Source organism: Pseudomonas sp. (genome assembly GCF_049301935.1).
Taxonomy (GTDB): domain Bacteria; phylum Pseudomonadota; class Gammaproteobacteria; order Pseudomonadales; family Pseudomonadaceae; genus Aquipseudomonas.
Genome location: NZ_JBAQLP010000054.1, coordinates 1 through 57,671, shown reverse-complemented (window position 1 = coordinate 57,671; position 57,671 = coordinate 1). Strand labels below are relative to the sequence as shown.

Genomic DNA, 57,671 nt, shown 5'->3' with positions numbered 1-57,671 from the left:
CGCCTATTTCTGGTATGTGATGGCGACCGCCTGCGTGCTGGTGTTTATCCTCAGCATGAGCGGCCATGGTGCTCAATATCTCTGGCCGAACAACCCCGTGCCCTTCTGGCTGGACCGCATCACCCTGCCTGCCCTGTGGGGCATATTTGTCATGCGTTTCACCCAGGAACTGCTCTATACCCAACGGGGCCTGATCTGGCCGCATCGCCTACTGAATGCTGGCTGCGCACTCTACGTCATTGCGATCGTGATTAACGCCTTCGGCTATCGGGCAGAAGGGGCCTTGATGATCGCGCTGACACCCGCCGTCACCGTACCCACCGCCCTGTTCAGCGCCGGCCTACGCTGTTATCAGGGCTTTGTCCCCTCACGCTTTTATCTACTCGGCTATGGCGCCGTACTCGTCAGTACCGTGGTGCTGGTCATGCGGGCGGCAGGCCTGATTGAACCCAGCAACTTCACCGCCTACCTGTTTCCGATTTCAGTCGCCGCCGAAACCATCCTGTTCTCCTTCGCCCTGGCGTATCGCATCCAAACGCTCAAGCAAGAAAAAGCCGAGGCCCTGCGCCAGGCCGACCGCGAAAAAACTGCGCGCCTGGCCCAGGTACAAGCCAATGCTGCCGAGTTGCAGCACTCGGTTGAGCTGCGCACCGCCGAGCTGGCCGCCACCAATGAGCGCCTGCGCCAGCGTGAACAGGCCTTGCAGCACGCCGCCTTCCATGACTCGCTGACCGAGCTGCCCAACCGGCGCTTTCTGGTCGAACGCTGTGAAGCGGCGCTGGCCAATGCCCGCCGGCACAGTGAAGCCACCGCCCTGCTGCTGATCGACCTCGACCATTTCAAGCCAATCAACGACAAATACGGCCACGACGCCGGCGACCTGATGCTGCAAAGCATCGCCCAGCGCCTGCGCGAGCATGTGCGCTCGGGGGATGCGGTGGCGCGTCTGGGTGGTGATGAGTTTGCCGTGCTGATCTGCGGTGAAGATGCCGAACAGCATGCCCGCGATATCGCCCGCCGCCTGCTCGATGAGCTGGCCAAACCAGTGGCCTACGGCGCTGAGCGCCTGATCGTGACCATCAGCATCGGCGTGGCACTGTACCCACAGCATGCCAGCAACTTCACTACGCTGTACAAGGCGGCGGATGAAATGCTCTACAAGGTCAAAAGCCGCGGCCGTTCGGGCTCGGCCGTTTGCGGTGAAAACGGTGAGCTGAGCAGCAGCACCCGCCTGCAACTGGATGTACTGAATGTGCCCAGCGGCTTGAGCTGATGGCTTAAAGGCGCGCCGAATTTTTCGTCAGGCCAGAGCCTGGCAGGCAACGCCTGTAAAGCATTACCCAGCCGCGCCTATACTCGCGGCCTAACGCCACTCGACATCGGGAAGTCCGCAGTGCAGCGCCTCACCTTAACCGTCCTCCTATTGCTGAGTCTGTTTAGCCCCCTGGCTGTTGCCAGCCCGGTACTGCTGAGCGCGCCAAGCAGCGGCAGCGTGCTCAATGGCCAGATCGAACTGCTGGAAGATGTCGGTGGCCAGCTGAGCATTGCCGACATGCCCGACCCTGCCGTGCAAAGCCGCTTTCAGGCGGCCGCCGGGCGCACCAGCGTCGGCCAGAGCCGCAACCCCTGGTGGATCAAACTCAGCCTGCAACGCGCCAGTGACGCACCCGCGCAGTGGTGGCTGGAAGTTGGTGCAGTGACCCTGCTCGACCTGCAAATCTTTCTGCCCAGCGCCTCGGGCCAATGGCAACTGCGCCAAGCCGGTGAGCGCGTGGGCTTTGCCAAAGGCCGCGACCACGATTATCGCCGCGCGGTCTTCAGCCTGCCGCCACTGGGCGAGCAGCCGCAAACCATTTACCTGCGCACCTATGACCCAGCCGGCAACTCCTTCCCGTTGCGCATCTGGCAGCTGCACGACCTCGAACAACTGGCCAAGCGTGAGCATCTGGTGCTCGGCTTGATCTACGGGGTGATCCTCGCCCTGCTGCTGTACAACCTGTTTATCCTGCTGGCCCTGCGCGACCCGGCCTACCTCTGGTATGTGCTGACCATGGCGGCTTCCCTGGTATTTATCGCCAGCATGAGCGGGCATGGCTTCCAGTATCTCTGGCCCGCTGGCCCGGTGCCCGCCTGGCTGGATCGCATCACCCTGCCGATTCTGGTCAGCCTGGGCATCCTGCGCTTTGCCCAGGCGCTGCTGTCCACCCGCACCACCCTGCGCATTGCCCACCACATCCTCAATGGCTGCATCGCGGTCTACCTGCTGGCCCTGGCGGTCAACCTGGCCGGCTATCGCAGTGAAACCGGCCTGCTGATCGGGCTGATCCCGATTGTTACCGTGCCCACCCTGCTGCTCAGCGCAATCATCCGCTGGAAACAGGGTTTTACTCCGGCGCTGTTCTACCTGCTGGGCTATGGCAGCGTGCTGCTGAGTTTTGTGATTCTGGTGCTGCGTGCCGCCGGCGTGGTGCAACCGGGCGAGTCCACCGCGTACCTGTTCCCGCTGGCGGTGGCGGCCGAAGCCATCCTGTTCTCCTTCGCCTTGGCCTACCGCATCCAGATTCTCAAGCAGGAAAAAGCCGACGCGATCCTCCAGGCCGACCGCGAAAAAACCGCACGCTTGACCCAGGCCCAGGCCAATGCCGCCGAACTGCAACACTCGGTTGACCTGCGCACCGCAGAACTGGCCGCCACCAATGAACGCCTGCGCCAGCGTGAACAGGCGCTGCAGCACGCAGCTTTCCACGACCCACTGACCGAGCTGCCAAACCGCCGCTACCTGGTCGAGCGCTGCGAAACCGCCCTGGCCAATGCCAGGCGGCACAGCGAAGCGATTGCCCTGCTGCTGATTGACCTCGACCACTTCAAGCCGATCAACGACAAACACGGCCACGATGCCGGTGACCTGATGCTGCAAGCCATCGCCCTGCGCCTGCGCGAGCATGTGCGCGCAGGCGATGCGGTGGCGCGTCTGGGTGGCGATGAGTTTGCCGTACTGGTGTGTGGCGCCGATGCCGAAGAACACGCCCGGGAAATCGCTACCCGCCTGCTCGCCGAGTTGGCCAAGCCGGTGATGTACGGCGCCGAACGGCTGACCGTGACCATCAGCATCGGCGTGGCGCTGTACCCGCAACACGCCGGCACCTTTACCACGCTCTATAAGGCTGCCGACGAGATGCTCTACCGGGTCAAGACCCGCGGCCGCTCCGGCCTGGCGGTGTGCGGTGAAGATGGCGAGCTAAGCAGCAGTGCGCGCCTGCACCTGGATGTGCTCAGCGTGCCCAGCGGCCTGCTCTGACTCAGCTGCTGCGATAGCGCCGTGGCACCCGCGCAGTGACCTTGCTGAGCAGTTCATAGCCGATGCTGCCGGCGGCCTGCGCCACCTCATCCACGGGCAACTGCGCGCCCCACAGCTCGACTGTATCGCCCACTGCCGCAGCGGGAAGATCGGTGAGGTCGACCGTCAGCATATCCATCGACACCCGCCCGACCAGCGCCACCCGCTGGCCACGCACGACAACCGGCGTGCCTGCCGGCGCATGCCGTGGGTAGCCATCGGCATAACCACAACTCACCGTACCGATCCGCGACGGCCGCTCGGCGCGCCAGCTGCCGCCATAGCCAACCGTTTCACCCACTGCTACATCGCGGCAGGCAATCAGCTGCGCGGTCAGCCCCATGGCCGGGCGCAGGCCTAATTCAGCAACGCCCAGATCGGCAAAGGGCGTCGCGCCGTAGAGCATGATGCCCGGACGCAGCCAATCCATATGCGCGGCTGGGATAGTCAGAATCGCCGCCGAGTTGGCCAATGAGCGCTGGGCAAAATCCATATCCAGCAGATCGAGAAACTGCTCCAGCTGCAGCTCGGTCATTTCGCTGCCGCGCTCATCGGCGCAGGCGAAGTGACTGATCAGGTTCAGCTCGGCCACCTGCGCCGCGCCCTGCAAACGGCCGTGCCACTCACGCAGCGCCACAGCGCTGAAACCGAGGCGGTGCATGCCGCTGTCCAGCTTCAGCCACAGATTCAGCGGCCGCGCGAGGTTGGCGGCGAGCAACTGCTGCGCCTGTTGCTCGCTGTGCAGCACCACATCCAGGCCCAGTTGCACGGCGAAGTGGTACTCGTCCGCCTCGAAGCAGCCTTCAAGCAACAAAATCCGCGCCGTTCCGTGCAGCGCACGCACCTCGGCGGCTTCCTCCAGGCTGGCCACGGCAAAGCCGTCGGCGACATCGTGCAGCGCCGTCACCACCTCACGCACGCCATGCCCGTAGGCATTCGCCTTGACCACCGCAAATGCCTGACGCCCCGGCGCGCAGCGTTTGGCCACCGCGTAGTTATGGGCAATGGCGGACAGATCGATAGTGGCAACAAGCGGGCGCATGGGCGGTATGTCCTAAAACAAAACGGGCGGCCAGTTTACCCACTGGCCGCCCGTTTTTATTGATCTAACGCTGCAACCAGGTGCGTTGCACGCGAGATCGTTATTCGTCGTCGAACTGATAGCTACCCGGCGCCAGATTCTCGAAGCGCGAGAACTTGCCGAGAAACGCCAGCCGCGCCGTACCCAATGGGCCATTACGCTGCTTGCCGATAATGATCTCGGCCACGCCCTTGTACTCGGTCTCGGGGTGATACACCTCGTCGCGGTAAACGAACATGATGATGTCGGCGTCCTGCTCGATGGCCCCGGACTCACGCAGGTCGGAGTTGATCGGGCGCTTGTTAGGGCGCTGTTCCAGGCCACGGTTAAGCTGCGACAGGGCGATCACCGGGCAGTTGAATTCCTTGGCCAGGGCTTTGAGCGAGCGGGAAATTTCGGAAATCTCGTTCACTCGGCTGTCGCCGCTGGAGCCGGGAATCTGCATCAGCTGCAGGTAGTCGACCATGATCAGGCCAATCTCGCCGTGTTCACGGGCCAGGCGACGGGTACGCGCGCGCATTTCCGAGGGCGAGATACCGGCGGTGTCGTCGATAAACAGCTTGCGGTCATTCAGCAGGTTGACCGCGCTGGTCAGGCGCGGCCAATCGTCGTCATCCAGGCGGCCGGCCCGCACCTTGGTCTGGTCGATACGCCCCAGCGAGGCCAGCATACGCATCACGATGGAGTCGGAAGGCATCTCCAGGGAGTAGACCATCACCACCTTGTCGCTGCGCATCAGCGCGTTTTCCACCAGGTTCATGGCGAAGGTGGTCTTACCCATCGACGGCCGGCCGGCGACGATGATCAGGTCGGCCGGCTGCAGGCCGCTGGTCAGGTCGTCCAGGTCGGTAAAGCCGGTGGACAGACCGGTGATCGCGTCACCGGCATTGAACAGGGTGTCGATACGGTCGATGGCCTTGACCAGGATATCGTTGATCCCCACCGGACCACCGGTCTTCGGCCGCGCCTCGGCAATCTGGAAGATCAGCCGCTCGGCCTCATCGAGAATCTCGGCACCGGTACGGCCCTGCGGCATATAGGCGCTGTCGGCGATTTCCCCACTGATGCCGATCAACTGGCGCAGCGTGGCACGCTCACGAATGATCTGTGCATAGGCCTTGATGTTGGCCACCGACGGCGTGTTCTTCGCCAGCTCGCCGAGATAGGCCAGACCGCCGACTTGCGACAGCTGCCCTTCCTGGTCCAGCTGCTCGGACACGGTGACCACGTCGAAGGGGTGGTTACGCTCGGCCAGCTTGAAGATTGCACGGAAGATCAGGCGGTGGTCGTGTCGATAGAAGTCGCCATCGGACACCGCATCGAGCACCCGCTCCCAAGCATTGTTGTCGAGCATCAGGCCGCCCAGCACGGCTTGCTCCGCCTCGATCGAGTGCGGCGGCACCTTCAGGGCAGAGGTTTGCAGGTCGTACTGTTCGGGCAGGCTGATGTCGTTCATAAGACTCTGGGCAAAATTCGGTGTTCACAAAACAAAAGGCACGACACCGCTTGCGCAGTGTCGTGCCAGATTGTTAGCGGCCAGGCACCTGAGTGCAAGCCCACTTAGTCGCGAGCCTATTAGGCTGCTACTACGACAACCTTAACGGTTGCTTCAACGTCGCTGTGCAGGTGCACGGCTACGTCGTATTCGCCGAGTTGACGAATGGTGCCGTTCGGCAGACGCACTTCAGCTTTAGCCACTTCAACGCCAGAGGCGGTCAGGGCTTCAGCGATGTCGTGAGTACCGATGGAGCCGAACAGTTTGCCTTCATCGCCCGCGGTAGCGGTGATGGTGACTTCCAGTTCAGCCAACTGAGCAGCGCGGGATTCAGCGTACGCTTTCTTCTCGGCAGCCAGTTTTTCCAGCTCGGCGCGACGCGCTTCGAACGCAGCAACGTTTGCGGCGGTAGCAGCGGTAGCTTTGCCTTGCGGCAGCAGGAAGTTACGACCGTAACCGGCCTTAACATTCACTTTATCGCCCAGGTTGCCCAGGTTGGCGATTTTTTCCAGCAGGATCAGTTCCATTTGGTAATAACCTCTTAACTTTTAACCTTCACCGTTCGCGGGGCCCGAGCCTTGTTTGCGCTCAAAGCGACCACGAAAATCAAGCAGACTGTCGACAATGGCCAAAACCACCAGTAACGGATAAGTCAGCTGCATAAACAGCAACAACGTGATGTACAACCCGACCAGCCAGAACTTACCTAGCCGACCTTGCGCCACCAGCCCATGCAACAGGGCGATGCCCGCAAACGCCAACGGCACACTGCACAACGGCGTCAACATGGCCATTTGCGGACCCAGATTGGGCCCCAACAGCATGCCAACCAGCAGCAACATCGCCAGCGGAGTCGGGAGGCGTAGCGCGCGAAACTCGCGACCAAAACCACCCGGGTTATACAACTGCGCCTGCCAGAAGCGCCCAAGCATCAGGCTCAACAGGCTGACTATCTGTAACAACGCCGCGATCAATCCGGTCAGTACCGGTGCAATCAGGCTATCCAGACGCGCTCGCTCATCCACCGACATCTGTTGGTGAACCCCATCGAGCATTTGCGGCATCAGCTTTTGCAGCTCAAGCGCCATTGCCTCGATGGGTTCGCGGAACACCGCACCCAAGACCAGCCCATACACCAGGCCCAATGCCACGCTGCACAGCAGCACACGATTCCAGGACGGGTTGGCGCGTAACAACAACGCCAACCCCAGCGCACCGAGCAACACCAACAGGGTGCGCGGCTCACCGAAATACCACCAGCCAATAGCCGGCAGCAGGGCCCAGGTGAGGATGCCAATGGCATCACGCCAACCGCGCCGCAGAAGCACCAGGCTTCCAGCGGCAGCACTTAACCAGAACAACAGCGGCAATGCCGCAGAAATCACCACTACGAGAGTGGCCTGCATACGGCCGCGCATAATGAATTCAGCTAAGGCGCGCATGCGATCTATCCCTTACTACTTGTCGAACATCCGGTATCAGCGGCCGTGGCTGTCGGTGTAAGGCAGCAGGGCCAGGAAGCGGGCGCGCTTGATAGCGGTAGCCAGCTGACGCTGATAACGAGCCTTAGTACCGGTGATACGGCTAGGAACGATCTTGCCGGTTTCCGAGATGTAAGCTTTCAGCGTGTTGAGATCTTTGAAATCGATCTCTTTCACTTCTTCTGCGGTGAAACGGCAGAATTTACGACGACGGAAGAAACGTGCCATGAGAGTGGCTCCTCAATAGATCCGTGGATTACTCGTCAGCGTTGTCGCTGTCGTTGCTGTCGCTGTCATCGCCATCAACAGAATCGGCGTTGTCAGGACGGTCACGACGCTCACGGCGCTCACTGCGGTTTTCTTCGGCCTTGAGCATCTCGGACTGGTCAGTAACGGCCTCGTCGCGACGGATGACCAGGTTACGGATCACGGCATCGTTGTAACGGAAGTTGTCTTCCAGCTCAGCCAGGGCCTTACCGGTGCACTCAACGTTGAGCATCACGTAGTGAGCTTTGTGGACGTTGTTGATGGCATAAGCCAGCTGACGACGGCCCCAATCTTCCAGGCGGTGAATCTTGCCGCCGTCTTCTTCGATCAGCTTGGTGTAACGCTCAACCATGCCGCCGACTTGCTCGCTCTGGTCCGGGTGAACCAGAAAGATGATTTCGTAATGACGCATAAATGCTCCTTACGGGTTGTAGCCTGCCGCCAAATGCGGTCAGGCAAGGAGTGAATTTCACTTGTTTGTCTTGCTGAAACAGAAAGGCGCAGAAGCGCCTGCCGTCGCGGCAAGGGGCGACATTCTAGTGAAGCCCCCCGCTACACGCAAGGTGAACTGGTGATTATTTGAACAACCCAGACTAAGCCTTAGTCTTGCCGCCAGCCTTGCGCTGACGCAACGCCTCAAACAGGCATACACCGGTCGCAACCGACACATTGAGGCTGCTGACGCTGCCCGCCATCGGCAGCTTGACCAGGTAATCGCAATGCTCGCGAGTCAGGCGGCGCATGCCTTTGCCTTCGGCACCCATGATCAACACGGTCGGCCCGGTCAGGTCATGCTCGTAGAGCTCCATCTCAGCTTCACCGGCGGTACCGACAACCCACAAGCCGCGCTGCTGGAGCTTCTCCAGGCTGCGCGCCAGATTGGTCACCGCCACCAGCGGAATCACTTCCGCCGCACCGCAGGCGACTTTGCGCACAGTGGCGTTAAGCGTAGCGGATTTGTCCTTCGGCACGATCACCGCCAGCGCCCCGGCCGCATCGGCGGTACGCAGACAGGCGCCGAGGTTATGCGGATCGGTCACACCGTCGAGCACCAGCAACAAGGGCGCACCCTCGGTACGGTCAAGCAGCTCGTCGAGCATCGCCTCACCCCAAACCTGGCTGGGGCTGACATCCGCCACCACGCCCTGATGCACACCGCCCTCGACCCAGGCATCCATCTCACGGCGCTCACACTGGCCAACCGCCACCCGCGCATCCGCCGCCAGCGCCAGCAGCACTTGCACCCGCGGGTCATTACGCCCCTCGGCCAGCCAGATCTGCTTGACCCGCTTGGGGTGATGACGCAACAGCGCCTCTACGGCATGCACACCGTAGATTTTTTCTAGCTGACTCATGACTTCGCCTTACGCTTGCGCGGCCCACCGGAGGCCGGCGCACCACCCGCAGGTGCCCCCTTGCGATGCGCACCCGACTTGCCGGCGGGCTTGGCCGACTCAGTCTTGGCCGAACCTTTGCCGGCTTTGCTCTTCGAATCACTGAGCAGCGACTTTTTCAGCGCACGGCTCTTCTCTACATCGGTATTACCTGGCGCGGCACGCTCGCCGCGACGCCCGGTTTTACCCGCCGCCGATTCAAAACCACCACGGCGCTGACCGGCCGGCATAGCCGTTTTGCCTTCAGCCAACTCGAAATCGATCTTGCGCTCGTCCAGATCGACGCGCATGACCTTGACCTCAACGCTATCGCCCAGACGGAAGCTGCGCCCACTGCGCTCGCCCGCCAGACGGTGATGCACGGGGTCGAAGTGGTAGTAATCACCCGGCAAGGCGGTGACATGTACCAGACCTTCGACGTAGATGTCCTTCAGCTCGACGAACAGACCAAAGCCGGTCACCGCGGTGATCACCCCCGGGAAGGTTTCGCCGACGCGATCCTTCATAAACTCGCATTTGAGCCAGTTCACCACATCGCGGGTCGCCTCGTCGGCGCGACGCTCGGACATCGAGCACTGCTCGCCGAGCTGCTCGAGAATCGCATCGTCGTACGGGTAGATCCGCGCCCGCGGCATGATCGTCGCACCGGCACGCTTGACATGCGGAGTGTCGAGTTTGGAGCGAACCACGCTGCGAATCGCCCGATGGATCAACAGATCCGGATAGCGACGAATCGGCGAAGTGAAGTGCGCGTACGCCTCGTAATTCAGACCGAAGTGCCCCTGATTGTCGGCGCTGTACACCGCCTGACTGAGCGAGCGCAGCATCACGGTCTGGATCAGGTGGTAGTCCGGGCGCTCGCGGATGCTTTCCAGCAGCAGTTGGTAGTCCTTGGGCGACGGACCGTCCTTGGACTTACCACGGTGCAACGACAAGCCCAGCTCGGTGAGGAACGCCTTGAGTTTTTCCACACGCTCCGGCGGCGGGCAATCATGCACGCGATACAGCGCCGGAATTTCATGCTTCTGCATAAAGGCTGCGGTAGCCACGTTGGCGGCCAGCATGCACTCTTCGATCAACTTGTGCGCATCGTTGCGCTGGGTTGGGCGAATCTCGGCAATCTTGCGTCCAGCCCCGAAGATGATCCGGGTTTCCTGGGTTTCGAAGTCGATGGCGCCGCGCTCATGGCGCGCCGCCAACAGCACCTGATACAGCGAATACAGCTGCTTGAGGTGCGGCAGCACTTCTTTGTACTCGCCGCGCAGGGCCTTACCTTCGCTGCCTTTCGGCTGCTCGAGCATGGCACTGACCTTGTTGTAGGTCAGGCGTGCATGGGAATGGATCACCGCCTCGTAGAACTGGTAATCGGTCATCTTGCCGGTTTTCGAGATACTGATCTCGCAGACCATGGCCAGACGATCGACGTGCGGGTTCAGCGAGCACAGGCCGTTGGACAACTCTTCCGGCAGCATCGGGATAACCCGCTCCGGGAAGTACACCGAGTTGCCACGCACCTGAGCCTCGGCGTCCAGCGCCGAATCGATCTTCACGTAATGGGATACGTCGGCGATGGCGACGTAGAGCTTCCACCCGCCGGAGAACAGCCGCCAGTTGCTGCCGTTTTTCTCGCAGTACACGGCGTCATCGAAGTCGCGGGCGTCTTCGCCATCGATGGTAACGAACGGCAGGTGGCGCAGGTCGATGCGCTTCTCCTTGTCCTTCTCCTCGACTTCCGGCTTGAGCTTGTGCGCTTCCTTAACCACCGCGCCCGGCCAGACGTGGGGAATATCGTAGCTGCGCAGGGCAACATCGATTTCCATACCCGGCGCCATATAGTTACCGACGACTTCGACCACATCGCCCTGGGGCTGGAAGCGGGTGGTCGGCCAGTGGGTGATTTTCACTTCAACGAACTGACCCTGCTTGGCGCCAGCGTTACGCCCTGGCGTCACCAATACTTCCTGCTGGATCTTCGGGTTGTCGGCAACCACAAAGCCGACACCGCTTTCTTCGTAATAACGGCCAACGATGCTTTCGTGGGCGCGGTGAATCACTTCCACCACGGCACCTTCACGACGGCCACGCCGGTCGAGGCCGGAAACCCGCGCCAACGCACGGTCGCCATCGAACACCAGGCGCATTTGCGCAGGACTCAGGAACAGATCATCACTGCCGTCATCCGGCACCAGAAAGCCAAAGCCATCGCGGTGCCCGCTGACACGACCGAGAATCAGGTCGAGTTTGTCGACCGGGGCATAGGTGCCACGACGGGTATAGATCAGCTGACCATCGCGCTCCATGGCGCGTAGACGGCGACGCAGCGCTTCGAGCTGCTCTTCCGTGGCCATGCCAAACTCATCGGCCAGCTCTTCACGGCTCGCCGGAGAGCCACGGTCAGACAAGTGCTGCAGGATCAGCTCACGACTTGGAATGGGGTTTTCGTATTTTTCCGCTTCACGAGCGGCCTCGGGATCGAGGGATTGCCAATCGGCCATTAGAGGTAATTCACCTTATCTACACAAATTCGGTTTGCCATGTGCCTATTGAAGCGCGAAACCACTGTCCAGGTCAGCCCGGCACACAGAATAAAATTTTTTAACAACAGGGGTTTACAAGTAAAAACCCGATCCGTATTATGCGCGCCACAACGACGGGAAACGAAGTTAACCGCGTTGTAGTTGATAGCAAATAAGCAAGTTTTGCAATCAATGCCCAGGTGGTGAAATTGGTAGACACGCCAGCTTCAGGTGCTGGTGACCTTACGGTCGTGGAAGTTCGAGTCTTCTCCTGGGCACCAATTCAAAAAACCGAGCCACTGGCTCGGTTTTTTATTGCCTGCGCTTTACCCCAGCAAGTTGCAGTCAGTTCGACGGGCGCCTAGACGCGCCCGCCCTGAATCAGCTTAGACGCGAAACTGCCCCAGACTGGCCTTGAGCTTCTTCGCCAAGCCATCCAAGATCCGACCGCTATTAGCCGTAGCTGCCACAGCCTCGGCTGCCCGCTGCGCCTCGACATGAATCACCTCAACACGCCCACGCACAGCATCAGCCCCTTCTGCCTGATGCGCCGCCGCCTCAGTCGCGATGTTGATTGCGCCATGCACTTCCTCCACTGCCTCACGCACCGATTGCTGCACCCGCGCACTTTCGCGCAATGCCGCCAGGCCTTGAGCCGCCTGCTTGCCAGCCTGGCCAATCGCTTCAACCGCCTCGCGCGCGCCCTGCTGCAGCGCGCCGATATGGGTTTGGATATCGCCGGTGGACTGCTGCGTCTTGCTCGCCAGCGCGCGAACCTCATCGGCCACCACGGCAAAACCACGACCGCTTTCACCCGCACGCGCCGCTTCAATTGCGGCATTCAGGGCCAAGAGGTTGGTCTGTTCGGCGATTGAACGAATCACCGTCAGCACCACTTCGATCTGCTCGCTCTGCTTGGCCAACCGCTCGATGACTGCCGAGCCGGTTTCCACACGCCGCACCAACTCCTCAATCGAGCCACCCACGCGCAGCGCAATAGCGGCATTGTCATCCGCCGCCTGGCGAATCGCCCCGACGCGCTGCAACGCCTCGCGCATGGCCTGACTTTCCGCCTGTGCCTCACCCGCCATTTCCGCCAGCGCCTGCAGACTGCCCGCCACTTCATCACGTTGACGCTCAGCCGCCGACTCCGCCGCCGCACTGCGCGAGGCCAGATTGCCGATCTCCTGCCCGGTGAGCGATGCCACCTCACCGGCCTCGCGTACGATCGGCTGCAACTTGGCGACAAAACGATTGACCGCCGCCGCCATGTCACCGATTTCATCACGACTATTGAGCTCGACCCGACGCGTCAGATCCCCCTCGCCCGCCGCCCAGTCATTCAACACCGCGATCAAGGTATGTAGCTTGCTGACCACTCGCTGCCCCAGCACCAGCGCCAACACCAGCAGAATCAGCAGCGCCACCACCGCCAGGCCCATGCTGATATTCCAGCGCAAACCGGCTGCAGCCTCCTGCACCACCTTGCGACTGCTCTGCTCCATGCCGCTGGCGGCCTCACGCGCCACGCTCAACCGCGCCGCCAAGGCATCTGCACTGCTGGTGGCCGCACCACTCAAGCTGTCGGAAACCAGCTGCCCACTGCTATCGATCAGGCTGACGAAGCGCTGATCCAGCTTGGCCAGCTCCTCATCCACCGACACGGTGGAAACCCCCAGGATGACCTTGCCGATATCCGAACCCATCGGGCTGATCGTCGCCTCGGCGATATACACGCCCGGATCCTTGGCGGCAGCCTGCAGCACCTTATCCAATGCGCCACCGCCTTCGCCTTTGGCCATCAACGCACGCACGCGGGAATCCTGCCGATTAAGGTGACGCGTCAGGCGTTCGCCTTGCGCATCGAGGTACACCGCAAACAGCACCGCCGGATTGCGGTGGGCGCCGCGCACCAACTCGGTCAGCGCCGGCACATCAGCGTCCCAGATCGCCTTCGGTGCAACCGCCGAGAGCAGCTGCGCCAACTCGTCCGCCGAACGCTTGAGGTTACTGTCCAGCACACCACGAATCTGCACCTGCTCCTCGGCCAGCCGAGTGGAAAGGCCTTTGGCCAACTGCGCCTGGGTGCTGGCGGACAGACTGTCCAGGCCACCACGCACTTCATCGCCAGCCTTGGTCAGCTCGCCCACCAGGCGCGCCGTATCGGCCTGCATGCCCTTGGCCAGATCCGTCTCAAGCGTCGCCACCGTGGTGCGAGTCAACGCCACCGCCACAACCACCTGCACCAGCAGGGCCACGCCCAGCGCGAGAAACACCGGCAATAGCAGGCGACTGCGCAACACAGAAATAATGGCAAACACGGCAGACACTCCTGACAACGGTAATGCCTATAACGGCGGGAAAGCTGATTTATAAAGGCTAGCCCGGATATTTTTACCCAGGCCAGAAACGACAAAGGGCCGCCAATTGGCGACCCTTTGTGCACTGCCTGTGACTATCAGGCAAACGGATGGCGCAACACAATAGTCTCGTTGCGGTCCGGGCCGGTGGAGACAATATCAATCGGCGCACCGACCAACTCTTCCACGCGCTTGATGTAAGCACGCGCCGCCGCCGGCAGCTCTTCCAGGGTTTTCGCCCCCAGGGTCGACTCGCTCCAGCCTGGCAACTCTTCGTACACCGGCTGCAGCCCCAGGTAGCTGTCAGCATCGGTCGGCGCATCAACCAGCACATCGCCATTCTGATCTTTGTAGCCGACACAGATACGGATGGTTTCCAGGCCGTCGAGCACGTCGAGCTTGGTCAGGCACAGGCCGGAGATGCTGTTGATCTCGATGGCGCGACGCAGGATCACCGCATCAAACCAACCGCAACGACGCGCGCGACCGGTGGTGGAGCCGAACTCATGGCCACGTTTGGCGAGGAACGCGCCGGTTTCGTCGAACAGCTCAGTCGGGAACGGGCCGGAACCTACGCGAGTGGTGTAAGCCTTGGTGATGCCGAGAATGTAATCCAGGTACATCGGACCAAAACCGGAACCGGTGGCGATACCGCCCGCCGTGGTGTTGGAGCTGGTGACGTAGGGGTAGGTGCCGTGGTCGATGTCCAGCAGCGAACCCTGGGCGCCTTCGAACATGATGTCCTTGCCCTGACGACGCATGTCGTGCAGCACGGCCGTCACGTCGGTCATCATCGGCTTGAGCAGCTCGGCGTATTCCATGCACTCGTCGAGCGTCTTCTGGAAGTCGATGGCCGGCTCTTTGTAGTAATTGACCAGTACGAAGTTGTGGTAATCCAGCAGCTCGCCCAGCTTGGCGGCGAAACGCTCACGGTGGAACAGGTCACCGATACGCAGGCCGCGACGCGCCACCTTGTCTTCGTAAGCCGGGCCGATGCCACGGCCAGTGGTGCCGATCTTGGCATCGCCACGGGCTTTCTCGCGGGCCTGATCGAGGGCTACGTGGTACGGCAGAATCAGCGGGCAGGACGGGCTGATACGCAGACGCTCGCGCACCGGCACACCCTTCTCTTCCAGCTTGATGATTTCACGCATCAGCGCATCGGGCGCAACCACCACGCCGTTGCCGATCAGACATTGCACGTTTTCGCGCAGGATGCCGGAGGGAATAAGGTGCAGAACGGTTTTTTCGCCGTCGATCACCAAGGTGTGGCCAGCATTGTGCCCCCCCTGGTAACGCACAACAGCTGCAGCCTGTTCGGTCAGCAGGTCGACAATCTTGCCCTTGCCTTCATCGCCCCACTGGGTGCCCAGGACTACGACATTCTTACCCATAACACTAACCCTCTTCGCAAACTTGATGCCGGCCGCAGCCGACGGAAACTTTTCGCACGACCGCTCAGACTGTCAACGCAGCCAACTGCCAGCGACCATCACGCAACAGCAACTGGCGATCACAGCCGGCAGCCTCGGCGTCAGCCGCGACCTGCCCTGGCAATGCCTGCACCACGCGCTGACCGTCCTGGCGCAAGCGCACAATCGCCTGCCACAAAAACACATCATGATTATCCGGCGCCCAGATACCGGCGGGCTCTTCACCCAACTGCATCTGCCCCAGGCTTACCAGGGTTTTCAGGTCGGTGGAGAAGCCTGTCGCCGGACGCGCCCGGCCAAAATCGGCGCCGATGTCGTCATAACGGCCGCCCTGGGCGATGGCATAACCCACACCCGGGACAAAGGCGGCGAACACCACACCGGTGTGGTAGTGATAGCCGCGCAGCTCGCCCAGATCGAAGTACAGCGGTAATTCCGGGTAGCGCAAGCTCAGCGCATCGGCAATCGCCATCAAGTCATCCAGCGCCGCATGCACATCATCCGGCGCATCGACCAGGCACGCCTGAGCCAGATCCAACACCTCACGGCCACCGCACAGCTCGCTGAGCGCACGCAGCATCTTGCGCAGGTCTTCCGGCAGGGTTTCGGTCAGTTCAACGACCTCATCCAGCGCCTTGCGCTGCAGCGCATCGAACAGCTGCTGCTCGACCTCGCCAGAAAGCTCGGCGGCGCGAGCCAGACCGCGATAGATGCCGACATGGCCAAGGTCCATGTGCACATCCGGCACCGCCGCCAGCTCAAGGGTGTTGACCAGCAGGCTGATCACCTCGACATCGCTGGCCGGACTGGCATCACCATACAGCTCGGCGCCCAGCTGGATCGGGCTGCGCGAAGTTGTCAGCGCACGCGGCTGGGCGTGCACCACGCTACCGGCGTAGCACAGGCGGCTCGGCCCCTCGCGGCGCAGGGTATGTGCATCGATGCGCGCCACCTGCGGCGTGATGTCGGCACGAAAGCCCATCTGCCGGCCAGACAGCGGGTCGGTCACCTTGAAGGTACGCAGGTCCAGGTCCTGGCCCGCGCCAGTCAGCAGCGATTCCAGATACTCGATATGCGGCGTGACCACAAATTCATAGCCCCAGCGCTGGAACAGATCCAGCACCTGGCGGCGCGCCACTTCAATACGCCCTGCGTACGGTGGCAGTACTTCTTCGATGCCATCTGGCAGCAGCCAGCGGTCTACCGTTGCCATTTCGCCATTCCCCTCTTGAACCGGGCGGCACAAGCCTTCAGTGAAGCCAATAAAGGACGGTTGTGCCCAGCAGCATGCTGGCCAACCCCAGTAGACGCAGCTGCCTGTCAGACAACTGCGTCAGTTGTAAAAGCGTGTCACGCCAATGGCGCGGACACAGGAAGGGCAGGATGCCTTCCAGCACCAGCACGAGACACAACGCGATGCCTAATTCCTGCCACATGCTTCCCACAGACGCAAAAAAGCCGGGATTTTCCCGGCTGCCGCATGATACCACGTTTTCCACAAGGATCACCCCGGCGGCTGCCCGCCGGGGCGATGACTTAAGGCTTGGACTTCTCCAGATAGCGGAAGAAGTCGCTGCTCGGATCCAGCACCAGCACGTCACGCTTATCGGCAAAGCTCTCGCGATAAGCCCTCAGGCTGCGGTAGAACGAGTAGAACTCCTGATCCATGCCGTAGGCCTTGGAATAGATCGCCGCTGCCTGGGCATCACCCTCACCGCGCAGCTCTTCGGCCTGACGGTAGGCATCTGCGAGCAACACGCGACGCTGACGGTCGGCGTCGGCGCGAATACCTTCGGCCAACTCCTTACCCTTGGCGCGGTGCTCACGGGCTTCACGCTCACGCTCGGAGCTCATGCGATCAAACACGCTGCGGTTGACTTCTTTCGGCAGGTCGATGGCCTTGACGCGCACGTCCACCACCTCGATACCCAGCTCTTTCTGCGCAGCCCGATTCAAGGAGGCAGTCACATCCGCCATTAGCGCATCGCGCTCACCCGACACGGCCTCATGCAGGGTGCGCTTACCGAACTGGTCACGCAGCGACGCTTCCAGACGACGCGCCAGACGCTCGTCGGCAATCTGCTTCATACCGGACGTCGCAGTGTAGAAACGCTCGGCATCCAGCACGCGCCACTTGGCGAAGGCATCGACCATCAGCGCTTTCTTTTCCAGGGTGAGGAAGCGCGAACTGGTGGAGTCCAGGGTCAGCAGGCGCGCATCGAACTTGCGCACCTGGTTAACGTACGGAATCTTCATATGCAAGCCCGGCTGCACGTCCGGCTGGACGATACGACCAAACTGCAACAGCACCGCACGCTCGGTCTGCGACACGATATAAAAGCTGTTCCAGGCGACCAGCGCCAGCACCACGCCAACAATAAGGGCGATCAGCGATTTATTGCTCATCAACGGCTCTCCCTTGTACGCAGTTCAACCTGACGCGGATCAATACTGACTCGCGAGCCAGTGTCTGCAGCGCCCGCAGCACCGGATATCGAGCTAGGCGCAGACGTGCTGCGACCATCGATCATCTTGTCCAGCGGCAGATAAAGCAGGTTGTTCTGCCCCTTATCGCCAGTCACCAGCACCTTGCTGGTATTGCTCATCAGCTCTTGCATGGTGTCCAGATACAGCCGCTCGCGAGTGACCTCGGGCGCCTTGCGGTACTCGGTGACCAATGCCGTAAAGCGATCCGCCTCACCCTGTGCGCGGGAAACCACTTCATCACGGTAACCGCTGGCATCCTCGATCAGGCGCTGCGCCTGACCACGGGCTTCCGGCACCACGCCATTGGCGTAGGTTTCCGCCTGATTCTTCTCACGCTGCTCGTCTTCACGGGCGCGGATCACGTCATCGAAGGCTTCCTGCACTTCGCGCGGCGCCGCCGCACTCTGCAGGTTGACCTGAGTCACCGTGATACCGGTGCGATAGGTGTCGAGGAAACGCTGCAAGCGATCCTTGACCTCACTGGCCATCAGCTCACGGCCTTCGGTCAGCACCTGGTCCATCTCGGTGGAACCCACCACGTGACGCACGGCGCTGTCGGTCGCGTGCTGCAGACTGATTTCCGGCTGATCAACGTTGAGGACGAAGTCCTGCAAGTTGCTGACCCGGTACTGCACGGTCAACGGCACTTCGATGATGTTCTCGTCTTCGGTCAACATCTGCCCCTGCTTGCTGTAAGCACGCTCGCGGGTGACGTTTTCCTGGAACTTGCGATCAATCGGCGGGAAATAGATATTCAGACCCGGACCGACGGTTTCGTAGTATTTGCCGAAGCGCAGCACCACGGCCTGCTCCTGCTCATCAACGACGTAGATCGCGCTGTACAGCCAGACCGCAGCCAGCAGCCCCAGGCCTACGAACAGCAGGCCGAAACCGCCGCCATTGCCCGAGCCAGTCTCGCCGCCTCGTTTCTTGCCGCCACCGAACAGCCCATTCAGGCTCTCCTGTAGCTTGCGGAAGGCCTCATCGATATCCGGCGGCCCCTTGCGATCACCGTTCTTACGGCCACCCCACGGGTCCTGATTATTCGAGTTGCCACCCGGCTCATTCCAAGCCATAGCGCTCTCCATCTGATAAAGCCAAGACGCGCCCACGGCGCGCCCGCCAATGCTACAGAATGCATGCAACCAGCGGCAAAGTCGCTGATGCAGGCTTTATTGCAAAGTGTGTTGCTCAATAAATTCCTGCGGCTTTAGCCCTTCACGGCTGACCAGCCGATTCAGCTCGATGCGCGGCAACCGCACGGCCAGCAGACTGCTACCGTCCTCGGCATGCGACTCGCTCTGCACTGCGCCCAAGGCGAAGAACTGTGCACGCAAACGCCCCAGGCGCTGCGGTAGCTGCAAGGTAGCGACAAACAGGTCATCACCCAACAGCTCGGCGATGGCCTGACGCAACAACGGCAAACCACGCCCGTCACGTGCCGATAGCCAGACCCGCTGCGGCTTGCCATCGGCATCGCGCTGAATCTGCGGTTCCACACCTTCGAGTAGGTCGAGCTTGTTGTACACCTCAAGCATCGGCAGTTCATGGGCACCGATCTCACCCAGCACCGCCAACACCTGTTCAATCTGCTGATCACGCTCGGGCTCGTGGGAGTCGATCACATGCAACAGCAGATCGGAGTTACTCGATTCCTCAAGCGTGGCGCGGAACGCCTCAACCAGCTTGTGCGGCAGATGCCGGATAAAACCCACGGTATCGGCCAGCACAATCGGCCCCAGGTCATCAAGGTCCAGACGACGCAGCGTGGGATCGAGGGTGGCAAACAGCTGATCGGCCGCATACACGTCCGAGGTAGTCAGGGTATTGAACAAAGTCGACTTGCCGGCGTTGGTGTAACCCACCAGCGACACCGAAGGAATATCCGCACGCTGACGGCCACGCCGCGCCTGCTCACGCTGGCTGCGCACCTTTTCCAACTTCTGCTTGATCTGGCGAATCCGCACACGCAGCAAACGGCGGTCGGTTTCCAGCTGGGTTTCACCCGGGCCGCGCAGACCGATACCGCCTTTCTGCCGCTCAAGGTGGGTCCAGCCGCGCACCAGCCGCGTACTCATGTGATCGAGCTGGGCCAGCTCGACCTGCAACTTGCCTTCATGGGTACGCGCGCGCTGGGCAAAGATATCGAGGATCAGACCGGTACGGTCCAATACTCGACACTCGAAAGCACGCTCAAGGTTACGTTCCTGACTGGGCGTGAGGACGTGATTGAAGATAACCAGATCAGCCTCGGCGGCCTTGACCTGATCACGCAGCTCTTCAACTTTGCCACTGCCGATCAGGTACTTGGCCGTCAGCCGATTGCTCGGAACACTGAGGAACGCGACAGTTTCAGCACCAGCCGAGATGGCCAGCTCCTGAAACTCCTGCGGATCCTCGCGCGCCTCGGAATTTTGGCCGTCCAGATGAACCAGAATGGCCCGCTCTCCACCTTCATGGCGCTCGAAGAACAATGCAGCCTCCTAAATCAGGCGTTACCAGGCTCAGCTTCGGCTTGCTCGGTTTCGCTGGCGCTCGGCAGACGCACCGGACGGCTAGGCACTACAGTGGAAATGGCGTGTTTATAGACCATCTGGCTGACAGTGTTTTTCAGCAAAATCACGAACTGGTCGAAAGATTCGATCTGGCCTTGCAGCTTGATGCCGTTAACCAAATAAATAGAAACCGGGACGCGCTCTTTGCGCAAGGTATTCAGGTAAGGGTCTTGTAGCGAATGCCCTTTTGACATGTGCCGCACTCCTTTAAGGATCAATTTTCAATAATTTTAGTAACCCAACGAACGGCTTAAAGCCGTCACACCCCAAGGATAGACGGCCAACGGCAAGGTCTCAGGTCAATATGGAGACCGCTGCCAGGTATTTCAAGGCACGCGGCAGATTGTCGCAGTCGGCGCTATCGAGCCAGTGCACATCCTGCTGCCAACCACGTAACCAGGTGAACTGTCGCTTGGCCAGCTGGCGCGTGGCGATAATGCCGCGCTCCTGCATCTGCTCTGCATCGAGGTTGCCGTCCAGATAATCCCAGACTTGGCGATAACCCACCGCCCGTATAGACGGTAGCCCAACGTGCAAGTCACTGCGCTGACGCAGGCGTTCGACCTCGGCCACCAGCCCCTGTTCCAGCATCAGGCGAAATCGCAGGGCAATTCGCTCGTGCAACAGCTGCCTTTGCGCCGGGGCAATGGCCAATTGCGCCACAGTATAGGGGAATTGCCGCGCCACCGATGCGCCGCCGGCAGTATTTTCTGCCGCCTGGCGCTGACGATGGGCGGTCATGCTTTGCCCGCTCAGGTGATAGACCTCAAGGGCGCGAATCAGGCGCTGCGGGTCATTGAGATGGATACGCGCAGCGGACTGCGGATCAACCGCACGCAGCTCGGCATGCAGCACCGCCCAACCTTCGGCCTGGGCGCGCGCCTCCAGTTCGGCGCGCAACGCCGCGTCGGCGCTGGGCATTTGCGCCAGTCCTTCGAGCAACACTTTGAAATACAGCATGGTGCCGCCCACTAGCAGCGGAATCCGCCCGCGCGCGGTGATTTCGGCCATGGCCGCCAGGGCATCGGCACGGAACTCGGCCGCCGAATAACTCTCGGCCGGGTCACGGATATCGATCAGACGGTGGGGGAATTCAGCCAGGGTGGCCTTATCCGGTTTGGCCGTGCCGATGTCCATATCGCGGTAGATCAATGCCGAATCGACACTGATCAACTCGCACTGCAACACCCGCGCCAGTTCGATGGCCAGATCGGTCTTGCCGGCCGCAGTCGGCCCCATCAGGAAAATCGCCGGAGGCAGGCGCTCGGACATGCTCAAAAATTCTCTAAGTGGCGCGGCGGCTAGCGGCCGCGCAGGAACAGCTTATCCAGGTCATCCATGCCCATCTGCGCCCAGGTCGGCCGCCCATGGTTGCACTGGCCGCTGCGCTCGGTGTGCTCCATGTCACGCAGCAGGGCGTTCATTTCCGGCAAGGTCAGGCGCCGGTTGGCGCGCACCGCGCCGTGGCAGGCCATAGTGCCAAGCAGCTCATTGAGGTGCGCCTGAATACGGTCGGTAGTGCCATACTCGAGCAGATCACCCAGCACATCCTGCACCAGACGCGTGGCCTCGGCCTGCTTGAGCAATGCAGGAATCTGCCGGATAGCCAGGGTTTCCGGGCCCAAACGCTGTAGCTCAAACCCCAAACGCTGGAACCACTCGGCATGCTCTTCGGCGCAGTCGGCCTCACGCTGGCTTACGGCGATCGACTCCGGCACCAGCAACGGCTGGCCGCGCAGGCCTTCACTGGCCATGGCCACCTTGAGCCGCTCATAGGTGATGCGCTCATGGGCGGCATGCATATCCACCACCACCAGACCCTGAACGTTCTCGGCGAGGATATAGATGCCCTTGAGCTGGGCGATGGCATAACCCAGGGGCGGAATATCGCCTTGCGCATCCGGCAGACCCGCTGGAGCCGGCGCCGTAGCCAGGGGCGAGAAAAATTCACGGTAGGCACCCTGGGCTTCGGCGGCCGGCAAAACCGCTTCCGGACGCGCCCCCTGATAACCGGCGCCCGGCGAACGCCACACCGAGCCGCTGGGCGCAGGCTGTAACAAGCTGGCAGCCAAACCGATTTCACCCTGCGGGCCAAACTCGCCAGCAGCCTGACCGCTAGGGCGCAACATCTCGTTGACCGTCGCCGGTGCCGCCAGCTGATCTTCCGGGCGCACCTCGCCAAGCGCACGGTGCAGGGTGCCGTAGAGGAAGTCATGCACCATACGGCCATCACGGAAGCGCACTTCGTGCTTGGTCGGGTGCACGTTGACATCGACCACCGAGGGGTCGATCTCCAGAAACAGCACAAAAGTCGGATGGCGGCCGTTGAACAACACATCGCGGTAAGCCTGACGCACCGCGTGGGCGACCAGCTTGTCGCGCACCATGCGCCCGTTCACATAGAAATACTGCAGGTCCGCCTGACTACGGGAGAAGGTCGGCAAGCCCACCCAGCCCCATAGGTGCAGACCGTTGCGCTCGATATCGATGGGCAGCGCCTGCTCGAGAAACGCCGGGCCGCAAACCGAGGCCACCCGCCGCGCGCGACTCTGCTCATCCGGCGCCTCATGCAGACCGAGCACGCTCTTGCCGTTGTGGCGCAGATGGAAGGCCACATCAAAACGCGCCAGGGCCAAGCGCTTGATGACTTCCTGCAGGTGATCGAATTCGGTTTTTTCGGTCTTGAGAAACTTGCGCCGCGCCGGGGTGTTGAAGAACAGGTCGCGCACTTCTACCGAGGTGCCGACCGGGTGCGCCGCAGGCTGCACGCGCGGCTGCATATCACGGCCTTCGGTTTCCACCTGCCAGGCCTGCTCGGCACCTTCGGTGCGCGAGGTCAGGGTCAGGCGCGCCACCGAGCTGATCGAGGCCAGCGCCTCGCCACGAAAGCCCAGGCTCATCACCTGCTCCAGGTCTTCCAGCTCGCGAATCTTGCTGGTGGCGTGGCGGGCCAGTGCCAGCGGCAGGTCATCCGGGGAAATGCCACTGCCGTTATCACGCACTTTGAGCAACTTGACGCCGCCCTGCTCGACATCCACCTCGATGCGTTTTGCACCGGAATCCAGGCTGTTTTCCAACAGCTCCTTGATTACCGAGGCCGGACGCTCGACCACTTCACCGGCAGCAATCTGGTTCGCCAGCCGCGGGCTGAGCAGCTGGATACGTGCGGTCTCTCTTACTGACGGCGCATGGCTGCTCATGGCTGCGCAGCCAGAGCAGTCGCGGGAACCTGCAAACGCTGGCCGACCTTGATCACATCGCTTTTCAGCGCGTTGGTACTGCGCAGCACGGCCAGGCTGACCTGATAGCGCTGGGCAATCAGCGCCAGGCTTTCGCCAGAGCTGACCACATGCTCGCGCGGCCCGAGGGCAATCTTGCCGTTGTCACGCAGCCAGGCCACATGGGTGCCGGGCGGCGGGTTTTCATGGAAGAACTGCCGCACGCCCGTAACAATCGAGCGCGCCAGCGCTTGCTGATGACTAGCGCTGGACAGCTTGCGGGCTTCGTTGGGGTTGGAGATAAACCCGGTCTCCACCAGGATCGACGGAATATCCGGCGATTTCAGCACCATAAAACCGGCTTGCTCCACCCGCCGCTTATGCAGCGGTGTCACTCGGCCCATATTGCCCAGCACCTTGTTGCCGACGTTCAGGCTGGAGGACAGCGAGGCGGTCATCGACAGGTCGAGCAGCACTCCGGCAAGCATCTTGTCCTTGTCGTCCAGGCTGACATTGCCGGCGCCGCCGATCAGGTCCGACTGGTTTTCCGAGTCGGCCAGCCAGCGCGCGGTCTCAGACGTGGCGCCGCGATCCGACAGCGCATACACCGATGCACCAAATGCCGCCGCCCGCGGCGCGGCATCGGCGTGAATGGAAACAAACAGGTCGGCGCCCTTCTTGCGGGCGATCTCGGTGCGCTTGCGCAGCGGGATAAAGTAGTCACCGGTGCGCACCAGCTCGGCACGGAAGCCCTTCTCGGCATTGATCTGCCGCTGCAATTCCTTGGCAATCGCCAGGGTCACATGCTTTTCATACTGGCCTTTGACCGGCGACAGCGCGCCCGGGTCTTCACCACCATGCCCGGCATCGATGGCAATCACGATATCGCGCTTGCCATTGGGCACCGGGGTTAGCTTCGGCGGCGCCTGGGTTGGCGTCACCGGTACTTGCGGTGCGGTGGCCACGCTGGTGCTGGGCAGACTCGGTGCGGCGCCGCTTGGCTGGTCAAACAGATCGACAACCAGACGATGGCCGTACTGCTGATTGGGGGCCAGGGTAAAGCTCTTCGGCGTCACCGCCGCTGACAAGTCGATCACCACGCGTAAATCTTCGGGCGTGCGCTGCGCCGAGCGCACGCCGGTGATCGGGGTGTTGCTCAGGGTCAGTTGGTCGAAACGGGTGGCCAGCTTGGCGCCGCTGACATCGATGACGATGCGATTGGGCGACGACAGTAGAAATACGCTGTGCTGCACCGGCCCGGACAGGTCAAACACCAGACGGGTGTTATCCGGCGCACGCCACAGCCGCACACTGCGCACATCCGAAGCGGCCATTACATCGGCGGCCAGGGCTACCAATGCCACTCCAATTGCGATGAAACGCGCGCCTATGCGCATAGCCAACCCCATAATCAATTCATGCCCCGACGGCCAAAGCGGCGCACCAGGTGGTGCCGCGTGCGCCTTGCGCCTGCAAACGCAGCGCCCGGCCAGCCCCGTGCGGGCTAATGGTAATGTCCAGGTCAGCCTTTGGCAAAACGCCTGCGCCGCGTTGCGGCCACTCGACCAGGCACAGCGCATCCCCTTCGAAGTAATCGCGAATACCGAGAAACTCCAGCTCCTCGGGATCGACCAAACGGTACAGGTCGAAGTGGAAGGTGCGCACCGCGCCTATTTCATAGGGCTCCACCAGGGTAAAGGTCGGGCTTTTCACCGCACCGATATGGCCCAGGCCGCGAATAATGCCGCGCGACAGGGTGGTTTTGCCGGCGCCAAGGTCGCCATGCAGATAAATCACGCCAACGCCGCTGGTCGCCTCGGCGATGCGCGCACCCAGCGCCAGCATTGCCTCTTCATCGGCGGCAAACAGTTCTAATTCAGACACACAGACTGCTCCTGCAACAATTGACGAATAACCGCACACACATCACTGGCCGCCAGGCCACGCCCCTGCTGCGCCAGCTGCTCGCCGGCGCAGGCATGTAGATAGACCGCCAACTGAGCCGCCTCCAGCGCCGGCAGCCCTTGAGCCCACAAGGCGCCGATAAGCCCAGCCAGCACATCGCCCAAGCCGGCGCCGGCCATGACCGGATGGCCGCGATCACACAGCCACAAGCCGCCCTGCGGCGCGGCAATCAGGCTGCCCGCACCTTTCAGCACGCACACAGCCTGATAGCGCTGGGCCAAGGCACGGGCCGCCGCCGGACGATCGGCCTGCACCTCGGCCGTACTGATATTCAGCAAGCGCGCCGCTTCGCCGGGGTGCGGCGTCAGCACGGCATCCGCTGGTAACTGGACCTGCGCGTGCGCCAACAGGTTCAGCGCATCGGCATCCCACACCTGCGCAGCACGGCTGACGGAAGCCGCCGACAACAGACTGCGCCCCCAGGCGCCCTGCCCCAGACCCGGGCCCACCACCCAGACACTGGCATTAGCGCCCAGGGCCAGCAGCTGATTGGCCGAGGCCACGCCAGCGGCCATCACCTCGGGCAAGCGCGCCTGCGCTGCCGGCAGATGCTCGCAGCGGGTCGCCAGGCTGACCAAGCCGGCACCGGCGCGCAACGCGCTTTGCGCCGCCAGCAGACCCGCACCGGCAAAACCATGCTCACCGCCGACCACCAGCACATGGCCCAACTGGCCCTTGTGCACGCTGGGTGAGCGCGCCGGCAACTGCGGCAAGCTGGCCTGCGCCAGGCGCTGGGCGGTAAAGGCCTGGGCCTTGACCAGGGCCGCGTCGGCCTGCAGATCGTCAAACTGCAACTCGCCCCGATAATCCGCCGACTGCCCGGTAAACAGGCCCAGCTTCAGGCCGATCAGGGTTACCGTCAGCTCTGCACGTACGGCAACCCCCAGCACCAGACCGGTATCGGCGCAGAGCCCGGACGGCATATCCACCGCCAGCACCGGCAGGCCACTGGCATTCATCAGGCGGATGGCCTGGGCATAGGGCTCACGTACCGCGCCTTGCAGGCCCGTGCCCAGCAAGCTGTCAAGCACCACGCCCTGCAGCTCGGCGCACTCGCTCCAGGGCTGCACCGCCACGCCAGCTGCCAGCGCCTGATCACGGGCCAGGGCGGCATCACCCTGCAACTGCGCCGCATCACCCACCGCCAGCACCTGCACCCGCCAGCCCGCCCGCAGCGCCAGGGCCGCCACCAGGTAGCCGTCACCGGCGTTGTTGCCACGCCCGGCCAGCACCGTCAGCACACCCGCATCCGGCCAACGCCGGCGCAGGGCACGCCAGATGGCATGCGCGGCGCGGTCCATCAGCTCGAAACCCGGCGTGCCGGCAGCGATCAATCGCGCATCCAGCTCGCGCACTTGGGCGGCGCTGTACAGCGGCAGAGGAAGATTGTCAGGCGAATGCAGCATGCGTCGGCTCCGATGTCTGGCAGAATTATACCTACCTGCGCCCCGGTTACCCGCCCTCATATGAACACTGACACCCTTGACCTTGCCATCCTCGCCCAGTCGATCAAAGACTGGGGCCGTGAGCTGGGCTTTCAACAGGTCGGGATTACCGATGTGCAGCTGGGCGAGCACGAGGCGCACCTGCAGCGCTGGCTGGACGCTGGCTACCAGGGCGAGATGGACTATATGGCCGCCCACGGCAGCAAACGCTCGCACCCGGACGAACTGGTGCCCGGCACCTTGAGAGTCATCTCACTGCGTATGGACTACCTGCCCGGCGACACGCAGATGGCCCAGCGCCTCGCTCAGCCGGAGAAAGCCTATGTGTCGCGCTATGCCCTGGGCCGCGATTATCACAAGCTGATCCGCAAGCGCCTGCAGCAGCTAGCCGAGTGCATCCAGCAACAGATCGGCCCATTCGGCTACCGCGCCTTTGTCGACAGCGCGCCGGTGCTGGAGAAGGCCATCGCCGAACAGGCCGGGCTCGGCTGGATCGGCAAGAACACCCTGGTGCTCAACCGCAAGGCCGGCAGCTACTTCTTCCTCGGCGAACTGTTCGTCGACCTGCCGCTGCCGGTGGACCCGCCTCACGCCAGCGAACATTGCGGGCGCTGCACGGCCTGCATGGATATCTGCCCCACGGCCGCCTTTGTCGGCCCTTATGTACTGGATGCGCGGCGCTGTATCTCTTACCTGACCATCGAGTTGAAGGGCCCGATTCCCCTTGATCTGCGTGCGCCGATCGGCAACCGGGTGTTCGGCTGTGATGACTGCCAGATGGTCTGCCCATGGAACCGCTTCGCCAAGCCCACCGAGCAGGGCGACTTCCAGCCGCGCCATAGCCTGGACAACGCCGAGCTGGCCGAGCTGTTCCGCTGGAGCGAGGAGGAATTTCTCAGCCGCACCGAGGGCTCGCCGCTACGCCGCGCCGGCTATGAACGCTGGCTGCGCAACCTGGCCGTCGGCCTGGGCAATGCACCCTCCAGCATCCCGGTGCTGGAGGCGCTCAAAGCGCGCCGCGAGCACCCCTCCGAGCTGGTGCGCGAGCACGTTGAGTGGGCATTAGCCCAGCATCGAAATCGTAGACCGAATTAGCTCGGTAGCCCGGATGCAATCCGGGCTACGCGCTGGAGCGCAGAGCAAAAGCCCGCAGTAGCGGGCTTTTGTATACGTTAGACCTTGAGGAAGTGCTGACGGTAGTGCTTCAGCTCGGCGATGGACTCGCGAATATCGTCCAGCGCCTGGTGCGTGCCCTGCTTCTGGAACGACTCTTTGACCTGCGGCGCCCACAGGCCGGCGAGAATCTTCAGGGTCGAGACATCCAGATAGCGGTAGTGGAAGTAGGCTTCCAGGTTCTGCATGTACTTATAGAGGAAGCGCCGGTCCTGGCCGATGCTGTTGCCGCAGATTGGCGACTTGCCCTTCGGCACCCACTGCTCAAGAAAGGCGATGGTCATGGCTTCCGCTTCGGCCGGGCCGATCGTGCTTTCCCGTACGCGCTGGGTCAGGCCACTCTGACCGTGGGTGCGGGTGTTCCACTCATCCATACCGGCAAGCAGCTCATCACTCTGGTGCACGGCAATCACCGGGCCTTCGGCGAGGATATTCAGATCGCTGTCGGTGACGATGGTGGCCATCTCGATGATGACGTCTGTTTCGGGCTCCAGACCGGTCATTTCCAGGTCGATCCAGATCAGGTTCTGCGGGTTCTGCATGCTGCGCTCCTCGGCTAAGGCCGACAGTTTAACAGGGCGCCGAAAAACTACTGCGTTCGGCTGTACAGCATTGAGCTCAAGCCGCGCCACGCATACGCCACAATAAGAGCCGCGACTTACGCCAGTCGTGCAGCTCGATCTGCTGGTCCGCCGGCTGCCCCGGCACCTCGAAGGTATTGCTGATCAGCAAGCTGCCGGCCGGCATCTGCGCGCAGGCTTTGGCCCACAGTTCAGGCATCGGCGCGGGCGACAGAAAGCAATACACCACATCAAACGCCGACAGGTCGCTGCGCCAGAGATTTTCGTAGCGAATCTGGCAATTGCCCCGGGGCACGGCGCGCAACCAGGCGATGGCGAAGGACAACGGCGCGGTTTCCACCCCGACAAACTGCGCCTGCGGATAGTGGCGGGCCAAGCTCAGCAGGGTGCCGGCCGGACCACAACCCAGATCAATAAAGCGAAACTGCGCGGGCTGCTGGTCAAGCACTGCGCGCAAATACTGACGCGTGCCGGACCCCGTCAAATACAGTGGCACCCGCTCGCCAAAGCTATTCCAGTTGAGCAGCAACAACAGGAAAAATCCGCCTAGAAACACCCAGGACGGCAGCGGCGCACCATTGGCCAGCAGCAGTGCCGGAACGAATAGCAGATTCAATCCGCACCACCAGCGCGACAGCCCCAGGTAGCACGCCAGCGTGGCAGCCAGCAAACCTTGCAGCAGGCCGGCGGCCAATGCGGTCGGCCGCCAGGGCGATAGCTGAGCCACCAAATACAGCGCTAGGCCGACCAGCAAGGCCGCGCTCACCTGGGCAGACAAAGCCAGCAGCGCCGGGTATTGGCGGACAACGCGTAGCATGCAGACTCCTCAACCGTCCGACCGATGATGCGCCGCAGTGTAGCCGCGCCAGCAGTTCAATAGGCCGCCCGTGCTAGACTCGCGACCGTTTATTGCACAATTCAACTCTCGGAAGACCCATGGCCAAACGCCAACTCAACCGCCGGCAAAACTGGCGTATCGAAAAAATCCAGGGCGAGCGTGCCGCCCGCGCCGCCAAGCGCGAGTCACAGGCTGTACAAATTCTTGAAGGCGGTGACCTCGGCCCGGAACAGACTGGCCTGGTGATCGCTCACTTCGGTGTGCAGATCGAAGTTGAAGCACTGGATGGCGAACTGGCCGGCCAGGTATTCCGTTGCCACCTGCGCGCCAACCTGCCGACCATGGTCACCGGTGACCAGGTGGTGTGGCGCGCCGGCAACCAGGGTATTGGGGTAATCGTCGCGCAACTGCCGCGCAGCACCGAATTGTGTCGCCCGGACCCCCGCGGCCAGCTCAAGCCAGTAGCGGCCAACGTCGATCTGCTCGTGATCGTCTTCGCACCGCTGCCTGAGCCCCACGCCAACCTGATCGACCGTTACCTGGTGGCTGCCGAGCACGCCGGTATCCGCCCTCTATTACTGCTGAATAAAGCCGACCTGATTGATGAGCAAAACGCTGTGGCACTGAACGCCATGCTCAGCGTTTACCGCCAGCTGGGTTATCCACTGCTGGAGGTCTCTGCGCATCAGGGTGACGGCATGGAGCAGCTCACGCAGCAGCTTGACGGGCATGTCAGTGTGTTTGTGGGGCAATCCGGGGTGGGTAAATCCTCGCTGGTCAACAGCCTGCTACCCGATGTCGACACCCGTGTTGGCCCGCTTTCGGAGCTATCCGGCCTGGGCACTCACACCACCACAACCGCACGCCTGTTTCACTTCCCTGGTGGCGGCGAGCTGATTGACTCACCCGGCATTCGCGAATTCGGTTTGGTGCATGTCAGCCGCGATGACGTTGAAGCGGGCTTTATCGAGTTCCACGAGCTGATCGGCCAATGCCGCTTTCGCGACTGCAAACACGACCGCGAGCCGGGCTGCGCCCTGCTCAAGGCATTGCAAGACGGTCGCTTGCACCCGCAGCGCATGGCCAGTTACCGGCAAATCCTGGCCAGCCTGCCAGAAGCCGAGTACTGAAAAAATCGCCGGCAGCGACTTTTAACGTCGCACCGCGACGGCCCGCCGGGTGGCCGCCAGGGATGGCACACCATCAACAAAAAAGGCCGTGACATATCGCGGCCTTTTACCTGTAGCTGCAGTTCACTCAGTGGGCTGATCGAACTGCAGCACGCCCTCCTCGAAGATATTCAAGCGCTCACGTAACGGCCCATCGGGTAACGGATCACCTGGTGCGGCCGGCACCGCTGCCTCCGGCACAACGGGAGCGGCACCCGGTTCTGCAGGCGCATCGTCCGCGGCATCACTCTGCCCGCCTTCGATGGCCCGTTGAGCCTTCTTGGTCAGCACCACGATATCGATACGCCGGTTGACCGGATTAAGCGGATTTTCCCGGTCAAACAAGGCCGACGACGCGTAACCCACCACCCGCGCGACCTGCTCGTCGTCATAGCCGCCGGCAATCAGCACGCGCCGCGCGGCATTGGCGCGATCGGCGGACAGCTCCCAGTTGCCATAGCCACCGCGCCCGACAAAGGGCTGAGCATCGGTATGGCCACTGACGCTGATCTTGTTCGGCACGGCGGCGATGGTGTCGGTCATGGCCAGCAGAATATCTTCGAAATACGGCTGCAAGCGCGCACTGCCGGAAGCGAACATCGGCCGGTTCTCGGCATCCATGATCTGAATACGCAGACCATCCTGGGTGATTTCAAAAAGGATCTGATCCTTGAAGTTCTGCAGCTGAGGGTTTTCCTCAACCTTGGTCTGCAATTCCTGCAGCAACAACTCCAGACGTTCGCGCTCAATCTCTTCGGCGATTGACTCGGCCTGCAGCTTGTCCACATCCGCCTGGGCATCTTCGGCCGGGCTCTGCTCTTCCTGCGGCTCATCGTTGAGGGTGCGATCCGGCGCCGGCGTGGGCGTACCGCCCAGATCAATCACATGGGGACTGGCACTTTCCGAGAATCCAACCGGATCCTGAAAGTAACCGGAAATCAGCTTCTTCTGCTCTGGGGTAGCCACGGACATCAGCCACATCACCAGAAAGAATGCCATCATCGCCGTAGCAAAGTCGGCAAAGGCGATTTTCCAGGCGCCACCATGATGACCGCCGGCAACCTTTTTGACCCGTTTGACGATAATCGGCTGGTTGTTTTCCATGCTATGCCTTAGCCCCCACGCATGGCCTGCTCAAGCTCGATAAAGCTCGGACGATGCGCTGGGAACAGCACCTTGCGAGAAAACTCGACGGCCAGCGATGGCGGCATACCCGAGGCGGAAGCCACTAGACCGGCCTTGATCGCTTCATAAACGTTCAGCTCTTCCTTGGCATCGTGCTCCAATGCCCCCGAGAGCGGGCCGAAGAAACCATAGGACGCCAGAATCCCGAGAAAAGTACCGACCAGCGCGGTACCGACCTTCTGGCCGATCTCCGCGTTACCGGCCTCGGCGAGGATCGACATGGTAATCACGATGCCCAGTACCGCTGCCACGATGCCCATGGCCGGCATGCCATCGGCCACCTTGGCCACGGCGTGCGCGGGGTGATCGAGCTCTTCCTTGAGGCTGGCGATTTCCATGTCAAACAGGCCTTCGAGTTCATGCGGGGCCATGTTGCCGGAGGACATGATGCGCAGGTAATCGCAGATAAACGCCGTCATCCGCTGATCCTTGAGGATACCGGGGTACTTGCTAAAAATCGGGCTGGCCGCTGGGTCTTCAACGTCGGCTTCGATGGCCATCATGCCTTCACGACGGCTCTTGTTGAGAATTTCGTAAATTAGCTTGAGCACATCGAGGTAATAACTGTGGGTAAAGCGCGAGCTGAACATGCTCAGCGACTTCTTGAACACATGCATAAAGGCGCTGCCGGGGTTGGCCTGCAAAAACGCCCCCAGCGCCGCACCGCCGATGATCAGTACCTCGAAGGGATGCACCAACGCCATAAACTGGCCACCGGAAAGAATAAAACCGCCCAATACGCTGGCGAGTACAACAATGATGCCGATGATTTTTGCCATAGAAAGAGACTTGCCAGAGAGGGTAGAAAGGGGTGTTGCAAAACAACCCTTCTATTTATCGGAAGTTTTGCGCGAGACTATAGCCAGTTAAGGTCAAAAGCCAGCTTGTCTCAACCCGCATGCCAAAGCCCGCCCCCTATCCGCGCACCCTGAGAGACTGGCTCAAGCAGCTGGACGGCCAGCTATTGCCTGCTTCCATCGACAGCCAACAAAAACTGCGGCGCGCCCTGGCGGACAGTAATCGCTCGATGCGCGAGCTGGCAGACCTGATGCAGGGCTGCCCAGCGCTGGCGCTCAGCGTATTGCGTGAAGCCAACCGCAAGAGCAGCGGGCTCAGTGAGCAAACCGAAAGCCTCGAAGCCGCCATCAGCCGCCTCGGCATCAAACGCACTGAAGACCTGCTCAATGCCCTGCCTGCCCTGCCCGAGCAGGAATTGCCCAAAGCGTTGCGGCAAAACCTGCTGATCAGCCAGCATGCCAGCCACCAGGCCAACGGCCTGTTTGCCGGCCGCCTGGCGCGCCTGTGGCAGGAAGTGCACTGGGGCAGCCTGCTGTTTCTCGCACCGATCTGGACCTTGCTCGCCGCCCACCCTGAGCTGTTCGAGGCCTGGGAGCAGCGGGTACTGGTCAAGGGTGAAGCGGCAGCCAAGGTCGAAAAAGAGTTGCTGGGCGTACCCCTGCTTAAGCTGTGCCTGGCCCTGAGCGAGCAGTGGCATTTGCCGGAATGGGTCACTCAAGGCTACCGACTGCTGGTCAGCGACCGCCGCCTGCTGGTCAAGGCGCTGCACATCGCCCGTGACAATGCGCATCCCCTGCATCAGCAACAGATCCTCGACGCCGACAGCCACCTACGGCGCTGGCTGACGCAACCGGCCAACAGCATTCTACTGGCCAACGGCCTGGCGCTGTCCGCGCACTACGCCTGGAACAGCCCGCACAGCCTGCGCTGGCAACGCCTAACTGGCTTATTCCTGCAACTGCCGCTCGATAACGTTCAGCAGTTGCTGCACCAGAACGCCGTCAGCAGCGCCCGGCAGATGCCCGGCACCGACCTCTGGCATCCGGCAGAAGCCTTGTTGTGGCCGTGGCAGACGCGGCACCTGCGAGCCACAGTCGAGCAGCCCAAAGCGGCGGTCGTCAGCGAGTGGCGCCAGCACTGCGCGCCACTGCTCGCCCAGCCCAGCGCGTTTAGCAATGTGCTGCAGCTCACCGCCTGCGCCAATCAGGCGCTCCAGGCCTGCGGCATACAACGGGTACTGATCCTGCTGGCGGACCGCAACCACACACGCCTGATCACCCAGCAGCAGAGTGGCCTGGACAAGGCCGCCGCCAGCCTCAGCCTTGACCCACAACACAGCCAGGTGTTGCGTCGCCTGCTCAGCGCCCCGGCACAACTCAAACTGAGCCCGGCCAACATCGCGCAGTTTTCCGCCATGCTGCCCGGTTCGCTGAAAAGCCTGTTCCCCAGCGAACACCTGCTGATCCGCTCGATCGCCAGCAACAACCGCGTGGTCATGCTGATCTTCGCCGACCAGGGCGGGCGGGCGCTGAGCGACGCCAGCGTGCAGGGTTTCGGCAAAACCGTGCAATGCATTGAGCGCGCCCTGAATACCTTTGCCAGTCGCAGCCGTTAGGCTTTCCGCTACAATCCGTCCCTTTACCGTGAAAAGAGGCCCGGCATGACCGCCTTCGCTGAGTTGCCCTTGCTGATCGAACCTGCGCAACTGGCCAGCCGCCTGAATGCGCCCGAGCTGATTCTGGTCGACCTGACCAGCAGCGCCCGCTACGCCGCCGGCCACATCCCTGGCGCACGCTTTGTCGACCCCAAGCGCACCCAGCTGGGCCAGCCGCCAGCCCCCGGTTTACTGCCTGAGCAGACGCAGCTTGAGCAACTGTTCGGCGAGCTGGGGCATAACCCCGATGCCGTCTACGTGGTGTATGACGATGAAGGTGGCGGCTGGGCCGGGCGTTTTATCTGGCTGCTGGATGTGATTGGCCACCCGCGTTATCACTACCTGGACGGCGGCCTGCAGGCCTGGCTGGCAGAGGCGCGCGAACTCAGCACCGCAGTGCCGGATGCCGGCGCGCAGGCTGTTGCACTGCAACTGCACGCGGCGCCGACCGCCACCCGCGAATACCTGCAAAGCCGCCTCGGCGCTGCCGATCTGGCCATCTGGGATGCCCGCTCACCCAGCGAATACCGCGGTGAGAAAGCCCTGGCGCAAAAGGCCGGGCATATCCCCGGCGCCATCAACTTCGAGTGGACTGCCGGCATGGACCCCGCCCGCGCGCTGCGCATTCGCCAGGACATTCAGGCACAACTCAACAACCTCGGCATCACGGCCGACAAGGAAATCATCACCCACTGCCAAAGCCACCACCGCTCCGGCTTTACCTATCTGGTCGCCAAGCTGCTCGGCTACCCACGGGTAAAAGCCTATGCCGGCTCCTGGGGCGAGTGGGGCAACCACCCGGACACCCCGGTCGAGCGCTAAGCGCGCGTAGACCGCCAGCCACGCTTAAGGAACGCCAATGAAAGATCGCCTGTTTATCCTCAGCCAGTACCTGCTGCCGCATCACCTGCTGTCGCGCCTGATCGGCTGCGCCGCCGAATGCCGCGCCGGCTGGTTCAAAAATCGCCTGATCGGCTGGTTCGCCAAGCAGTACCAGGTCAACATGAGCGAAGCCCAGGTCGAAGACCTGAGCGCCTTTGCTCACTTCAATGACTTTTTCACCCGCGCCCTGAAAGACGACGCCCGCCCGCTCGACAGCAGCCCCGGTGCAGTGCTCAGCCCGGCCGACGGCGCAGTCAGCCAGCTGGGTAAAATCGAACAAGGCCGGGTATTCCAGGCCAAGGGCCAGAGCTTTAGCGTGATTGAGCTGCTGGGCGGCGACACGGAGCGTGCTGCGGCCTTTATGGGCGGTGACTTCGCCACCATCTACCTCTCACCCAAGGACTACCACCGTGTGCATATGCCACTGGCCGGCACCCTGAAAGAGATGGTCTACGTGCCGGGCCGGCTGTTCTCGGTCAACCAGACCACGGCGGAGAATGTCCCCGAACTGTTTGCCCGCAACGAGCGCGTGGTCTGCCTGTTCGATACCGAACGCGGCCCGATGGCCGTGGTGCTGGTCGGCGCGATGATCGTGGCATCAATCGAAACCGTCTGGGCCGGCTTGGTGACGCCGCCTAAGCGCGAGCTGAAAACCTTCAAGTATGACGAAGCGGCGCGCGCGCCTATCATGCTGGACAAAGGCGCAGAGCTCGGGCGCTTCAAGCTGGGCTCCACCGCCATCGTGCTGTTTGGCCCGGAACAGGTGCAATGGGCCGCAGAATTGGCCGCCAACAGCCCGGTACAGATGGGCCAGCGTCTCGCCGCGCCACGCGCTTAATCCACCCAAGCCGGCACTGTCCGCCCATGCAGGCGGTGCCGGAACGACTGATCAGAGTGAACCTCAGACCACGAAAACCAGTCACAACAACGACTTCCAGACGATTCGTGTGTCGCGCCAGCCTGGCAATCCTGCCAAGTACATGGCTGCGAGGGGCGCGAGATGCTGCTAGAGTCGAAACATAATTCCTAGACTCACCTGCTGTGCTGGAGTATCCGATTTAGATGGATAAACAGAATTCTCACTTGCTCCTGCGCGTCACCACGCCAGATAAGCAAAGCCTGTCATTCTGCGAAGCCAGTCCTCGTGATCTGAAAAAATGGGTCGATGGCCTGCCCAAGGCCAATATCGGTGAAACCGCACGCCAGCTTTACCAGGCACTGGTCGAGCTCAATCAGCTGCTCACCCCCTCGGAAAATCGCCTGCAACTGCTGGAAATCCTCCGTCCGGAAATCTATTTCGTCTGCAAGCAACTGGAAAAACACTTCCTTAGCCAGGCCATCGTTCTCGATGAACGACCGCGCAAGGTCGCTAATCTCTGCCAGGCCCTGCAGAACCATTTGGCCATCGGCTACAAGCTGATCGTCGCGCGCCTGACCGCACAAACTGGGCGCGAGCGTCAACAACTGCTAGCCATCGCCCTGCAGCGCGCCACCCACAGCCTATGCGGCCCGCTGATTCGCGCGAGCCAGCTGTACTGCCCGGTTCCAGAAGGGCTCTGGCTTGAACTGCACCAGCTGTACCAGATCGCCTTGGCGCGCGGCCTGCACAAGACCATGATTCGTGACACTCAGGCGCTGCGCACCCAAAGCCTGAGCACCGAGCAAAGCTATCTGGTCGCCCTGCTGCTCGGTTGCGCGCGCTGCAATCAGATGCGCCAGAGTGCGATTGCGCGCCTGGCCGAAGTGCTTGAGCCATGGAGTGCACTGGCCACCTTGCAGGCCGGCGATGAGCCCTCCAGCCTGTTCGCCATTGCCCCGCAACTGGATGGTCCGCCCCGCTATATCTCGCTGTTCCAGCAGAACGAGTTGCATAACGCCGTAGGCATCGACCCCAGCCCATTGGTCGACGCCATCAAGGAACACCTGCTGCTACCGGCCGAAAACCTTGCGCAATCGCGCCTGATCGTCCCCGAAGGCTTTAGCCACGACATGCTCCAGCATCTGGCTGCGGCCTGGGGTGATATCGCCGAGCGGACCTTCCAGCGCAGTCAGGGCCAGGGCGCACTGACCCTGTGCATCGGCATGAGCGCATTGCATTTCTACCTGGCCGGCAAACGCCCGTTCAACGAAGTGCTGCAACTGCCCGTGACGACCAATGCCGCGGTATTCACGACTGACGCCGGCGCCCCGGATATCTGGTCGAATGCCTTTGATGTGAAGAAGAGTAGCCACTGGGAAAACGGCCTGCCCCTCGAAGAAATCCAATACAACAAGCCGCACCAGCCCCACGAACCGGTGCAGCCTAGCGGCCCAGAAAGCTATCCGACTTACGAAGTGGCCATCGTCAATATCAGCCCCGGCGGCTACTGCCTGTCGTGGCCTAAAGAGGTGCCCAGCCAACTCCAGGCCGGTGAGCTACTCGGCGTACAAGGCCTGCCACAACAGGGCTGGAGCATTGCCGTGGTGCGCTGGATTCGCCAGGTACGCGGCGGCGGCACGCAGATGGGCATTGAACTGATCGCCCCGCACGCGCAGGCCTGTGGCCTGCAGCTGGTGCGCAAGGCCGAACATAACAGCCAGTACCTGCGCGCGCTGTTGCTGCCGGAAATCAGTGCCATTTCAAGGCCGGCCAGCCTGATCACCGCGCGCCTGCCGTTTCAGGAGGGCAACAAGGTCAGCATCAACCTGAATGGCAACGAACACCGTGCAGTGCTCAGCCGCCGACAAACCAGCACCGGCAGTTTCAATCAGTTCGAATACCGTGGTGTCGGGCAGACCAACAGTGAGCCAGGGAAGCCTGTCACAGCGCCGAAAAGCCGTACACCGGGCGGGGAGGAAGACTTTGACTCACTCTGGAAGTCGCTGTAGATTGCCGTCGCACTTCCCTTTGTCGCCTTTTCGCGCCCGTTCGGCGCAGATTTGATACCAGACCATGGCCATCGAAAAAAAAACTATTCGGCTACTGATACTCGAAGACTCGCAAAATGAGGCCGAGCGCCTGGTCAGCTTGTTCCGTAACGCGGGGCAAGCAACGCGCGTGCATCGCTTGAGCTCCAGCGATGATCTCAACGAGGCGCTGCAGCAAAGCTGGGACCTGCTGATCTGCGCACCGAGCAGCGAACAGCTCGCGCCCAGCGAGGCGATTGGTGCGATTCGCCGCCAGGCCAAAGATATTCCGGTCATCCATCTGCTCGCCGACAACGACTCCGACAGTATTACCGAAGCCCTGATGCTCGGCGCCCAGGATGCCCTGCCGCAAGGTGAAGACGAACGCCTGGTGTTGGTGGCCAAACGCGAATTGGCCAACCTGGAAGAACGTCGCGCCCGTCGCGCCTGCGAAGTGGCCCTGCGCGAAGCAGAAAAACGCTGCCAGCTGCTGCTCGACAGCTCCGTCGATGCCATCACCTATGTGCATGACGGCATGCATATCTACGCCAACCGCGCCTACCTGGAGCTGTTTGCCTACGAAGATGCCGATGAACTGGAAGGCATGCCGATGATCGACCTGATCGGCAGCAGCGACCAGGCCAGCTTCAAGGACTTCCTGAAGAATTATCACAGCGCCGAAGGCAGCGCCGAACTCAAATGTGCCGGAATCAGGGCCAACGGCCAGAGTTTCCCGGCGCAGATGAGCTTCTCCCCCGCCACCTACGATGGCGAGCCGTGCATCCAGGTGGTGATTCGTACCGAAACCGGCAACGCCGAACTGGAAGAAAAACTGCGCGAGATCAGCAGCCAGGATTTGGTGACGGGCCTGTTCAACCGCAACCACTTCCTTGAACTGATGGACAGCGCCGCCGAGCGTGCGGTGAATGCCGGACAGCCGTCGACCTTGGCGTATATCCGGGTTGACCGCTATGCCAGCCTGCTCGCCGACATTGGCCTGGCCGGCATCGATATCCTCCTCACCGACCTGGCCAACCTGCTGCGCGCGCACTTCAGTGCCGACGCGCAACTGGCGCGCTTTGGAGATGACGTATTTGCCGTACTGCAACCCGGCATCAGCCCGGAGAGCAGCCGCGAGCTGCTCAGCAGCCTGCTGAAAAAGGTCGAGGGGCACCTGTTCGATGTCAGCGGCCGTACCGTGCAGAGCACCCTGTCGATTGGAGTTGCGGGGCTTAACGAGAAAACCGCCAAGGCCCAGGCAGTAGTTGACCGCGCCCACCGTTGTGCCGATGAGCTGGACGATGGCAATGCCATCAAACTGTTTGACCCGGCTGATGAGCTGGCCGCAGCCGCGAGCCGCGGCAATATCGTCGCAATGATTCAACAGGCCTTGGAAAACAACAGCTTCCGCCTGTTGTTCCAGCCAATCATCAGCCTGCGCGGTGACAGTTTTGAACACTATGAAGCGCTGCTGCGCCTGATCAACCCGCAAGGCGAGGAAATTCCGCCACTGGAGCTGTTCAGCGCCGCCAAGGACGCTGGGCTGGCCGAGAAGATCGACCGTTGGGTCATCCTCAACTCGATCAAGCTGCTCGCCGACCACCGCAGCAAAGGCCACAACACCCGCCTGTTTGTGCACCTGTCGAGCGCCAGCCTGCAGGATCAGACCCTGTTGCCGTGGCTCAGCGTGGCCCTGAAAGCCGCACGCCTGCCCTCAGACTCGCTGGTATTCCAGTTCAGCGAGCCGGATGCGATTGCCTACCTGAAGCAGGCCAAGGCCATCACCCAGGGCCTCAACGAGCTGCACTGCAAAACCGCGCTGACCCAGTTCGGCTGCTCGCTGAATCCATTCAACACGCTCAAGCACCTGCATATCGACTTCGTCAAAGTCGACAGCTCCTTCTCCCAGGATCTGAGCAATGCGGATAATCAGGACGCGTTGAAAACGCTGCTGGCCAGCCTGCACTCCCAGGCCAAGCTGACCATCGTGCCCTTCGTCGAGAGCGCCAGCGTGCTGGCTACGCTCTGGCAGGCCGGGGTCAACTATATCCAAGGGCATTACCTGCAGGGCCCGAGCCAGTCGATGGATTACGACTTCTCGGCCGGCGACGAATAAAGCCACACAGGTAACAAGCCGCTCCAGGGCGGCTTTTGTTTGCCTGCGATTTACTCCAGTCCGTCGCGGTCGCGAAAGCCCAGCAGATAGAGGATGCCGTCCAGGCCCAAAGTCGAGATCGCCTGCTTGGCTGATTGCTTGACCAGCGGCTTGGCGCGGAACGCCACGCCCAGCCCGGCGATGGCCAGCATCGGCAGGTCATTGGCGCCATCGCCCACGGCGATGGTCTGCTCCAGACGCAAGCCTTCCTTGGTCGCCAGTTCGCGCAGCAGATCAGCCTTGCGCTGGGCGTCGACAATCGGCTCGACCGCCACACCGGTGACCAGGCCATCGACGATCTGCAGTTCGTTGGCGAACACATAATCAATGCCGAGCTTGGCCTGCAGCTGCTTGGCAAAGTAGGTAAAGCCGCCGGAGAGGATCGCAGTCTTATAGCCCAGACGGCGCAGCTCACTAAACAGCGTCTCCGCGCCTTCGGTCAGACGCAGCGAGGCGCCAATATCGGCCAACACGGTTTCCGGCAGGCCCTTAAGCAACGCCAGGCGCTCGCGGAAGCTGGCGGCAAAGTCCAGCTCGCCGCGCATGGCGCGCTCGGTAATCTCCGACACCTGCTCACCGACGCCGGCGGCCTTGGCCAGTTCGTCGATCACCTCGGCCTCGATCAGCGTCGAGTCCATGTCGAACACCGCCAGGCGGCGGTTGCGGCGGAACAGCGAATCGCGCTGGAAGGCGATATCGACGTTCAGCTCCTGCGCCACGCTGAGGAACTCGGCGCGCAAGGCCGCCGGATCGGCCGGCTCACCGCGCACGGAAAATTCGATACAGCCCTTGCCCTGCTCGGCCGGCATATCCAGCGGCATACGCCCGGAGAGGCGGTCGATATGGTCGATATTCAAGTCATAACGCGCGGTAATGGCACTGACCCGCTGCAACTGCTCGGCGGTGACCTTACGCGTCAGCAGGGTGACGATATGCCGAGCCTTGCCCTGACCACTGACCCACTGCTGGTAATCGGCCTCGGATACCGGAGTAAAGCGCACCTGCTGATCAAGCTTGTAGGCGGTAAACAGGATGTCCTTGAGCACCGACGAGGCGCGCTCGGTGTCGGGGATCTCCACCAGAATGCCAAACGACAGGGTGTCATGGATCACCGCCTGGCCAATATCGAGGATATTCACCCCGCCCTGGGCCAGCACGCCGGTGATGGCGGCAGTCAAACCGGGGCGATCTTCGCCGGTGATATTGATCAGGACGATTTCGCGCAAGGCTCGGTCTCCAGTACAGCGTCAGGGGCAGCGGCTTGCTGAACAGGTCACAAGCCGTGGAAAAGGCGCACATTCTACCCATTTTCCCGGGTAAACAGCCACGCGCGGCGCTTTGCCCACTGCGGGGGCACCGCTATACTGCGCGCCAACTACAGTCGACATGAGCCGAGCTCTGTGAACCGGCCCGCCCCCGTAAAACCCGATAACTTCTTCCTGTTGCTGTTCCAGGCCCTGCGCCAGAAGCGCATCCCCCTGGCCCTGCGCATCGTCAGCCACAGCCTGTTGCTGGTGGCCCTGGCCCTAGTGATCTATGGCTGGGTGATCGGCATGCAGTTCAAACATGCCATGCAGCAGCAGGCCGAAGCCCTGGGCACCAGCCTGATTACCCAGACGGCCGCCTCGGCGACCGAGCTGCTGGTGTCCAACGACATCCTCAGCCTCAACGTGCTGCTCAATAACCTGGTGAAGAACCCGCTGGTGGCCCACGCCGCCATCTACAGCGTGGACAACCGCATCCTCGCCGAGGCCGGCGCGCGCCCGAGCCAAGGCATGCTCGGTGAAACCGAGGGGCTGTATTCGACGCCCATCACCTTCCAGGAGGTGATTGCCGGGCAGCTGCGCATCAGCCTGGACATGCAGCAGTTTCAACAGCCGATGACCATCAGCCTGCAGAGCATGGGTATTCTCAGCCTGATTCTGCTGGCCCTGACCCTATCCTTGAGCATGCGCCTGGGGCGGCATATCTCCACGCCACTGCTGCAGCTGCGGGTGTGGCTGCGCGACCCGGACGATCCGGCCCCCGGCGCCGGCCGCCAGGATGAAATCGGTGATCTGGCGCGTCAGCTGCAAGCGCGCCTGGTACCGGAAAAGCCTGCGCTGCGAGAAGCACCGCAAGAGCCGTTCTACGACGACGAGCCGCTCGCCCAGGGCGATGACGACTACCTGCCGGAATCCTTCGATGATGAGCCGGACTTCGCAGTGCGCGACCTGCACGATGAGCGCTTCGATAAGCAGGACGAGCCGCTTGAATTCCTGGACAGCAGCGCTGAGCCCTTCGCCGATAGCGCTGTGGATGATCCATTCTCCGAGCTGCGCGATCAGTCCGAGCATGAGCCCTCCCCGGCCCCCGCGATGCGGCAGCCGCTACCCAGCGCCGTACTGGCGATCCAGCTCGGCGCGCAGGAACAACTACGGCGCCTGCCGCGCAGCCGCCTGATGGAATTGCTGCAACGCTACCGCGACTGCCTGGACCGCGCTGCCAGCCTGTATCAGGGCGAGCTGCATACCCTCAGCGATGGCAGCAGCCTGATGCTGTTCCACCAGCTGGATATTGGTGAGGACTACCTGACCCATGCCATCTGCTGCGGCGAACTAATGCGCGCCCTCGGCCACGCCCTGCAGATCGAAGTGGCAGACAGCGGCATCACCCTGCAACTGCAGCTTGGTCTGACGCGGGGCGAAAACCTCAGCGACCTCAGCCAGGGCGACCTGCTGCTCAGCGAAACGGCGCAGAACGCCCTGGCGCTGTCGCAACACAGCCGCAACCTGCTGCTGGTCGAACGCAGCATTGCCGACGATGCCCTGGTCAGCCAGCGCGCGCGCATTCGCGCCATCGCCAGCCCGCAAGGCGCCTGCTGTGTGGAGCGTTTGCTGGAGCCCTATCCATCGCTGCTGGAGCGTCAGCTGGCGCGCATGCACGAAAACCACTAGGCACACACGCCTGGCTGAATCGCTCAGGCAGGCGCTACTGCTTGCTAGAAGCGGAACACTTCGCCTTCATCACGCATCGGTTCAACCACCGGAATACGCAGTGGTGTGGGCGGCGCAGGCTTTACCGGCGCCGGCTTGCGCGGCGGTGCTGCCACCACCGGCGCAGGCTTGCCGTGAGTTTCGACGGCTATGGCCAGTTGCTCGACCAGTTGTTGCACCACCAGGCTCTGCGCCCGTACCTGATCGACGATGCTGCCGCTGTGGGCTTCTTCCAAACGCACCAGGCGCCCGTCGAGCAGCTTGCCGTCGGCACCGGCCAGACGCCACTGCGCTTCCAGCACCGCCGGACGCTGCGGGCCTGAATCCAGACGGGTAATCGTCAAGCCCAAACGCACCTGTGGCACAAAGCCCGCGATGGCAGGCGCCAGCACCAGGCGCTGGCTGTCCAGGCGCGAGGCCAGTTGACGCAGCAGCTGCTGATCAATCTCGGCAGCCAGGCTGCCGGCCCAGCGCGCATCCTCGGCGGCGGTCAGGCTGCCGTCGAGCTGGCGCTGCAACAAGGCTTCGCGTTGCAGGTAATCGGCAATCGCCACCGGCCCGAGCAGCACGGCGATGCCTTGTTCGGCTGCGGGAACGCGAATATCGCCGCTATCGAGCTGGTACAGCGACGCTTGCTGATAACGCGTACAACCCACCAGGCCCAGCACGCCGGCCAGCAGCAGAATTCCGGGGAAACGCAGTGCAGTCATCTCTCTCATCCAGCCGGCCAGTCTGCCGGGGTGCATACACATTAGGTGCCGGCGGGTCGCTTGCGTGACCCGCCTTACGGCCGCGTATCATCCTTGAAAGCCGCGCACGACTCCAGCGCGGCACTGTAGCAGCATGCAGCCGCTAGCCCTGACCCTCGACCAACAGGCTGTCGACCCGCTGGAAGCCGCGCGGCAGCTTGTTGCCACGCCGCCCGCGCTCGCCCTTATAGTGCTCCAGGTCATCGGCTTTCAGTGACAGCGTACGCTTACCGGCCTGCAACACCAGCGTCGCTCCGACCGGCAGCACGGCCAGATCGGTGAGGTATTCCTCACGCGAAGCGACCCGCTCACCGGGGATGCCGATGATCTTGTTGCCCTTGCCTTTGCCCAGCTGCGGCAAATCCCGTACCGGGAACAGCAGCAAACGGCCTTCGGTCGTCACCGCCGCCAACCAATCCTCTTCACGGTTAGCCAACGGCTTGGGCGGCACCACCAGGGCGCCAGCAGGCAGGCTGAGCAGCGCCTTGCCGGCCTTGTTCTTGGCCTGCAGGTCTTCACCCTTGACCACAAAGCCGTAGCCGGCATCGGAGGCAATCACATACAGCGCATTGTCATCGGGCAGTAGTACGCATTCGAAGGTGGCGCCCGGCGGCGGCTGCAGGCGCCCGGTCAACGGCTCACCCTGGCCACGGGCGGACGGCAGTGAGTGGGCCGGCAGCGAGTAGCTGCGCCCGGTGTTATCGATAAACACGGCGAACTGGTTGGAGCGGCCCGGCGCGGACGTCTTGAAACCGTCGCCGGCCTTGTACGACAGGCCGGTGGCATCGATATCGTGGCCCTTGGCGCAGCGCACCCAGCCTTTTTCCGAGAGCACCACGGTCACCGGCTCGGTGGGCAGCAGCTCGTTTTCGCTGAGGGCCTTGGCCTCGGCGCGGGCGACTATCGGCGAACGGCGCTCGTCGCCGTATTTCTCGGCGTCGTCGAGGATTTCCTGGCGCACCAGCTTCTTCAGCTTGGCTTCGCTGCCGAGCAGGGCCAGCAGCTTGTCGCGCTCCTTGGCCAGCTCATCCTGCTCGCCGCGGATCTTCATCTCTTCCAGGCGCGCCAGCTGGCGCAGGCGGGTGTCGAGGATATAGTCAGCCTGCACGTCCGTCAGGCCGAAGCGCTCCATCAGCACCGGCTTTGGCTGATCCTCGGTGCGGATGATATGGATCACTTCATCCAGATTGAGGAAGGCGGTGAGCAAGCCTTCCAACAGGTGCAGGCGTTTCTCGACCTTGTCCAGGCGGAACTGCAGACGGCGGCGCACGGTGCCGACGCGGTAGACCAGCCACTCGCTGAGCAGGGTGCGCAAATCCTTGACCGAGGGTTTGCCGTCCAGGCCGATCACGTTGCTGTTGACCCGGTAGCTGGACTCCAGCTCGGTGGTGGCGAACAGATGCTGCATCAGCTCGTCGGCGTCCACCCGGTTGGAGCGCGGGATGATGACGATGCGGCACGGGTGCTCATGGTCCGATTCATCGCGCAGATCGGCGACCATCGGCAGCTTCTTCGCCTGCATCTGCGCGGCAATCTGCTCCAGCACCTTGGCCCCGGACACCTGATGCGGCAGCGCAGTGACCACCACATCGCCATCCTCGACGCGGTACACCGCGCGCATGCGCACCGAGCCCTTGCCGGTTTCGTAGATTTTCAGCAGGTCGCTGCGCGGCGTGATGATTTCCGCTTCGGTCGGGTAGTCCGGGCCGAGGATGTGTTCACAGAGCTGCTCGACCGTGGCATTCGGCTCGTCCAGCAGGCGAATACAGGCCGTCGCCACCTCACGCAGGTTATGCGGCGGCACGTCGGTGGCCATGCCCACGGCGATGCCGGTGGTGCCGTTGAGCAGAATATTCGGCAGCCGCGCCGGCAGGGTCGCCGGCTCATTCAGGGTGCCGTCGAAGTTCGGCACCCAGTCCACGGTGCCCTGGCCCAGTTCGCTGAGCAGCACCTCCGAGTAACGCGACAGGCGCGCCTCGGTATAGCGCATGGCGGCGAAGGACTTCGGATCATCCGGCGCCCCCCAGTTGCCCTGGCCGTCGACCAGGGTGTAACGGTAGCTGAAGGGTTGCGCCATCAGCACCATGGCTTCGTAGCAGGCGCTGTCGCCATGCGGGTGGAACTTGCCGAGCACGTCGCCAACGGTACGCGCCGACTTCTTGTGCTTGGAGTCGGCGTCCAGACCCAGCTCGCTCATGGCGTAGATGATGCGCCGCTGCACGGGCTTCAAGCCGTCGCCGATATGCGGCAGCGCGCGATCCATGATCACGTACATGGAGTAATTGAGGTAAGCCTGCTCGGTAAAGTCGGCAAGGGAACGGCGTTCAACACCGTCCAGGCTCAAATCGAGGGATTCGCTCATGCGTGCCTCATTGCAAAGTGGGTTGTTGCAAAATGGGTTGTTGCGATGTTGTCTGGCGCAGCATCAAGGTGCCGCCGCGCTGGGTAAATTCGAGCTGTTTCAGGGCGCTCATGCCCAGTAATACGTCGTCGCCACCCATGCCGGGGGCGATCAAAGCCTCTACATCAGTCAGCACGATATCGCCCAGCTGCAGGCGTGCCAGCCGGGTACGGTGCGCCGTGGCGCGGCCATTGGCGGTGCTGATGGTAATTGCCGCGCCGGCCTGCAAACCCAGGCGCTGCGCCACTTCGGTCGGCACTGCGACCTGGGTTGCACCGGTATCGAGCAGGAAGGTCACCGCCTCGCCGTTGATCGTGCCGCCGGCCATATAGTGGCCCTGGCGACTGCTGGCCAGATGCACCTCCACATAGCCGCTGCCATGCAGCGACTCAGGCGCCTGATTGGGGTTGCGCTGGGCGTCTTCCCAGTCGCCGAAAAACTGGGTGGCCAGCAAAATCGCCGCGCCCCAGGCCAGCACCAGCATCACCCGACCGGCACGCTTGCCCGCAGGCTGCTCGCTCACGGCTTGGCGCCCCAACCGCCTTGCGGTGCAGCAAAGCGCCAGATAATCGGCCGCGACTCACCGTCGGCACGCCTGAAGCGGCCGTTATCGACGCCGACCCAAGCGCCATCCTGATCCACCCACAGCGCTTCCGCCAGGCCATAGGACGGCGCATAAAGCCGCTCCGGGGTCAGCGCTTCGGCGGCAAACGACCAACACTGCTCGTCCTGAGCATTGCTCAGGTCGCGCCGACAGATACGGTGCGCCTGACGCTCCAGGGTGAAGAGTTTTTCGTTATAAAAAGCCAGGCCGGAGAAATCCCGCGGCTGCGGCTTGCCGCCCAGCTGCTCGGGCCCCGTTTCCGTGCCCGATTCGCTGAACAGCACGCAGCCACCGGTGCAACGCCAAATGGCGCGCTGCTTATGCGCCACCAATATGCCGCGACGCATACGCTCGGCCGCCAGGTACAGGCGCTCGCCCGCCGGATCGATGGCCATGCCTTCAAACAACGAGTTGTAATGCAGCGCCATACCACTGGCACGCGCCTGGCGCAGCAAGCCCTGGGGCAGTTTCAGCCAATTCGGCTCGCCCATCACCGGCAACTGCAGCACGGCCGCCTTGGCCTCACTGACCAGGTAGCGGTTGCCGGCGGCGTCACAACTGATGCCCTCGAAATCCTGCTCACCACCGCGCGCCAGCCCGGCGGCCCAGCTGCGCATGCGCAGCCCCCAGGGCAACCGCACATCCGGTGCAGGCGGCGCGACAAAGGTCTCGGCCGTAGCCTGCCACTGCGACTCATCGGACTCCAGACGATAGAGCTGCTGATCATCGCGGTCGGAAACCGCCCACAGCGCGCCATCACACCAGGCCAGCCCGGACAGGTTGCCGCCAGTGACACCACTGACCGCCTGCTCGTTGAGCAGTTTCAGCTCTTCCAGCGCTGCTGCGTTCGCCAACAAGGGTGAGCAGAGCAAAAGGCAGACAGCCAACAGCCGCTGCATCAGAGCAACACCTCGGCCAGGTTGCCCTTGGACTCCAGCCAGGATTTACGGTCGCCGGCGCGTTTTTTCGCCAGCAGCATGTCCATCATTTCCTGGGTGCCGGGGTAGTCCTCCAGGGTCAGCTGCACCAGACGCCGGGTATTGGGGTCCATGGTAGTTTCGCGCAGTTGCGGTGGGTTCATCTCACCCAGGCCTTTAAAGCGCGTGACCTGCGGCTTGCCGCGGCGCTTCTCGGCCACCAGGCGGTCGAGAATGCCGTCGCGCTCAGCCTCATCCAGGGCGTAGAAAATCTCCTTGCCCAGGTCGATGCGGTACAGCGGCGGCATGGCCACATAGACGTGACCGGCATCCACCAGCGGGCGGAAATGCTGGACGAACAGTGCACAGAGCAGGGTGGCAATATGCAGGCCGTCGGAGTCGGCGTCGGCGAGGATGCAGATCTTGCCGTAGCGCAGCTGCGAGAGGTCGCTGGAACCCGGATCGAGGCCAACCGCCACGGCAATGTTGTGCACTTCCTGGCTGGCCAGCACTTCGCTGCCATCGACTTCCCAGGTATTGAGAATCTTCCCGCGCAGCGGCAGGATCGCCTGGAACTCCTTGTCGCGCGCCTGCTTGGCGCTGCCGCCGGCGGAATCACCCTCCACCAGAAACAGTTCGGAGCGCATCGGGTCCTGCCCGGCGCAATCGGCCAGCTTGCCGGGCAACGCCGGGCCCTGGGTGATGCGCTTGCGCTCGACCTTCTTGCCGGCCTTGAGGCGCCGGTTGGCATTGCTGATGGCCAGTTCGGCAAGCTGCTGACCGAGTTCCGGATGGCCGTTAAGCCACAGGCTAAAGGCATCTTTCACCACACCGGAAACAAAGGCCGCCGCCTCACGGGACGACAGGCGCTCCTTGGTCTGCCCGGAGAACTGCGCGTCCTGCATCTTCATCGACAGGACGAAGGCGATGCGCTCCCAGATGTCTTCCGGCGCCAGCTTGACCCCGCGCGGCAGCAGGCTGCGGAACTCGCAGAACTCGCGCATGGCGTCCAGCAGGCCCTGACGCAGGCCATTGACGTGGGTGCCGCCCTGGGCGGTGGGAATCAGGTTGACGTAGCTTTCCTGCAGCGACTCGCCACCTTCCGGCAGCCACAGCAGGGCCCAGTCCACCGCTTCCTTATTGCCGGCCAGGCTGCCGCAGAACGGCTCATTGGGTAGCCGCTCAAACTCGCTGACGGCATCCACCAGGTAGGAACGCAGGCCGTCTTCATACAGCCACTCGACCTGCTCACCGCTGGCTTTATCAGTGAAGCTGACGGAAAGCCCCGGACAGAGCACGGCCTTGGCCTTGAGCACATGTTTAAGACGGCTGACCGAGAATTTGAAGGAGTCGAAATATTTGCCGTCCGGCCAGAAGTGCACGCTGGTGCCGGTGTTGCGCTTGCCCACGGTGCCGACCACAGCCAGGTCGCTGGCCTTATAGCCGTCAGCAAAACTCATCTGGTATTCGTTGCCATCGCGCTTGACGGTCACCACCACACGGGTCGACAGCGCGTTGACCACGGAAATACCCACGCCATGCAGGCCGCCGGAGAACTGGTAATTCTTGTTGGAAAACTTGCCGCCGGCATGCAGCTTGGTGAGGATCAGTTCGACCCCGGGCACGCCCTCTTCCGGGTGGATATCCACCGGCATGCCGCGACCGTCATCGAGCACTTCCAGGGAGTTATCCTCATGCAGGATCACCTGAATCGACTTGGCATGCCCGGCCAGGGCTTCGTCGACGCTGTTGTCGATGACTTCCTGGGCCAGGTGGTTGGGCCGCGAAGTATCGGTGTACATGCCCGGGCGTTTGCGCACCGGGTCGAGGCCGGAAAGGACTTCGATGGCATCGGCGTTGTAAGAGCTGGAACCTTGCTGGGCCATGGGGTCTCTTGTTGGTCAAATGGATGCGGAAAAGTCGATATCCTGCCACAGATGGCGAGGAATACCGGCGAAAGCGAACAGCATCGGCAAGCGCTCGGCAAAACCTTGGAAGCCATGATCGCCGCCGGCCTGGATACGCAACGCACAGGCGCGGTAATAGCGCTGGGCATCGCGGTAGTCGAGGGTTTCGTCGGCGGTCTGCAGCCACACCTGATAGCGCGACGGGTCTTGCAGCACTGCTACATCCAGTTCGGCCAGCGCCGTTACATGGTCGGCCGTCAGCTCCCAGGTTTCATCGCTGTAATAGTTCTTCTGCGGGCCCAGGTATCCATCGAAACGCAGGTGCGGGCGCACGGCGGGATTGATCAACAGCGCTGGCAGCCCGTGGCGCTCGGCCAAGTGGGTCGCATAGTAGCCGCCCAGCGAGCTGCCAACCAGCACAGGGCGACCCAGCTCGGCAATCAGTGCTTCGAGCTGGGCCATTGCCTGCCGCGGATGGTGATGCAAGGCGGGAACCCGCAGCTGCGCGGCCAGGCCCAGCTGCGCCATGGCGCGCTGCAACTGGCTGGCTTTGAGCGACGCCGGCGAGCTGTTAAGCCCGTGAATATAGAGAATGGATATGGTCATGGGGCGGGAGGCTAACCGGTTGCGGCGACCGGCTGCAACCGGTTAGCCGAGCTCTGCAAAGGCCTTAGCAGACTGTTGAAAAACTACCTTCGTTGCCATCGCGGCGTTAAAAACAGGCTCAAAATGCTCATTTACACCTCGTAAACTCCGCTTTTTCGCCGTTTTGACCAGCCGGAGGCTGTTACTGGCGTAGCGCCTTGCGCTGGCTGCCTCGCCTACGTTTTTCAACGGCCTGCTAGTAGCCTTTGATGGTGTAATCGATTTCGAACTTGATGCCGGTCACCCGCGACACGCCGGTTTCCAGACAGCCATCGTCGAACAGCCGCAGCCAGCGATAGCCCGGCGCGCTTTTATCGACCTGAAACTCCTCGCTACCCGGGGCGAACTGCACGCAGGTCGAGGGCGAGGCCAGCAAGCGGATCGGGCCGCGCTGCTGATCGAGCTCCTGATGGATATGCCCCCAGAGCACTGCCCGCACCTTGCTGAAGCGCCCCAGCACGGCAAACAGGGCATCCGGGTTGCGCAGGCCGATGGGCTCCATCCATTTGCAACCGATGGACACCGGGTGGTGATGCAGGCAGATCAGGTGATGACGATCCGGCGCTTCGCTGAGTGCGCGCTCCAGCAGCGCAAGCTGCTGCTCACTGAGATAACCGGGGACGGCGCCGGGAATCGAGGAGTCGAGCAGGGTCACGCGCCAGTTGCCCAGGTCTATCACCGGTTCCAGCAGGTCACTGCCGACGCAGGCCGCCTGCATGGCAGGCACTTCATCATGGTTACCGGGGAACCAGCGCGCGGGCGCAGGAATGGCAGCGGTCATCTCGCGGAAACGCTGGTAGGACTCGGCGCTGCCGTCCTGCGAGAGATCGCCACTGGCCAGCACCAGATCAATCTGCGGCTGCTCTTGCAGCACGCGCTCGATCACCCGCTGCAAGCTGTCCTGGGTATCCATGCCCAATAGCTTGCCCGCCCCGTCGGCAAACAGGTGGCTATCGGAGAGCTGCACCAGCAGTACCGAGCGATCAACAGCAGTGGTTTGAATCGGCGCGCCCGGCAAGACCTTCTCCTTGAGCGGAATGGGTGAATTATGCTGGCTAGCCCTGCGGGCGGTAAACCCGCGAAAGGGGAATAGATCACAGAACGTCCGCTGTAAATCCAGCGCCCACCCTAAGGCTAGCGCGTATCGGAATAATGCGCCTGCGGCTGATTATCGGCAGAACGTGGAAAAACCTAACGCACCGGCGCCAGCTCGTGGCCGCAGGCCAGGCAGTGGCTCAACCACTCACCGAGAAACAGATTGAGCTGGGTCTTCTCATCCGGCTGGTGCATGGCGGCATTGGGGTAGGGATAAATGCCGTGAAAGCGCCGCGCACTCTGCGTGCCGACCACCTCGGCCATGCGCGCATCGTGATACACCCGTACCTCCAGACGCGGCACTGGCAGCCAGGACAGGCTGTGCTCCTGGCGCACCTCGATGGTCGAGGTGTAGGGACAGGTTTCCAGCACCTCCAGGGCCAGCACGCCCAGCAGATGCTCGCCCTGGCTAAGGGCCACGCGGCGAATCTGCTGCCGGGCCTCCCCGCGCATGTCCGGCAGCAACTGCAGCAGGCGCACATAGTTGAGTTCGCAAGCGCTCTGCAGCTCGACCAGGTCGACCCGATAGCGCTCGCGCAGCAGGTTCACGACCACAACCCCCGCACTTCGGCGCGGTTCAGCGCCAGCCACTGCAGGGCGATGATGCTGGCGGCATTGTCGATCCGCCCATCTTTGACCGCATCCAAAGCATCTTCCAGGGGCCAGACATGTACGCGGATATCCTCACCTTCCTCGGCCAGGCCATGCACTCCGCCGGCACCTTCGCTGTCGCAACGCCCCACAAACAGGTGCACGCGCTCATCCGAGCCGCCGGGTGACGGGTAGTACTGGGTGATCGGCCACAGCGAGGTCAGCGGCAGGTTGGCTTCTTCCAGTGCTTCACGGCGGGCCACGTGCTCCGGCTGCTCACCCTTGTCGATCAAACCGGCAACCAATTCCAGCAACCAAGGGCTGGCACTTTTATCTAGCGCGCCGACCCGAAACTGCTCGATCAGCACCACGCAATCGCGCTGCGGGTCATAGGGCAGCACGCACACCGCATCGTGGCGTACGAACAGCTCGCGGCTCAGTTCCGGACCCATGCCCCCGGCAAACTGGCGATGACGCAAACGCAGCCGATCAAGCTTGTAGAAGCCGCTGAAACAGGGCTCGCGCTCGATCACTTCGACATCTTCTCGTTGCATAACGCCCCCTGATTTAACAGAAACGGGCCCGAAGGCCCGTCCTGGTACACCCTATGCTGCGCCGAAACAGGGCGCAGCAAAAGCTCTATCAGACCTTGTGGTAGAGCTGCGCACCCTGCGCCTTAAACTCCTCCGCCTTGGCTTGCATGCCCGCCTCAGCATCCAGGTCGAGGGCGGCGATGCGTTGCTCTTCAGCATAGACGCGAACTTCCTGGGTGATCTTCATCGAGCAGAACTTCGGCCCGCACATGGAGCAGAAGTGTGCCACCTTCGCCGAGTCCTTGGGCAGCGTTTCGTCGTGATAACTGCGCGCGGTGTCGGGGTCGAGGCCGAGGTTGAACTGGTCCTCCCAACGGAACTCGAAACGCGCCTTGCTCAATGCGTTATCGCGAATCTGCGCGCCGGGATGGCCCTTGGCCAAGTCCGCAGCATGCGCGGCGATCTTGTAGGTGATGATCCCGGTCTTGACGTCATCCTTGTTCGGCAGGCCCAGGTGCTCCTTGGGCGTGACATAGCAGAGCATGGCGCAACCGAACCAGCCGATCATCGCCGCACCGATGCCGCTGGTGATGTGGTCGTAACCCGGGGCGATGTCAGTGGTCAGCGGGCCGAGGGTGTAAAACGGCGCCTCGTCGCAGCACTCCAGCTGCTTGTCCATGTTTTCCTTGATCAGCTGCATCGGCACATGGCCGGGGCCTTCGATCATGGTTTGCACGTCGTGCTTCCAGGCGATCTTGGTCAGTTCGCCGAGGGTTTCCAGCTCGCCGAACTGCGCTTCGTCGTTGGCGTCGGCGATCGAGCCCGGACGCAGGCCATCACCCAGTGAGAAGCTGACGTCGTAGGCCTTCATGATTTCGCAGATGTCTTCGAAGTGGGTGTAGAGGAAGTTCTCTTTGTGGTGCGCCAGGCACCACTTGGCCATGATCGAACCGCCACGGGAAACGATGCCGGTAACCCGCTTGGCGGTCATCGGCACATAACGCAGCAACACGCCGGCATGGATGGTGAAGTAGTCCACGCCCTGCTCGGCCTGCTCGATCAGGGTGTCGCGGAACAGTTCCCAGGTCAGCTCTTCGGCCGCGCCGCCGACTTTCTCCAGGGCCTGGTAGATCGGCACGGTGCCGATCGGTACCGGCGAGTTGCGGATGATCCACTCGCGGGTTTCGTGGATGTGCTTGCCGGTGGACAGGTCCATGACCGTGTCCGAGCCCCAGCGGATGCCCCAGGTCAGCTTGGCCACTTCCTCTTCAATCGAAGAGCCCAGCGCCGAGTTGCCGATATTGCCGTTGATCTTCACCAGGAAGTTACGACCGATAATCATCGGTTCCAACTCGGTGTGGTTAATGTTGGCCGGGATGATCGCGCGACCGCGGGCGATCTCGTCACGCACAAATTCGGGGGTGATGATCTTCGGCACGCTGGCGCCAAAGCTGTGACCAGCGTGCTGCTGCTCGAGCAGGCCGGCTTCGCGGGCCACTTCCAGCTTCATGTTCTCGCGGATGGCGACGTATTCCATCTCGGCGGTGATGATGCCTTTACGGGCGTAGTGCATCTGGCTGACGTTGGCCCCGGCCTTGGCGCGGCGCGGGTTATTCACATGGGCGAAACGAAGCTTGGTCAGCTCGGCATCGGCCAGGCGCTGCTGGCCGAAATTGGAGCTCAGGCCCGGCAGGCGCTCGGTGTCGCCACGCGCCTCGATCCACGGCGAGCGCACATCGGCCAAGCCTTTGCGTACGTCAATAATGACCTTGGGATCGGTGTAGGGGCCGGAGGTGTCGTAGACCACCACGGGGGCGTTGATCTCGCCGCCGAAGTCGGTTGGGGTGACGTCCAGGCTGATTTCCCGCATGGGCACCAGAATGTCCGGGCGCGAGCCCTGCACGTAGATTTTCTGCGAGCGCGGAAAAGGCTGAATCGACTGTTGGTCGACCTGGGCGGACTCACTCAGGATTGGGTTGAGGTTTTTTTCTTGTGTGCTCATCGGCGGCTCTCCAGGGCTAGATGTCGGAGCGAACCTGGGATGCTTGAGCGGCGAAAGGTGCACCAGGGGCGGTGCCAGAGGCTCGCCAGAGGAAGGCGAGCACATCTTGTTCCCTACGCAGGCCTTAACCTGATCAGGTTCAACGGGATCCGGCAGCTGCCAATCTCAGCCCCGCAAATGGGGCACCCCGACAAGAACCCGGCCAGTCTAATCAACCCCAGCCAATAAAACCAACTCGGGAGTCAATTTCTCATGACCCGCGCGTCGGAAAGTGACGAAAGCCGCCACTACACACCCCCAACACACAGAAAACGCCACGGTTTGTTGCAATCTACCCTCACCCCGCCCCAGACAAATCTTGACCCCCTCGGCAGCGCCCCTTAGCCTTGCCGATTAACGCCAAATCAGGATCACCCCCATGTTGCGCAGACTCTCTCTGGCTCTCGCTGTGGCCGCCGCGTCCAACACAATGGCCTGGGCTGCAGAACAAGCCCCGCTGTCCACCAAAACTGACCTGGTCACGGTTTATCAGGAAGCCGCCGCCAACAATGCCGACCTGGCCGCCGCCCGTGCAGATTATCAAGCGCGCAGCGAAGTGGTGCCCCAGGCGCGCGCCGGCCTGCTGCCGAACCTGTCTGCCGGAGCCAACCTGAGCGACAGCCGCACCCAGGTCGATTCCCCGGCCAACACCGTATCGCGCAGCGGCACTGTGTATCAGGCCAACCTCAGCCAGCCGCTGTTCCGCGCCGATCGCTGGTTCCAGCTGCAAGCCGCCGAAGCGAGCAACGAGCAAGCGGCACTGGAGCTGTCGGCCACCGAGCAGAACCTGATTCTGCAGAGCGCCGAAAGCTACTTCGCGGTACTGCGCGCCCAGGACAACCTGGCCTCGACCAAGGCTGAAGAAGCCGCGTTCAAGCGCCAGCTGGACCAGGCCAACGAGCGCTTCGATGTCGGCCTCTCGGACAAGACCGACGTACTGGAAGCCCAGGCCGGTTTCGACACCGCCCGCGCCAACCGCATCATTGCCCAGCAACAGGTGGAAGATGCCTTCGAGGCCCTGATCACCCTGACCAACCGCGACTTCGCCGCGCTGGAAGGCATCGAGCACAGCCTGCCGATCCTCGCGCCCACGCCGAACGACGCCAAGGCCTGGGTCGACACCGCCGCCGCGCAGAACCTCAACCTGCAAGCCAGCAACTACGCCGTTGAAGCCGCCGAAGAAACCCTGCGCCAGCGCAAATCGGGCCACGCCCCGACCCTGGATGCGGTAGCCAGCTACCAGAAAGGCGACAACGACAGCCTCGGCTTCAGCAACAACGCGGCCAGCGTCAATCGCTTCAGCGGTGATGTCGAGCAACGCTCGATTGGCCTGCAACTGAATATCCCGCTGTACAGCGGCGGCCTGACCAGCTCCCAGGTGCGCGAGTCCTACCAGCGCCTGAACCAGACCGAACAACTGCGTGAAAGCCTGCGCCGTCAGGTGGTGCAGAACACCCGCAACCTGCACCGCGCGGTGAATACCGACGTGGAAACCGTGCAGGCGCGCAAGCAGTCGATCATCTCCAACCAGAGCGCCCTGGAAGCCACCGAAATCGGCTACCAGGTCGGTACGCGTAACATCGTTGACGTACTCGACGCCCAGCGCCAGCTGTACAGCTCGGTGCGCAATTACAACAACGCGCGTTATGACTACATCCTCAATAACCTGCGTTTGAAGCAGGCTGCCGGCACCCTTAGCCCGGATGACCTGAATACCCTGGAGCAGTACCTCAAGTCCGATTACAACCCGGATACCGACTTCCTCCCGCCGGACCTGGCCAAAGCGGCCGAAGCCCAACTGCGTGGCAACCCTCAATACTGAGCAGGCCCGACGCTAGCGCCTGAGGATGGTCATCCGCCACACCCTGCGACACGCCAGCTTGCGCAGGGTGTGGTGATTCCTCAGGCCTGATCACCAGCCCCGTAGCATCACTCAGCCTCTATCTGTGCACTCGCCGGTTCCACACGCAGGCTCAGCGCCGCAGCCGCGCGAGATGTTTGGCCAGAAAACCCGCCATCAGTGACCGATAGCAGGCCGTTGAAAAACGAAGGCGAGGCAGGCAAGACAAGGCATATACGGCCGAAAAGCCGAGTGTACGAGCTGTACATGAGCATTTTGCGGTGGTGTTTAACGCGGGACTACCCACGCAGGTAGTTTTTCAACGGCCTAATAGGGGATCTCGCACAGCACCTGTAGCAATGGCTGCGGTTAACCATAGATTTTCTGCCGCGCCAGCGCTTGAATAGCCGTCTTATCTACTTACGCACCAACCGCCGTTGGCGCATAACCGAGAGCCTGCCGATGACCGCCACCCGCCTTTTCGCTTTAACCCCAGGTGAGCCCGCCGGCATAGGCCCCGACCTGTGCTTGCTGCTGGCGCGTGAAGCGCAGCCGCACGCCCTGATTGCCATCGCCAGCCGCGACTTGCTGGCCGAACGCGCCCAGTTGCTGGGGCTAAGCATGCAACTGATCAGCGTCGCCCCTGACTGCTGGCCAAGCCAGGCCGCACCGGCCGGCAGCCTGTATGTCTGGGACACGCCACTGGCCGCCGCCGTAACCCCCGGCCAGTTGAACCCAAGCAACGCGCCCTATGTGCTAGAAACCCTGACCCGCGCCGGCCAAGGCTGCCTCGACGGCCACTTCGCCGGGATGATTACCGCCCCCGTGCACAAGGGCGTGATCAACCAGGCCGGGATTGCCTTTTCCGGGCACACCGAGTTTCTCGCCGAGCTGACCCACACCGCGCAGGTGGTGATGATGCTCGCCACCCACGGCCTGCGGGTAGCGCTGGTGACCACGCACCTGCCACTCAAGGATGTCGCCGCCGCCATTACCCCTGAGCGCCTCAGCCGGGTCA

Annotated in this window: 48 protein-coding genes, 1 tRNA gene, 1 pseudogene and 1 riboswitch (1 of these 51 running past the window's edge); of the genes and pseudogenes, 13 read left to right on the top strand and 37 right to left on the bottom strand. The window is 62.3% G+C overall.

Annotation, left to right across the window (positions count from 1 at the left end; genetic code table 11):
* Positions 1-1,273, top strand: partial view of a diguanylate cyclase domain-containing protein gene (locus WA145_RS07690; RefSeq protein ID WP_422581003.1) — the 3' portion only. 638 nt of this gene lie to the left of the window's left edge; the window shows 1,273 of its 1,911 coding nt (coding positions 639-1,911); its start codon lies off the left edge, out of view; it ends in the stop codon at positions 1,271-1,273.
* A gap of 120 nt (positions 1,274-1,393) precedes the next feature.
* The gene (locus WA145_RS07685; RefSeq protein ID WP_422581002.1) at positions 1,394-3,298 is read left to right on the top strand and encodes a diguanylate cyclase; all 1,905 of its coding nucleotides are present in this window, start codon (positions 1,394-1,396) and stop codon (positions 3,296-3,298) included.
* A gap of 1 nt (position 3,299) precedes the next feature.
* Here WA145_RS07685 and alr read toward each other — a convergent pair whose 3' ends face one another.
* The 8 genes from alr to rnr all read right to left on the bottom strand — a co-directional run bounded on the left by alr (position 3,300) and on the right by rnr (position 11,550).
* A complete protein-coding gene (gene alr, locus WA145_RS07680) occupies positions 3,300-4,379 on the bottom strand; it encodes an alanine racemase (protein WP_422581001.1) in 1,080 nt (359 codons plus the stop codon).
* A gap of 100 nt (positions 4,380-4,479) precedes the next feature.
* Entirely contained in the window at positions 4,480-5,874 is a 1,395-nt protein-coding gene (dnaB, locus tag WA145_RS07675; RefSeq protein ID WP_304869401.1) for a replicative DNA helicase, read from the bottom strand.
* 119 nt (positions 5,875-5,993) lie between these two features.
* A complete protein-coding gene (gene rplI / locus WA145_RS07670; protein WP_275960565.1) occupies positions 5,994-6,440 on the bottom strand; it encodes a 50S ribosomal protein L9 in 447 nt (148 codons plus the stop codon).
* Between the two features lie 21 nt (positions 6,441-6,461).
* On the bottom strand, positions 6,462-7,355 hold the full coding sequence (locus WA145_RS07665) for a hypothetical protein (RefSeq protein ID WP_422581000.1): 894 nt from the start codon (positions 7,353-7,355) through the stop codon (positions 6,462-6,464).
* Between the two features lie 36 nt (positions 7,356-7,391).
* Positions 7,392-7,622, bottom strand: a complete 231-nt coding sequence (gene rpsR / locus WA145_RS07660) for a 30S ribosomal protein S18 (protein WP_069519637.1) — start codon at positions 7,620-7,622, stop codon at positions 7,392-7,394.
* A gap of 28 nt (positions 7,623-7,650) precedes the next feature.
* The gene (rpsF, locus tag WA145_RS07655) at positions 7,651-8,073 is read right to left on the bottom strand and encodes a 30S ribosomal protein S6 (protein WP_422580999.1); all 423 of its coding nucleotides are present in this window, start codon (positions 8,071-8,073) and stop codon (positions 7,651-7,653) included.
* A gap of 181 nt (positions 8,074-8,254) precedes the next feature.
* A complete protein-coding gene (gene rlmB, locus WA145_RS07650; RefSeq protein ID WP_422580998.1) occupies positions 8,255-9,016 on the bottom strand; it encodes a 23S rRNA (guanosine(2251)-2'-O)-methyltransferase RlmB in 762 nt (253 codons plus the stop codon).
* Positions 9,013-11,550 (bottom strand): ribonuclease R, encoded by a 2,538-nt coding sequence (gene rnr / locus WA145_RS07645; RefSeq protein WP_422580997.1) that lies wholly within the window; start codon positions 11,548-11,550, stop codon positions 9,013-9,015. The genes rlmB and rnr overlap by 4 nt, the downstream gene beginning before the upstream one ends.
* 215 nt (positions 11,551-11,765) lie before the next feature.
* Here rnr and WA145_RS07640 point away from each other — a divergent pair.
* Positions 11,766-11,852: transfer RNA gene (locus WA145_RS07640), tRNA-Leu, on the top strand.
* A gap of 105 nt (positions 11,853-11,957) precedes the next feature.
* Here the strand turns inward: WA145_RS07640 and WA145_RS07635 are convergent.
* The 14 genes and pseudogenes from WA145_RS07635 to WA145_RS07570 all read right to left on the bottom strand — a co-directional run bounded on the left by WA145_RS07635 (position 11,958) and on the right by WA145_RS07570 (position 26,995).
* On the bottom strand, positions 11,958-12,842 hold the full coding sequence (locus WA145_RS07635; RefSeq protein ID WP_422581014.1) for a methyl-accepting chemotaxis protein: 885 nt from the start codon (positions 12,840-12,842) through the stop codon (positions 11,958-11,960).
* Positions 12,816-13,013, bottom strand: a pseudogene (locus WA145_RS07630) (HAMP domain-containing protein); the annotation flags it as partial. The pseudogene WA145_RS07630 and the gene WA145_RS07635, both read right to left, overlap by 27 nt.
* 1,016 nt (positions 13,014-14,029) lie before the next feature.
* Entirely contained in the window at positions 14,030-15,325 is a 1,296-nt protein-coding gene (locus WA145_RS07625; RefSeq protein WP_422580996.1) for an adenylosuccinate synthase, read from the bottom strand.
* A gap of 64 nt (positions 15,326-15,389) precedes the next feature.
* The gene (locus WA145_RS07620) at positions 15,390-16,577 is read right to left on the bottom strand and encodes an ATP phosphoribosyltransferase regulatory subunit (protein WP_422580995.1); all 1,188 of its coding nucleotides are present in this window, start codon (positions 16,575-16,577) and stop codon (positions 15,390-15,392) included.
* A gap of 37 nt (positions 16,578-16,614) precedes the next feature.
* Entirely contained in the window at positions 16,615-16,800 is a 186-nt protein-coding gene (locus WA145_RS07615; protein ID WP_160016276.1) for a DUF2065 domain-containing protein, read from the bottom strand.
* A gap of 100 nt (positions 16,801-16,900) precedes the next feature.
* Entirely contained in the window at positions 16,901-17,770 is an 870-nt protein-coding gene (gene hflC, locus WA145_RS07610; RefSeq protein WP_422580994.1) for a protease modulator HflC, read from the bottom strand.
* Positions 17,770-18,927: an FtsH protease activity modulator HflK gene (hflK, locus tag WA145_RS07605; RefSeq protein WP_422580993.1), complete on the bottom strand. Its 1,158-nt coding sequence runs from the start codon at positions 18,925-18,927 to the stop codon at positions 17,770-17,772. The genes hflC and hflK overlap by 1 nt, the downstream gene beginning before the upstream one ends.
* Positions 18,928-19,023: 96 nt before the next feature.
* Entirely contained in the window at positions 19,024-20,325 is a 1,302-nt protein-coding gene (gene hflX / locus WA145_RS07600) for a ribosome rescue GTPase HflX (RefSeq protein ID WP_422580992.1), read from the bottom strand.
* A gap of 14 nt (positions 20,326-20,339) precedes the next feature.
* Complete coding sequence (hfq, locus tag WA145_RS07595; RefSeq protein WP_090249679.1) at positions 20,340-20,600, bottom strand: RNA chaperone Hfq; 261 nt, start codon at positions 20,598-20,600, stop codon at positions 20,340-20,342.
* 100 nt (positions 20,601-20,700) lie between these two features.
* The gene (gene miaA, locus WA145_RS07590) at positions 20,701-21,678 is read right to left on the bottom strand and encodes a tRNA (adenosine(37)-N6)-dimethylallyltransferase MiaA (RefSeq protein WP_422580991.1); all 978 of its coding nucleotides are present in this window, start codon (positions 21,676-21,678) and stop codon (positions 20,701-20,703) included.
* Between the two features lie 29 nt (positions 21,679-21,707).
* Positions 21,708-23,606 carry a DNA mismatch repair endonuclease MutL gene (gene mutL / locus WA145_RS07585; protein WP_422580990.1) on the bottom strand — a complete coding sequence of 633 codons (1,899 nt, stop codon included), beginning with the start codon at positions 23,604-23,606 and terminating at the stop codon, positions 21,708-21,710.
* On the bottom strand, positions 23,603-25,033 hold the full coding sequence (locus WA145_RS07580) for an N-acetylmuramoyl-L-alanine amidase (RefSeq protein ID WP_422580989.1): 1,431 nt from the start codon (positions 25,031-25,033) through the stop codon (positions 23,603-23,605). The genes mutL and WA145_RS07580 overlap by 4 nt, the downstream gene beginning before the upstream one ends.
* A 7-nt stretch (positions 25,034-25,040) precedes the next feature.
* Positions 25,041-25,508 (bottom strand): tRNA (adenosine(37)-N6)-threonylcarbamoyltransferase complex ATPase subunit type 1 TsaE, encoded by a 468-nt coding sequence (tsaE, locus tag WA145_RS07575; RefSeq protein ID WP_422580988.1) that lies wholly within the window; start codon positions 25,506-25,508, stop codon positions 25,041-25,043.
* Positions 25,496-26,995, bottom strand: a complete 1,500-nt coding sequence (locus WA145_RS07570) for an NAD(P)H-hydrate dehydratase (protein ID WP_422580987.1) — start codon at positions 26,993-26,995, stop codon at positions 25,496-25,498. Before WA145_RS07570 ends, tsaE begins: the two co-directional genes overlap by 13 nt.
* A 60-nt stretch (positions 26,996-27,055) precedes the next feature.
* On the opposite strand from WA145_RS07570, the gene queG reads away from it, so the two are divergent.
* A complete protein-coding gene (queG, locus tag WA145_RS07565) occupies positions 27,056-28,129 on the top strand; it encodes a tRNA epoxyqueuosine(34) reductase QueG (RefSeq protein ID WP_422580986.1) in 1,074 nt (357 codons plus the stop codon).
* 77 nt (positions 28,130-28,206) lie between these two features.
* On the opposite strand, the gene orn is transcribed toward queG, so the two are convergent.
* Positions 28,207-28,749, bottom strand: a complete 543-nt coding sequence (orn, locus tag WA145_RS07560; protein ID WP_275960545.1) for an oligoribonuclease — start codon at positions 28,747-28,749, stop codon at positions 28,207-28,209.
* A gap of 76 nt (positions 28,750-28,825) precedes the next feature.
* Positions 28,826-29,605 carry a class I SAM-dependent methyltransferase gene (locus WA145_RS07555; RefSeq protein WP_422580985.1) on the bottom strand — a complete coding sequence of 260 codons (780 nt, stop codon included), beginning with the start codon at positions 29,603-29,605 and terminating at the stop codon, positions 28,826-28,828.
* Between the two features lie 119 nt (positions 29,606-29,724).
* On the opposite strand from WA145_RS07555, the gene rsgA reads away from it, so the two are divergent.
* Positions 29,725-30,756 (top strand): small ribosomal subunit biogenesis GTPase RsgA, encoded by a 1,032-nt coding sequence (gene rsgA / locus WA145_RS07550; protein ID WP_422580984.1) that lies wholly within the window; start codon positions 29,725-29,727, stop codon positions 30,754-30,756.
* A 123-nt stretch (positions 30,757-30,879) separates the two neighbouring features.
* Here rsgA and motB read toward each other — a convergent pair whose 3' ends face one another.
* Positions 30,880-31,899 carry a flagellar motor protein MotB gene (motB, locus tag WA145_RS07545; RefSeq protein WP_422580983.1) on the bottom strand — a complete coding sequence of 340 codons (1,020 nt, stop codon included), beginning with the start codon at positions 31,897-31,899 and terminating at the stop codon, positions 30,880-30,882.
* 8 nt (positions 31,900-31,907) lie between these two features.
* Positions 31,908-32,759 carry a flagellar motor stator protein MotA gene (gene motA / locus WA145_RS07540; protein ID WP_422580982.1) on the bottom strand — a complete coding sequence of 284 codons (852 nt, stop codon included), beginning with the start codon at positions 32,757-32,759 and terminating at the stop codon, positions 31,908-31,910.
* A 119-nt stretch (positions 32,760-32,878) separates the two neighbouring features.
* Here motA and WA145_RS07535 point away from each other — a divergent pair, with 119 nt between their 5' ends.
* The 5 genes from WA145_RS07535 to WA145_RS07515 all read left to right on the top strand — a co-directional run bounded on the left by WA145_RS07535 (position 32,879) and on the right by WA145_RS07515 (position 40,316).
* On the top strand, positions 32,879-34,393 hold the full coding sequence (locus WA145_RS07535; protein WP_422580981.1) for an HDOD domain-containing protein: 1,515 nt from the start codon (positions 32,879-32,881) through the stop codon (positions 34,391-34,393).
* A gap of 45 nt (positions 34,394-34,438) precedes the next feature.
* Positions 34,439-35,254, top strand: a complete 816-nt coding sequence (locus WA145_RS07530) for a rhodanese-like domain-containing protein (protein ID WP_422580980.1) — start codon at positions 34,439-34,441, stop codon at positions 35,252-35,254.
* A gap of 37 nt (positions 35,255-35,291) precedes the next feature.
* The gene (asd, locus tag WA145_RS07525) at positions 35,292-36,152 is read left to right on the top strand and encodes an archaetidylserine decarboxylase (protein ID WP_422580979.1); all 861 of its coding nucleotides are present in this window, start codon (positions 35,292-35,294) and stop codon (positions 36,150-36,152) included.
* 224 nt (positions 36,153-36,376) lie between these two features.
* Positions 36,377-38,182, top strand: coding sequence for a molecular chaperone (locus WA145_RS07520; protein ID WP_422580978.1), 1,806 nt, complete (start codon positions 36,377-36,379; stop codon positions 38,180-38,182).
* 64 nt (positions 38,183-38,246) lie between these two features.
* Positions 38,247-40,316, top strand: a complete 2,070-nt coding sequence (locus WA145_RS07515; protein WP_422580977.1) for an EAL domain-containing protein — start codon at positions 38,247-38,249, stop codon at positions 40,314-40,316.
* A 50-nt stretch (positions 40,317-40,366) separates the two neighbouring features.
* Here the strand turns inward: WA145_RS07515 and serB are convergent, their stop codons facing one another.
* Positions 40,367-41,581, bottom strand: a complete 1,215-nt coding sequence (gene serB / locus WA145_RS07510; protein WP_422580976.1) for a phosphoserine phosphatase SerB — start codon at positions 41,579-41,581, stop codon at positions 40,367-40,369.
* A 174-nt stretch (positions 41,582-41,755) separates the two neighbouring features.
* On the opposite strand from serB, the gene WA145_RS07505 reads away from it, so the two are divergent.
* A complete protein-coding gene (locus WA145_RS07505) occupies positions 41,756-43,291 on the top strand; it encodes an AhpA/YtjB family protein (protein WP_422580975.1) in 1,536 nt (511 codons plus the stop codon).
* A 44-nt stretch (positions 43,292-43,335) separates the two neighbouring features.
* Here WA145_RS07505 and WA145_RS07500 read toward each other — a convergent pair whose 3' ends face one another.
* The 10 genes from WA145_RS07500 to thiC all read right to left on the bottom strand — a co-directional run bounded on the left by WA145_RS07500 (position 43,336) and on the right by thiC (position 54,774).
* Entirely contained in the window at positions 43,336-44,040 is a 705-nt protein-coding gene (locus WA145_RS07500) for a PqiC family protein (protein WP_422580974.1), read from the bottom strand.
* A 142-nt stretch (positions 44,041-44,182) separates the two neighbouring features.
* The gene (gene parC, locus WA145_RS07495; RefSeq protein WP_422580973.1) at positions 44,183-46,441 is read right to left on the bottom strand and encodes a DNA topoisomerase IV subunit A; all 2,259 of its coding nucleotides are present in this window, start codon (positions 46,439-46,441) and stop codon (positions 44,183-44,185) included.
* Positions 46,442-46,448: 7 nt separating this feature from the next.
* Entirely contained in the window at positions 46,449-47,003 is a 555-nt protein-coding gene (locus tag WA145_RS07490) for a retropepsin-like aspartic protease family protein (protein WP_422580972.1), read from the bottom strand.
* The gene (locus WA145_RS07485; RefSeq protein ID WP_422580971.1) at positions 47,000-47,983 is read right to left on the bottom strand and encodes an esterase-like activity of phytase family protein; all 984 of its coding nucleotides are present in this window, start codon (positions 47,981-47,983) and stop codon (positions 47,000-47,002) included. Before WA145_RS07485 ends, WA145_RS07490 begins: the two co-directional genes overlap by 4 nt.
* On the bottom strand, positions 47,983-49,887 hold the full coding sequence (gene parE / locus WA145_RS07480; protein ID WP_422580970.1) for a DNA topoisomerase IV subunit B: 1,905 nt from the start codon (positions 49,885-49,887) through the stop codon (positions 47,983-47,985). The genes WA145_RS07485 and parE overlap by 1 nt, the downstream gene beginning before the upstream one ends.
* A 15-nt stretch (positions 49,888-49,902) precedes the next feature.
* A complete protein-coding gene (locus tag WA145_RS07475) occupies positions 49,903-50,514 on the bottom strand; it encodes a YqiA/YcfP family alpha/beta fold hydrolase (RefSeq protein ID WP_422580969.1) in 612 nt (203 codons plus the stop codon).
* Between the two features lie 235 nt (positions 50,515-50,749).
* Complete coding sequence (gene cpdA, locus WA145_RS07470) at positions 50,750-51,571, bottom strand: 3',5'-cyclic-AMP phosphodiesterase (RefSeq protein WP_422580968.1); 822 nt, start codon at positions 51,569-51,571, stop codon at positions 50,750-50,752.
* A gap of 173 nt (positions 51,572-51,744) precedes the next feature.
* On the bottom strand, positions 51,745-52,203 hold the full coding sequence (locus tag WA145_RS07465; protein ID WP_422580967.1) for a DUF1249 domain-containing protein: 459 nt from the start codon (positions 52,201-52,203) through the stop codon (positions 51,745-51,747).
* On the bottom strand, positions 52,194-52,793 hold the full coding sequence (gene nudF, locus WA145_RS07460; protein WP_422580966.1) for an ADP-ribose diphosphatase: 600 nt from the start codon (positions 52,791-52,793) through the stop codon (positions 52,194-52,196). Before nudF ends, WA145_RS07465 begins: the two co-directional genes overlap by 10 nt.
* 88 nt (positions 52,794-52,881) lie before the next feature.
* The gene (gene thiC / locus WA145_RS07455) at positions 52,882-54,774 is read right to left on the bottom strand and encodes a phosphomethylpyrimidine synthase ThiC (RefSeq protein ID WP_422580965.1); all 1,893 of its coding nucleotides are present in this window, start codon (positions 54,772-54,774) and stop codon (positions 52,882-52,884) included.
* Between the two features lie 93 nt (positions 54,775-54,867).
* Positions 54,868-54,974: riboswitch (TPP riboswitch) on the bottom strand.
* Positions 54,975-55,192: 218 nt separating this feature from the next.
* Between thiC and WA145_RS07450 the strand changes: the two genes are divergently transcribed.
* Both WA145_RS07450 and WA145_RS07445 read left to right on the top strand, forming a co-directional pair.
* Positions 55,193-56,635 (top strand): TolC family outer membrane protein, encoded by a 1,443-nt coding sequence (locus WA145_RS07450; RefSeq protein ID WP_422580964.1) that lies wholly within the window; start codon positions 55,193-55,195, stop codon positions 56,633-56,635.
* 480 nt (positions 56,636-57,115) lie between these two features.
* The coding region (locus tag WA145_RS07445) for a 4-hydroxythreonine-4-phosphate dehydrogenase PdxA (RefSeq protein WP_422580963.1) at positions 57,116-57,671 on the top strand (556 nt) is incomplete at its 3' end.

Coding starts and splice junctions, on each gene's coding strand:
- alr (WP_422581001.1), bottom strand. CDS start 4,379: ATGCGCCCGCTTGTTGCCACTATCGATCTGTCCGCCATTGCCCATAAC.
- dnaB (WP_304869401.1), bottom strand. CDS start 5,874: ATGAACGACATCAGCCTGCCCGAACAGTACGACCTGCAAACCTCTGCC.
- rplI (WP_275960565.1), bottom strand. CDS start 6,440: ATGGAACTGATCCTGCTGGAAAAAATCGCCAACCTGGGCAACCTGGGC.
- WA145_RS07665 (WP_422581000.1), bottom strand. CDS start 7,355: ATGCGCGCCTTAGCTGAATTCATTATGCGCGGCCGTATGCAGGCCACT.
- rpsR (WP_069519637.1), bottom strand. CDS start 7,622: ATGGCACGTTTCTTCCGTCGTCGTAAATTCTGCCGTTTCACCGCAGAA.
- rpsF (WP_422580999.1), bottom strand. CDS start 8,073: ATGCGTCATTACGAAATCATCTTTCTGGTTCACCCGGACCAGAGCGAG.
- rlmB (WP_422580998.1), bottom strand. CDS start 9,016: ATGAGTCAGCTAGAAAAAATCTACGGTGTGCATGCCGTAGAGGCGCTG.
- rnr (WP_422580997.1), bottom strand. CDS start 11,550: ATGGCCGATTGGCAATCCCTCGATCCCGAGGCCGCTCGTGAAGCGGAA.
- WA145_RS07635 (WP_422581014.1), bottom strand. CDS start 12,842: ATGGCGGCGGCGGTCAATCGTTTTGTCGCCAAGTTGCAGCCGATCGTA.
- WA145_RS07625 (WP_422580996.1), bottom strand. CDS start 15,325: ATGGGTAAGAATGTCGTAGTCCTGGGCACCCAGTGGGGCGATGAAGGC.
- WA145_RS07620 (WP_422580995.1), bottom strand. CDS start 16,577: ATGGCAACGGTAGACCGCTGGCTGCTGCCAGATGGCATCGAAGAAGTA.
- WA145_RS07615 (WP_160016276.1), bottom strand. CDS start 16,800: ATGTGGCAGGAATTAGGCATCGCGTTGTGTCTCGTGCTGGTGCTGGAA.
- hflC (WP_422580994.1), bottom strand. CDS start 17,770: ATGAGCAATAAATCGCTGATCGCCCTTATTGTTGGCGTGGTGCTGGCG.
- hflK (WP_422580993.1), bottom strand. CDS start 18,927: ATGGCTTGGAATGAGCCGGGTGGCAACTCGAATAATCAGGACCCGTGG.
- hfq (WP_090249679.1), bottom strand. CDS start 20,600: ATGTCAAAAGGGCATTCGCTACAAGACCCTTACCTGAATACCTTGCGC.
- miaA (WP_422580991.1), bottom strand. CDS start 21,678: ATGTCCGAGCGCCTGCCTCCGGCGATTTTCCTGATGGGGCCGACTGCG.
- mutL (WP_422580990.1), bottom strand. CDS start 23,606: ATGAGCAGCCATGCGCCGTCAGTAAGAGAGACCGCACGTATCCAGCTG.
- WA145_RS07580 (WP_422580989.1), bottom strand. CDS start 25,033: ATGGGGTTGGCTATGCGCATAGGCGCGCGTTTCATCGCAATTGGAGTG.
- WA145_RS07570 (WP_422580987.1), bottom strand. CDS start 26,995: ATGCTGCATTCGCCTGACAATCTTCCTCTGCCGCTGTACAGCGCCGCC.
- queG (WP_422580986.1), top strand. CDS start 27,056: ATGAACACTGACACCCTTGACCTTGCCATCCTCGCCCAGTCGATCAAA.
- orn (WP_275960545.1), bottom strand. CDS start 28,749: ATGCAGAACCCGCAGAACCTGATCTGGATCGACCTGGAAATGACCGGT.
- WA145_RS07555 (WP_422580985.1), bottom strand. CDS start 29,605: ATGCTACGCGTTGTCCGCCAATACCCGGCGCTGCTGGCTTTGTCTGCC.
- rsgA (WP_422580984.1), top strand. CDS start 29,725: ATGGCCAAACGCCAACTCAACCGCCGGCAAAACTGGCGTATCGAAAAA.
- motB (WP_422580983.1), bottom strand. CDS start 31,899: ATGGAAAACAACCAGCCGATTATCGTCAAACGGGTCAAAAAGGTTGCC.
- motA (WP_422580982.1), bottom strand. CDS start 32,759: ATGGCAAAAATCATCGGCATCATTGTTGTACTCGCCAGCGTATTGGGC.
- WA145_RS07535 (WP_422580981.1), top strand. CDS start 32,879: ATGCCAAAGCCCGCCCCCTATCCGCGCACCCTGAGAGACTGGCTCAAG.
- WA145_RS07530 (WP_422580980.1), top strand. CDS start 34,439: ATGACCGCCTTCGCTGAGTTGCCCTTGCTGATCGAACCTGCGCAACTG.
- asd (WP_422580979.1), top strand. CDS start 35,292: ATGAAAGATCGCCTGTTTATCCTCAGCCAGTACCTGCTGCCGCATCAC.
- WA145_RS07520 (WP_422580978.1), top strand. CDS start 36,377: ATGGATAAACAGAATTCTCACTTGCTCCTGCGCGTCACCACGCCAGAT.
- WA145_RS07515 (WP_422580977.1), top strand. CDS start 38,247: ATGGCCATCGAAAAAAAAACTATTCGGCTACTGATACTCGAAGACTCG.
- WA145_RS07500 (WP_422580974.1), bottom strand. CDS start 44,040: ATGACTGCACTGCGTTTCCCCGGAATTCTGCTGCTGGCCGGCGTGCTG.
- parC (WP_422580973.1), bottom strand. CDS start 46,441: ATGAGCGAATCCCTCGATTTGAGCCTGGACGGTGTTGAACGCCGTTCC.
- WA145_RS07485 (WP_422580971.1), bottom strand. CDS start 47,983: ATGCAGCGGCTGTTGGCTGTCTGCCTTTTGCTCTGCTCACCCTTGTTG.
- parE (WP_422580970.1), bottom strand. CDS start 49,887: ATGGCCCAGCAAGGTTCCAGCTCTTACAACGCCGATGCCATCGAAGTC.
- WA145_RS07475 (WP_422580969.1), bottom strand. CDS start 50,514: ATGACCATATCCATTCTCTATATTCACGGGCTTAACAGCTCGCCGGCG.
- nudF (WP_422580966.1), bottom strand. CDS start 52,793: ATGCAACGAGAAGATGTCGAAGTGATCGAGCGCGAGCCCTGTTTCAGC.
- thiC (WP_422580965.1), bottom strand. CDS start 54,774: ATGAGCACACAAGAAAAAAACCTCAACCCAATCCTGAGTGAGTCCGCC.
- WA145_RS07450 (WP_422580964.1), top strand. CDS start 55,193: ATGTTGCGCAGACTCTCTCTGGCTCTCGCTGTGGCCGCCGCGTCCAAC.